Source organism: Sinomicrobium sp. (assembly GCA_029266035.1).
In the GTDB taxonomy this organism is placed as follows: domain Bacteria; phylum Bacteroidota; class Bacteroidia; order Flavobacteriales; family Flavobacteriaceae; genus Sinomicrobium.
Genome location: JAJUFH010000019.1, coordinates 1 through 57,671 on the forward strand (window position 1 = coordinate 1; position 57,671 = coordinate 57,671).

At 42.7% G+C, this 57,671-nt stretch carries 56 protein-coding genes and 1 pseudogene (1 of these 57 running past the window's edge); 25 read left to right on the top strand and 32 right to left on the bottom strand.

Annotation, left to right across the window (positions count from 1 at the left end; all coding sequences use genetic code 11):
* The 3 genes and pseudogenes from ACYZZR_RS09495 to ACYZZR_RS09505 all read left to right on the top strand — a co-directional run.
* A pseudogene (locus ACYZZR_RS09495) lies at positions 1-131 on the top strand (IS1595 family transposase); the annotation flags it as partial.
* Positions 132-398: 267 nt separating this feature from the next.
* Positions 399-1,013 (top strand): deoxynucleoside kinase, encoded by a 615-nt coding sequence (locus tag ACYZZR_RS09500; protein WP_461533767.1) that lies wholly within the window; start codon positions 399-401, stop codon positions 1,011-1,013.
* Positions 1,014-1,100: 87 nt separating this feature from the next.
* Entirely contained in the window at positions 1,101-1,751 is a 651-nt protein-coding gene (locus tag ACYZZR_RS09505; protein WP_461533768.1) for a sterol desaturase family protein, read from the top strand.
* A gap of 82 nt (positions 1,752-1,833) precedes the next feature.
* Here ACYZZR_RS09505 and ACYZZR_RS09510 read toward each other — a convergent pair whose 3' ends face one another.
* The 4 genes from ACYZZR_RS09510 to ACYZZR_RS09525 form a co-directional block, all read right to left on the bottom strand.
* Entirely contained in the window at positions 1,834-4,155 is a 2,322-nt protein-coding gene (locus ACYZZR_RS09510; RefSeq protein WP_461533769.1) for a sodium-translocating pyrophosphatase, read from the bottom strand.
* Positions 4,156-4,401: 246 nt separating this feature from the next.
* Positions 4,402-4,932, bottom strand: coding sequence for an inorganic diphosphatase (locus ACYZZR_RS09515; RefSeq protein WP_461533770.1), 531 nt, complete (start codon positions 4,930-4,932; stop codon positions 4,402-4,404).
* A gap of 84 nt (positions 4,933-5,016) precedes the next feature.
* On the bottom strand, positions 5,017-7,509 hold the full coding sequence (locus ACYZZR_RS09520) for a DUF5686 family protein (protein ID WP_461533771.1): 2,493 nt from the start codon (positions 7,507-7,509) through the stop codon (positions 5,017-5,019).
* A 159-nt stretch (positions 7,510-7,668) separates the two neighbouring features.
* Positions 7,669-8,646 carry a pyruvate dehydrogenase complex E1 component subunit beta gene (locus ACYZZR_RS09525; protein ID WP_461533772.1) on the bottom strand — a complete coding sequence of 326 codons (978 nt, stop codon included), beginning with the start codon at positions 8,644-8,646 and terminating at the stop codon, positions 7,669-7,671.
* Positions 8,647-8,957: 311 nt separating this feature from the next.
* Between ACYZZR_RS09525 and ACYZZR_RS09530 the strand changes: the two genes are divergently transcribed.
* The 7 genes from ACYZZR_RS09530 to feoB all read left to right on the top strand — a co-directional run bounded on the left by ACYZZR_RS09530 (position 8,958) and on the right by feoB (position 16,699).
* Positions 8,958-9,704: an electron transfer flavoprotein subunit beta/FixA family protein gene (locus ACYZZR_RS09530; protein WP_461533773.1), complete on the top strand. Its 747-nt coding sequence runs from the start codon at positions 8,958-8,960 to the stop codon at positions 9,702-9,704.
* A gap of 50 nt (positions 9,705-9,754) precedes the next feature.
* Positions 9,755-10,723 carry an electron transfer flavoprotein subunit alpha/FixB family protein gene (locus ACYZZR_RS09535; protein ID WP_461533774.1) on the top strand — a complete coding sequence of 323 codons (969 nt, stop codon included), beginning with the start codon at positions 9,755-9,757 and terminating at the stop codon, positions 10,721-10,723.
* 649 nt (positions 10,724-11,372) lie between these two features.
* Positions 11,373-11,996, top strand: coding sequence for a bifunctional nuclease family protein (locus ACYZZR_RS09540; RefSeq protein WP_461533775.1), 624 nt, complete (start codon positions 11,373-11,375; stop codon positions 11,994-11,996).
* 9 nt (positions 11,997-12,005) lie between these two features.
* Complete coding sequence (locus ACYZZR_RS09545; RefSeq protein ID WP_461533776.1) at positions 12,006-13,361, top strand: NupC/NupG family nucleoside CNT transporter; 1,356 nt, start codon at positions 12,006-12,008, stop codon at positions 13,359-13,361.
* Positions 13,362-13,481: 120 nt separating this feature from the next.
* Positions 13,482-14,150 carry an SCO family protein gene (locus ACYZZR_RS09550; protein WP_461533777.1) on the top strand — a complete coding sequence of 223 codons (669 nt, stop codon included), beginning with the start codon at positions 13,482-13,484 and terminating at the stop codon, positions 14,148-14,150.
* Positions 14,151-14,348: 198 nt separating this feature from the next.
* Positions 14,349-14,594, top strand: a complete 246-nt coding sequence (locus tag ACYZZR_RS09555) for a FeoA family protein (protein ID WP_461533778.1) — start codon at positions 14,349-14,351, stop codon at positions 14,592-14,594.
* The gene (gene feoB / locus ACYZZR_RS09560; protein WP_461533779.1) at positions 14,591-16,699 is read left to right on the top strand and encodes a ferrous iron transport protein B; all 2,109 of its coding nucleotides are present in this window, start codon (positions 14,591-14,593) and stop codon (positions 16,697-16,699) included. The genes ACYZZR_RS09555 and feoB overlap by 4 nt, the downstream gene beginning before the upstream one ends.
* A 152-nt stretch (positions 16,700-16,851) precedes the next feature.
* Here feoB and ACYZZR_RS09565 read toward each other — a convergent pair whose 3' ends face one another.
* The 4 genes from ACYZZR_RS09565 to ACYZZR_RS09580 form a co-directional block, all read right to left on the bottom strand.
* Positions 16,852-17,676, bottom strand: a complete 825-nt coding sequence (locus ACYZZR_RS09565; RefSeq protein WP_461533780.1) for a ZIP family metal transporter — start codon at positions 17,674-17,676, stop codon at positions 16,852-16,854.
* A 3-nt stretch (positions 17,677-17,679) separates the two neighbouring features.
* Positions 17,680-18,333 carry a metal-dependent transcriptional regulator gene (locus ACYZZR_RS09570; protein WP_461533781.1) on the bottom strand — a complete coding sequence of 218 codons (654 nt, stop codon included), beginning with the start codon at positions 18,331-18,333 and terminating at the stop codon, positions 17,680-17,682.
* 208 nt (positions 18,334-18,541) lie between these two features.
* On the bottom strand, positions 18,542-19,516 hold the full coding sequence (locus ACYZZR_RS09575; protein WP_461533782.1) for a polyprenyl synthetase family protein: 975 nt from the start codon (positions 19,514-19,516) through the stop codon (positions 18,542-18,544).
* A gap of 219 nt (positions 19,517-19,735) precedes the next feature.
* The gene (locus tag ACYZZR_RS09580; RefSeq protein WP_461533783.1) at positions 19,736-20,092 is read right to left on the bottom strand and encodes a toxin-antitoxin system YwqK family antitoxin; all 357 of its coding nucleotides are present in this window, start codon (positions 20,090-20,092) and stop codon (positions 19,736-19,738) included.
* A 257-nt stretch (positions 20,093-20,349) separates the two neighbouring features.
* Here ACYZZR_RS09580 and aspS point away from each other — a divergent pair, with 257 nt between their 5' ends.
* The 3 genes from aspS to ACYZZR_RS09595 all read left to right on the top strand — a co-directional run bounded on the left by aspS (position 20,350) and on the right by ACYZZR_RS09595 (position 24,491).
* Positions 20,350-22,098: an aspartate--tRNA ligase gene (gene aspS / locus ACYZZR_RS09585; protein ID WP_461533784.1), complete on the top strand. Its 1,749-nt coding sequence runs from the start codon at positions 20,350-20,352 to the stop codon at positions 22,096-22,098.
* A 203-nt stretch (positions 22,099-22,301) separates the two neighbouring features.
* Positions 22,302-24,098: a chloride channel protein gene (locus ACYZZR_RS09590; protein ID WP_461533785.1), complete on the top strand. Its 1,797-nt coding sequence runs from the start codon at positions 22,302-22,304 to the stop codon at positions 24,096-24,098.
* 198 nt (positions 24,099-24,296) lie between these two features.
* Positions 24,297-24,491 (top strand): cold-shock protein, encoded by a 195-nt coding sequence (locus ACYZZR_RS09595; protein ID WP_112370921.1) that lies wholly within the window; start codon positions 24,297-24,299, stop codon positions 24,489-24,491.
* Positions 24,492-24,563: 72 nt separating this feature from the next.
* Here the strand turns inward: ACYZZR_RS09595 and ACYZZR_RS09600 are convergent, their stop codons facing one another.
* Positions 24,564-25,013 (bottom strand): nucleoside deaminase, encoded by a 450-nt coding sequence (locus ACYZZR_RS09600; RefSeq protein WP_461533786.1) that lies wholly within the window; start codon positions 25,011-25,013, stop codon positions 24,564-24,566.
* 41 nt (positions 25,014-25,054) lie between these two features.
* Between ACYZZR_RS09600 and dxs the strand changes: the two genes are divergently transcribed.
* Both dxs and ACYZZR_RS09610 read left to right on the top strand, forming a co-directional pair.
* Positions 25,055-26,836: a 1-deoxy-D-xylulose-5-phosphate synthase gene (dxs, locus tag ACYZZR_RS09605; RefSeq protein WP_461533787.1), complete on the top strand. Its 1,782-nt coding sequence runs from the start codon at positions 25,055-25,057 to the stop codon at positions 26,834-26,836.
* Positions 26,837-26,971: 135 nt separating this feature from the next.
* A complete protein-coding gene (locus tag ACYZZR_RS09610; RefSeq protein WP_461533788.1) occupies positions 26,972-28,018 on the top strand; it encodes a DUF3078 domain-containing protein in 1,047 nt (348 codons plus the stop codon).
* Between the two features lie 42 nt (positions 28,019-28,060).
* On the opposite strand, the gene dgt is transcribed toward ACYZZR_RS09610, so the two are convergent.
* Complete coding sequence (dgt, locus tag ACYZZR_RS09615) at positions 28,061-29,404, bottom strand: dGTP triphosphohydrolase (RefSeq protein WP_461533821.1); 1,344 nt, start codon at positions 29,402-29,404, stop codon at positions 28,061-28,063.
* A gap of 96 nt (positions 29,405-29,500) precedes the next feature.
* The gene (locus ACYZZR_RS09620; protein WP_461533789.1) at positions 29,501-30,073 is read right to left on the bottom strand and encodes a DUF3109 family protein; all 573 of its coding nucleotides are present in this window, start codon (positions 30,071-30,073) and stop codon (positions 29,501-29,503) included.
* A gap of 137 nt (positions 30,074-30,210) precedes the next feature.
* Between ACYZZR_RS09620 and ACYZZR_RS09625 the strand changes: the two genes are divergently transcribed.
* Together ACYZZR_RS09625 and ACYZZR_RS09630 are read left to right on the top strand one after the other, a co-directional pair.
* Complete coding sequence (locus ACYZZR_RS09625; protein WP_461533790.1) at positions 30,211-30,783, top strand: MarC family protein; 573 nt, start codon at positions 30,211-30,213, stop codon at positions 30,781-30,783.
* Positions 30,784-30,971: 188 nt separating this feature from the next.
* Positions 30,972-31,175 carry a hypothetical protein gene (locus tag ACYZZR_RS09630; RefSeq protein WP_461533791.1) on the top strand — a complete coding sequence of 68 codons (204 nt, stop codon included), beginning with the start codon at positions 30,972-30,974 and terminating at the stop codon, positions 31,173-31,175.
* A gap of 24 nt (positions 31,176-31,199) precedes the next feature.
* Here the strand turns inward: ACYZZR_RS09630 and ACYZZR_RS09635 are convergent, their stop codons facing one another.
* Together ACYZZR_RS09635 and ACYZZR_RS09640 are read right to left on the bottom strand one after the other, a co-directional pair.
* On the bottom strand, positions 31,200-32,837 hold the full coding sequence (locus ACYZZR_RS09635) for a S41 family peptidase (protein WP_461533792.1): 1,638 nt from the start codon (positions 32,835-32,837) through the stop codon (positions 31,200-31,202).
* Positions 32,834-33,268, bottom strand: coding sequence for a deoxycytidylate deaminase (locus ACYZZR_RS09640; protein ID WP_461533822.1), 435 nt, complete (start codon positions 33,266-33,268; stop codon positions 32,834-32,836). Before ACYZZR_RS09640 ends, ACYZZR_RS09635 begins: the two co-directional genes overlap by 4 nt.
* Positions 33,269-33,443: 175 nt before the next feature.
* On the opposite strand from ACYZZR_RS09640, the gene ACYZZR_RS09645 reads away from it, so the two are divergent.
* Positions 33,444-33,854, top strand: coding sequence for a BrxA/BrxB family bacilliredoxin (locus tag ACYZZR_RS09645; RefSeq protein WP_461533793.1), 411 nt, complete (start codon positions 33,444-33,446; stop codon positions 33,852-33,854).
* 48 nt (positions 33,855-33,902) lie between these two features.
* On the opposite strand, the gene ACYZZR_RS09650 is transcribed toward ACYZZR_RS09645, so the two are convergent.
* From ACYZZR_RS09650 to ACYZZR_RS09690, 9 genes are all read right to left on the bottom strand, one after another.
* The gene (locus tag ACYZZR_RS09650) at positions 33,903-34,127 is read right to left on the bottom strand and encodes a hypothetical protein (protein WP_461533794.1); all 225 of its coding nucleotides are present in this window, start codon (positions 34,125-34,127) and stop codon (positions 33,903-33,905) included.
* Between the two features lie 51 nt (positions 34,128-34,178).
* Entirely contained in the window at positions 34,179-34,694 is a 516-nt protein-coding gene (locus tag ACYZZR_RS09655; protein WP_461533795.1) for a DUF420 domain-containing protein, read from the bottom strand.
* A 17-nt stretch (positions 34,695-34,711) separates the two neighbouring features.
* Positions 34,712-35,410: an SCO family protein gene (locus tag ACYZZR_RS09660; protein WP_461533796.1), complete on the bottom strand. Its 699-nt coding sequence runs from the start codon at positions 35,408-35,410 to the stop codon at positions 34,712-34,714.
* A gap of 27 nt (positions 35,411-35,437) precedes the next feature.
* Complete coding sequence (locus tag ACYZZR_RS09665; protein ID WP_461533797.1) at positions 35,438-36,115, bottom strand: hypothetical protein; 678 nt, start codon at positions 36,113-36,115, stop codon at positions 35,438-35,440.
* 162 nt (positions 36,116-36,277) lie between these two features.
* Positions 36,278-36,625, bottom strand: coding sequence for a cytochrome C oxidase subunit IV family protein (locus ACYZZR_RS09670; protein WP_461533798.1), 348 nt, complete (start codon positions 36,623-36,625; stop codon positions 36,278-36,280).
* 50 nt (positions 36,626-36,675) lie between these two features.
* A complete protein-coding gene (locus ACYZZR_RS09675) occupies positions 36,676-37,650 on the bottom strand; it encodes a cytochrome c oxidase subunit 3 (protein ID WP_461533799.1) in 975 nt (324 codons plus the stop codon).
* Positions 37,651-37,702: 52 nt separating this feature from the next.
* The gene (locus ACYZZR_RS09680) at positions 37,703-38,284 is read right to left on the bottom strand and encodes a cytochrome c oxidase subunit 3 (protein WP_461533800.1); all 582 of its coding nucleotides are present in this window, start codon (positions 38,282-38,284) and stop codon (positions 37,703-37,705) included.
* Between the two features lie 50 nt (positions 38,285-38,334).
* A complete protein-coding gene (gene cyoE, locus ACYZZR_RS09685; RefSeq protein WP_461533801.1) occupies positions 38,335-39,237 on the bottom strand; it encodes a heme o synthase in 903 nt (300 codons plus the stop codon).
* An 81-nt stretch (positions 39,238-39,318) separates the two neighbouring features.
* Positions 39,319-41,232, bottom strand: a complete 1,914-nt coding sequence (locus ACYZZR_RS09690; protein ID WP_461533802.1) for an ABC-F family ATP-binding cassette domain-containing protein — start codon at positions 41,230-41,232, stop codon at positions 39,319-39,321.
* A gap of 357 nt (positions 41,233-41,589) precedes the next feature.
* Here ACYZZR_RS09690 and ACYZZR_RS09695 point away from each other — a divergent pair, with 357 nt between their 5' ends.
* The gene (locus tag ACYZZR_RS09695; protein ID WP_461533803.1) at positions 41,590-42,012 is read left to right on the top strand and encodes a DUF983 domain-containing protein; all 423 of its coding nucleotides are present in this window, start codon (positions 41,590-41,592) and stop codon (positions 42,010-42,012) included.
* Between the two features lie 30 nt (positions 42,013-42,042).
* On the opposite strand, the gene ACYZZR_RS09700 is transcribed toward ACYZZR_RS09695, so the two are convergent.
* Together ACYZZR_RS09700 and porN are read right to left on the bottom strand one after the other, a co-directional pair.
* Positions 42,043-43,104 (bottom strand): NAD(P)/FAD-dependent oxidoreductase, encoded by a 1,062-nt coding sequence (locus ACYZZR_RS09700; protein WP_461533804.1) that lies wholly within the window; start codon positions 43,102-43,104, stop codon positions 42,043-42,045.
* A gap of 119 nt (positions 43,105-43,223) precedes the next feature.
* Positions 43,224-44,126 (bottom strand): type IX secretion system ring subunit PorN/GldN, encoded by a 903-nt coding sequence (porN, locus tag ACYZZR_RS09705; protein WP_461533805.1) that lies wholly within the window; start codon positions 44,124-44,126, stop codon positions 43,224-43,226.
* 462 nt (positions 44,127-44,588) lie between these two features.
* Between porN and ACYZZR_RS09710 the strand changes: the two genes are divergently transcribed.
* Positions 44,589-45,314 carry a LexA family transcriptional regulator gene (locus ACYZZR_RS09710; protein ID WP_461533806.1) on the top strand — a complete coding sequence of 242 codons (726 nt, stop codon included), beginning with the start codon at positions 44,589-44,591 and terminating at the stop codon, positions 45,312-45,314.
* Between the two features lie 94 nt (positions 45,315-45,408).
* Here the strand turns inward: ACYZZR_RS09710 and ACYZZR_RS09715 are convergent, their stop codons facing one another.
* Complete coding sequence (locus tag ACYZZR_RS09715; protein ID WP_461533807.1) at positions 45,409-45,591, bottom strand: hypothetical protein; 183 nt, start codon at positions 45,589-45,591, stop codon at positions 45,409-45,411.
* Positions 45,592-45,768: 177 nt separating this feature from the next.
* On the opposite strand from ACYZZR_RS09715, the gene ACYZZR_RS09720 reads away from it, so the two are divergent.
* Positions 45,769-46,632: a glycosyltransferase family 2 protein gene (locus ACYZZR_RS09720; protein WP_461533808.1), complete on the top strand. Its 864-nt coding sequence runs from the start codon at positions 45,769-45,771 to the stop codon at positions 46,630-46,632.
* On the opposite strand, the gene rsmG is transcribed toward ACYZZR_RS09720, so the two are convergent.
* On the bottom strand, positions 46,621-47,247 hold the full coding sequence (gene rsmG, locus ACYZZR_RS09725) for a 16S rRNA (guanine(527)-N(7))-methyltransferase RsmG (protein ID WP_461533809.1): 627 nt from the start codon (positions 47,245-47,247) through the stop codon (positions 46,621-46,623). The two genes, ACYZZR_RS09720 and rsmG, sit on opposite strands and share 12 nt — an antisense overlap.
* Positions 47,248-47,459: 212 nt before the next feature.
* On the opposite strand from rsmG, the gene ACYZZR_RS09730 reads away from it, so the two are divergent.
* The 4 genes from ACYZZR_RS09730 (at position 47,460) to xerD (ending at position 51,258) form a co-directional block, all read left to right on the top strand.
* Positions 47,460-48,647, top strand: coding sequence for a pyridoxal phosphate-dependent aminotransferase (locus ACYZZR_RS09730; protein WP_461533810.1), 1,188 nt, complete (start codon positions 47,460-47,462; stop codon positions 48,645-48,647).
* A gap of 175 nt (positions 48,648-48,822) precedes the next feature.
* Positions 48,823-49,557, top strand: a complete 735-nt coding sequence (gene ubiE / locus ACYZZR_RS09735) for a bifunctional demethylmenaquinone methyltransferase/2-methoxy-6-polyprenyl-1,4-benzoquinol methylase UbiE (protein WP_461533811.1) — start codon at positions 48,823-48,825, stop codon at positions 49,555-49,557.
* Positions 49,558-49,578: 21 nt separating this feature from the next.
* Entirely contained in the window at positions 49,579-50,298 is a 720-nt protein-coding gene (porT, locus tag ACYZZR_RS09740; RefSeq protein WP_461533812.1) for a type IX secretion/gliding motility protein PorT/SprT, read from the top strand.
* A gap of 57 nt (positions 50,299-50,355) precedes the next feature.
* On the top strand, positions 50,356-51,258 hold the full coding sequence (gene xerD / locus ACYZZR_RS09745) for a site-specific tyrosine recombinase XerD (RefSeq protein WP_461533813.1): 903 nt from the start codon (positions 50,356-50,358) through the stop codon (positions 51,256-51,258).
* Between the two features lie 18 nt (positions 51,259-51,276).
* Here the strand turns inward: xerD and ACYZZR_RS09750 are convergent, their stop codons facing one another.
* The 6 genes in view from ACYZZR_RS09750 to ACYZZR_RS09775 are tightly spaced (at most 52 nt apart) and all read right to left on the bottom strand, a layout consistent with a single transcriptional unit that may run on beyond the window.
* A complete protein-coding gene (locus ACYZZR_RS09750; RefSeq protein WP_461533814.1) occupies positions 51,277-52,455 on the bottom strand; it encodes a DmpA family aminopeptidase in 1,179 nt (392 codons plus the stop codon).
* Between the two features lie 32 nt (positions 52,456-52,487).
* The gene (locus ACYZZR_RS09755; protein ID WP_461533815.1) at positions 52,488-53,855 is read right to left on the bottom strand and encodes a serine hydrolase domain-containing protein; all 1,368 of its coding nucleotides are present in this window, start codon (positions 53,853-53,855) and stop codon (positions 52,488-52,490) included.
* A gap of 27 nt (positions 53,856-53,882) precedes the next feature.
* Complete coding sequence (locus ACYZZR_RS09760) at positions 53,883-54,902, bottom strand: isoaspartyl peptidase/L-asparaginase family protein (RefSeq protein WP_461533816.1); 1,020 nt, start codon at positions 54,900-54,902, stop codon at positions 53,883-53,885.
* Between the two features lie 42 nt (positions 54,903-54,944).
* Entirely contained in the window at positions 54,945-56,558 is a 1,614-nt protein-coding gene (locus ACYZZR_RS09765; RefSeq protein WP_461533817.1) for a cyanophycinase, read from the bottom strand.
* A 40-nt stretch (positions 56,559-56,598) separates the two neighbouring features.
* Positions 56,599-57,369 (bottom strand): aspartate/glutamate racemase family protein, encoded by a 771-nt coding sequence (locus ACYZZR_RS09770; protein WP_461533818.1) that lies wholly within the window; start codon positions 57,367-57,369, stop codon positions 56,599-56,601.
* Between the two features lie 52 nt (positions 57,370-57,421).
* Positions 57,422-57,671 carry the final stretch of a serine hydrolase domain-containing protein gene (locus ACYZZR_RS09775; RefSeq protein ID WP_461533819.1) on the bottom strand. The gene runs 881 nt beyond the window's last position, so the window shows 250 of its 1,131 coding nt (coding positions 882-1,131); the start codon falls outside the window, past its right edge; it ends in the stop codon at positions 57,422-57,424.

Sequence of the window (57,671 nt, forward strand, 5' to 3'; positions counted from 1 at the left end):
ACCTCAACGAGTTTGCTTTTAGGTTAAATCGTTCACAATCCAAACAGACCATTTTTCATAAAGCTATTGAAAGGATGGTAAAACATCAACCCATATATCAATATCAAATTACACAGAACTTAAATACATAACTCAAAATATTAATATAATGCATTCAAATATATATTATTCTATCTAAATTTAATCACACTTCCTCCATCATCTCTGCAATAGAGCATAAATACTGTGCTAATTGGAGTTCTATAGTCATAATTTTCAGCCTTATTCCTCTAAAAAATAAATAAAAGTTGAAATACTTTCCTATTTCACTTTCACTACTTAAGCAAAAATATTTTATTCAAACCGCTATATCCTGTATATTTACCTTTGAAAATATTCATTACTCAATCTGTTCTATTATGCATATCGCCATAGCCGGAAACATCGGTGCCGGGAAAACGACCTTGACAAGGCTGCTTGCCAAGCACTTTAAATGGGAACCTCAGTTTGAAGATGTTGTAGACAATCCTTATCTGGACGATTTTTACAACCAGATGGAACGCTGGAGTTTTAACCTTCAAATCTACTTCCTCAACAGCAGGTTCAGCCAGATATTGCAGATAAGGGAAAGCGGCAAGACAATTATACAGGACAGAACCATCTATGAAGATGCCTATATTTTTGCTCCCAACCTACACGCTATGGGGCTTATGACAAACAGGGACTTTAAAAATTACCGTGCCTTGTTTGAGTTGATGGAGAGTTTGGTGCAACCCCCCGATTTGCTCATCTACCTGAGGAGTTCGATTCCGAACCTCGTAAATCAAATACACAAAAGGGGAAGGGAATACGAAAGTTCTATTTCTATCGATTATCTGAGTAGACTAAACGAGCGATACGAAGCATGGGCACATAAATACAACAAGGGAAAATTTTTGATAATTGATGTAGATAAACTTAATTTTGTAGATAATCCCGAAGATTTGGGATATGTTATTGAAAAAATAGACGGGGAACTGAACGGATTGTTCTGACAGGGCCCGGGAAAGGTAGTTGTTTCTCACAAAGCCCTAATGGCATACCGGCATGTGTTCTCCACATACTCTAAATACTTATGTCAAATGGAAGCTACGAAACACAAACGCCCAAAACACAAAGGTTCTCCCAAACTGTTCAATAATCCTCTTTTAGAGAAACTGACCCATACCCACATTTCTTTGCCTCTGATTATTTTTACGGTAATTGCTGCAGCACTTATCTATTACGGCATAGTAGAAAAGGGGTTTCAGGTGCCGGAAATGATACTGCTCTTCTTAGCGGGACTCATTTTCTTTACATTTATAGAATACTTGATGCACCGCTATCTGTATCATATGCCGGCAACTACAGAAAAGCGAAAAAAAGTAGCCTATACCATGCACGGTGTACACCACGACTACCCTAAAGACAAATCCAGATTGGCCATGCCGCCCTTGCTCAGTCTTATCATCGCTACAGTATTCTTTATTATTTACCGCGCCGTGATGGGAGATTATGTCTTCGGCTTTCTGGCTGGTTTTCTCATGGGGTATACCGCCTATCTCGGGGTGCATTATTCAGTACACGCCTTTAAGGTCCCCAACAACTTTTTAAAGGTACTGTGGTATCACCACTCTATTCATCACTACAGGGAACCGGATCGGGCTTTTGGGGTTTCTTCTCCACTTTGGGATCACATCTTCGGTACCATGCCCAGAAAACCCGGAAAAAACCCGGAGGTAAATCAGCTATAGGTATTCCGAACCTATTAAAACACAAACTGCCATCTCCTGAGAACAGGGATGGCAGTTGTTATATCCTTGGATATTTCCTTTTCTAATATTCTTCGTTATTCTGTTGTTTTTTAGATTCCTCTCCTTCTGTCACATAAGCAATAAGCTTTCCGTCGTCCTTTACTTCTTTAACTTCTGAGTTTATCACTTTTTCTATCTCCACAGAGGCACCTCTCTCCTGCTCTGTATTAAGAGAGAGCTTGTCGGAAGTTGTATGCCCTCCGAGAATCGGCGCAATGACCAAGCCTACAAGACAGGTGAGTTTGATAAGGATATTCATCGATGGTCCGGAGGTATCTTTAAAAGGATCTCCAACGGTATCGCCGGTAACGGCTGCTTTATGGGCGTCTGAGCCTTTATAGGTCATTTTCCCGTCTATTTCCACTCCGGCTTCAAAAGACTTTTTAGCATTGTCCCATGCACCTCCAGCATTGTTCTGAAAAATAGCCCATACCACTCCCGAAACTGCAACGCCGGCCATATAGCTTCCCAATGCTTCAGCTCCCATTATAAAGCCTATGGCTATGGGCGATAGTATGGCGATAGCTCCTGGCAATATCATTTCTCGAAGTGCTGCCCTGGTAGAAATATCCACACAACGTCCGTAATCCGGCTTTCCGGTACCTTCCATAATCCCAGGAATCTCTCTGAACTGTCTTCTCACCTCCTGAACCATTTCCATTGCTGCCTTACCCACACTCTGCATGGCCAAGGCCGAAAAAATAACAGGCACCATACCTCCTATAAAAAGAGCGGCCAGCACATCGGCTTTAAAAATATTGATTCCGTCTATACCCGTAAAAGTCACATAAGCTGCAAAAAGCGCCAGAGCTGTCAATGCAGCAGAAGCTATGGCAAAGCCCTTACCTACCGCAGCAGTTGTATTTCCCACAGAATCGAGTATATCTGTACGTTTGCGAACATCGTCGGGAAGTTCGCTCATTTCGGCAACCCCACCGGCATTGTCGGCAATAGGACCGAAAGCGTCTATGGCAAGCTGCATAGCCGTAGTAGCCATCATAGCCGAAGCTGCAATAGCCACTCCGTAAAAACCGGCTAAGGTATAAGAAGCCCATATCGCAATCGCAAACAACAACACCGACGAAAAAGTAGACTTCATCCCCGTGGCGAGTCCAGCAATAATATTAGTAGCCGCTCCTGTGGAAGAGTTGTGTACTATATTGAGCACCGGTTTTTTACCCAATCCGGTATAGTATTCTGTAAAATAAGAGATTAACCCTCCTACTGCCAGTCCGATCAGTGTTGCGAAAAATACGCGGTTGGCAGACACTTCCTTAAATCCTTCTCCAAAAAACTTCATATTTAACTTATCCGGGAGCATCCAATCTATAAGAAAATAACAGGCGACTACCGTGAGCAGAATAGCCAGCCAATTTCCTGTGTTCAAAGCTCTCTGCACTTGTGGTTCTCGAGCATCGTTACTGCTTATTCTCACAAAAAATGTACCTATAATAGAGGCGATGATACCTACTCCTGCAATCATTACTGGCAACAGTATGGGTCCCATACCTCCAAAGGCATCGGTAAAGCTGCCGTTTACTTCGGTCACTTCTCGAATTACGTAATTACCCAATACCATAGAGGCCAATACCGTAGCCACATACGACCCGAAGAGGTCGGCTCCCATTCCGGCGACATCTCCTACATTATCCCCTACATTGTCGGCTATGGTTGCCGGATTTCGGGGATCATCTTCCGGAATTCCAGCCTCCACTTTTCCTACAAGGTCGGCGCCTACATCGGCTGCCTTAGTATAAATCCCTCCACCGACTCGGGCAAAAAGGGCTATAGATTCTGCTCCCAGAGAGAATCCGGCAAGGGCTTCGAGCACCACGGTCATTTCTGTATAAAAATCCTGTGCTCCGACGAGGAACATTTTGGCAAATACAAAAAAGAAAAGAGAGAGCCCCAATACGGCCAGACCTGCCACTCCCAATCCCATAACCGTTCCACCGGAAAACGATACTTTAAGTGCTTTTGGCAAACTGCTTCTAGCGGCTTGGGTAGTGCGCACATTACTCTCCGTAGCGATACGCATCCCTATATTGCCCGCAAGGGCAGAAAAGAAAGCTCCAAACACAAAGGCGATGATAATCACCCAATGAGTGGTTGGTACAAAAAAAGCTATAACTCCTAAAGCGATCGCCGCCAATACGACAAACACCGAAAGTAGTCGGTATTCGGCATTGAGAAAGGCGAGAGCTCCATCTTTAATACTACTCGAAATAGATTGCATTTTTTCTTCGCCGGCATCTTGCTTCTTCACCCACATCATTTTGCCAACCATAAAAATAAGACCGACAATTGCCATAATTATCGGTAAAAAAATCGTATTTGTTTCCATAATAAATTGTTGGTTTTTAAAAATAGACAGATAAATGTAATAAAAAGAATACTGATTTACCCATTACAATGTGTATATATTGGAACCAACACTAGTGATAGTACTAAAAACGTAGGTCACTACATTGCAAAAAAGCTCCTCTTTATCTGGTAAACCAACCATATATAAATGGACGGAAATTCTGTGTTAAACAAAAAAGCCATCTGGTGACAGACGGCTTTTTTACAGCTTAAAAATATGTTATACTTATGCGATACTAAAGAGTCCTTCTTCTTTGTTTTGAACTGCCTTAAAGCGTTCTATACATGCATCTATAATATCGTATGCCTCGTTGACATCTCCCCAACCACCTACATCAACTTTCTTTTGTTCCAAATCTTTGTACACTTGGAAGAAGTGTTCGATTTCCTTGATCTGGTGGGGGTTCATATCTTTAAGGTCGGTTAGTTTGTTCCAGATAGGATCGGATACCGGTACGCAAATAATCTTTTCGTCCGGTCCCTTTTCGTCGGCCATATGGAAAACACCTATGGGTTTTACTTCCATAACACATCCGGGGAAAGTAGGCTCGGTAACCAGCACCAATACGTCGAGTGGATCTTTGTCGAGTGCCAGAGTTTCGGGGATAAACCCGTAATCTGCCGGGTAGTGCATAGACGAGAATATCATCCGGTCGTAACGGATTTTTTTCAGTTGAAAATCGTACTCGTATTTATTTCTACTCCCTTTAGGGATCTCTATCAAAACGTCGAAAGACTTTAATTTTGCTGCGCTCATTGAGTTGTATTAAATGTATTAAGAGGGCGCAAAAATACGCAACACCAACTTAAAACACAATAGAAATCTGTTTTTAACATCACTCTAAAAATAGAATCCGAAAGTGCCGGTAACCGCAAACCTTCTCGCATCGGGTTCGTTGAGATAATTACCTCTGAAATTAAAATCGATTCGGAACACTCTAAAGATATTTCCTATCCCGAACGAATATTCCCAATACACCTTTTCGGAGGGAGCCTTCAACAACATCCCTGAGGGGCTGCTAAGTGCGATATTCTCATCCGACAATTCTCCCCATACTCCACGCACACCTACAATTTCTCTGAGGTTCAGCTTCCTAATAAGGGGTATTCTGGAAAAGATACGTCCGTTAAAATTGTGCTCCAGGTGCATGGATACGTAGGTGTCGGTGACAAATTCGTAGAAATCGAGATTGGGAAAGGTATTGAATATAGAAAAATACGTCTGATTTCCAGGCACCACACTCAAGAGTCCGAGGGGCACCTCTCCAAAAGTTTTCCCCGCCTCTATCGTAGTATAAAGTCGACCCACACCACCGACATTCCAGGGTTTTCTGAAGTAAAACTGTATTTTCTCGTAGTCGAAATCGCTATTTAAAAAGCCACTTACCCCTTTGGCGTAGTTGACAAAAAACCTTGCGTATTCGTCGTTTACATCCCGTCGTTCTACCCCGTAACCCGTCGTTTTCCTCCCCGGCGTGTACTCCAGGGAAGTGGTGAGTTCCAGTTGCTTGACCTGCGACGACACTCCGGAGGTGGCATCGGGGTCTACATAATCTAAGCTAAAAGCCTCGGGCAATGCCGATTTAAGTGTTCTAAATAACGCTCCCACCTTAAAGCGAAAATTCTTGGCAGGCTCCATTTCTACGTCGGCTGTGGTCAGATTTATATCGGTGAGTTTGTCGTTAGATCCCACTGTAAACACAGAAGACGACGCATAGCTCCTACCCAAAACATCATTGCTGGGAGTAAGGCTCACCCCTATTTGTTCTACATCTCTGCGATTTCCCGCAGATACAATCAGACGGTGCTCTCTGTTGAGCAACCATTTGGCCGAAATACCGTATTTAAATTTCTTGTCCTTAAAGCCATAGGCTCCAAAGCCCTCCAACCGCCACATATCATTAGGTCCGAAATAGGTTCGCCCTCCTCCTCTTATACGCACACCTTCGGCGTCGTTATATCCGAAAGAAGAAAAAATAGATCCGTAATCTAAGTTCCATTTATCAATCTCAACATAACCGGAGGCCAGTATTTCACCTACACTGTACAACTGTTTGAATTTAGGCACCGTTTTTAGGGTATCGAGCATACTGTATATCCCAGATTCGTTTTTGTTCAGTGCTTCGAGTCTATTTTCCCTCCAGAACACGTCGTCGCGTTCGTAAACCTGTTCGTCAAATCGATCTACTTCTTCACTGTAGAAGGATTTAGGTTTTTCTTCATCAAACACGTAGCGGTCGTACACCGTGGTTCGCTTGCCGTATATACCTCGCGATTCTTCCTTTTTACGAAGGCTGAAGTCGCTCATCATATAATCTCTAGTAAGCAAAAAGACCGAGTCGTTGAGCACCTCAAACTCCTGTTCTATATAAATTTCTTTTACCCAGTTGATATTGGCGCTCTTGGTAACCTGGAGATTGATTTTTTTTACGGCATAGGTAGTATCACTCACCCAGAAATCGCCCTTAAAGGTCAGTTCGTTTTTCCGCCTTGGATAGTAGATAATGTTGTAACACCATTTGTTGTCGATATATGCACTGTCGGCCAGGGCGTAATTATAGGTGTCGATTCCTACTCTAGAAATAGGGCTTACAAAGCTCTTGTCGAAAAACTTGATATAACTCTTGTAAATATCGTAATCGGCATAGAGATCTTGCACAAATGAGATTAAATTCTGATTGGTACTAAAGCCAGAATTCTTATTCCCTAGGAGTTTTTGCTTTTCTTTCCCTAACTTATTGTCGCCATACACCTTGTAAAATGCCTCATTGATAAATATAGGGAGATAGGTTTTGCCTGTTATGCGGGAGGTATCCATCTGATCGAAAATAAATTCCATCCCCTTAAACAGTTTACTTTCCATAAGACTGCTATCTATGGTGTTTAGGTCGAACTCTACCTTTTCATACTTGTCATAACGGTATTGGTCGAAGCCTTTCACCCCATTCTTCCGCTTTCGCTCCAACACTTTTCTCAAAAGATCTACAGCGGGGTTGTTCTTTTTAGATTGTTTACCTACAAAGACCACGACTTCTTTTAGCTGCTCGCCTTCGGTCAATTCTACTTTCATATTGTAGGTTACCTTTTTGTCGAGGGGAATCTCACGAGTAGTAAATCCAACAAAAGATATCACCAAAGTAGTGTGGGAATTAGGAGATTCCAGATAAAACCTCCCGTCGTCGTTGGTAATGGTCCCCTCCGACGAATCCTTAAAAAACACATTGGCAAAAGATACCGGAGCCCCCGATTCGTCGACAACAACACCACCTACCTTGGTCTGAGCATTCAAACCAGCCGACAAGAGTATCAGTATCGCTACAATAAATATCCTCATATAAAACTAAATCCTAAAACACACATAAAGCGAGCCTGTCACCCTGTAAACCTACAATTTTATTCCGGATTTTACAGAAGTTAAATGACTCCTTCTACAAATAAAAAAACTTCACCAACAGCATGCCGGTGAAGTTTATATAACGTAAAATCGATGATTTTATTTGTACAAAACCTTTTTTACCGCTTTTATCACATCTTCATAATTAGGTAACCACTCGGCCAAAAGTACTGGAGAATAAGGAGCCGGGGTGTCCGCAGTATTGATTTTTTCAATAGGAGCATCCAGATAATCGAAAGCCTGAGACTGCACCTGATAAGTAATCTCTGTAGACACATTTCCAAAAGGCCATGCCTCTTCGAGGATTACCAATCGATTTGTTTTCTTTACCGATTTCAAGATGGTATCGCAATCCAGAGGGCGAACCGTTCTCAGGTCTATAATTTCACAGCTTATCCCTTCTTTTTCGAGGGCGTCTGCGGCTTTAAAAGCCTCTTTTATGATTTTTCCAAAAGATACTATAGTCACATCCTTTCCCTCTTGTTTCACCTCGGCAACGCCCAAGGGCAGAGTGTATTCTCCTTCCGGTACTTCTCCCTTGTCTCCGTACATCTGTTCAGATTCCATAAAAATCACTGGGTCATTATCGCGAATGGCCGATTTGAGTAATCCTTTAGCATCATATGGATTGGAAGGCACAACCACCTTGAGACCAGGGCAGTTTGCATACCAACTTTCAAAAGCCTGAGAGTGCGTAGCTGCCAACTGTCCGGCTGAAGCAGTAGGCCCGCGGAAAACGATGGGAATATTAAACTGCCCACCACTCATCTGACGCATCTTGGCCGCGTTGTTTATGATTTGGTCAATACCTACCAATGAGAAATTGAAAGTCATAAATTCTATTATAGGCCTGTTCCCGTTCATTGCAGACCCAACACCAACTCCGGCAAAACCGAGTTCGGAAATAGGCGTATCCAACACTCTGTCAGGACCAAATTCGTCGAGCATCCCTTTAGAAGCCTTGTAGGCTCCGTTGTATTCAGCTACTTCCTCTCCCATGAGGTAAATCGACTCATCCCTGCGCATCTCTTCGCTCATGGCCTCGGCTATGGCCTCTCTAAATTGTATTGTTCTCATGTACTATAATATTGGTAATAAGCGAAGCAAAAATAGTAATAATTAAAATTCTATACCCTCGCAATCTCATAAATTTTACAAGCGATAAAAACAGCTCTTATATTTTGATTTCACAATGGTAAAAACCGTGAAAAAAACGATTGCGAAACTTAAAACATATTATGCGTGCATAGTATATTACAGAAATTATCTCTATCTTCGTAACCGTAAATAATTCAAAAAACAACAGGAATCTGAAGACTCGGGGCAGGTGTTGTAGCAATGGTATAAAACCCGTCTTTGTCTTCGATCGAACTTCAAAAAGTAGAAACATGAAGATATTAGTATGTATCAGTCACGTTCCGGATACCACTTCTAAGATTAACTTTACAGACAACGACACCAAATTTGACACTAATGGTGTTCAGTTTGTCATCAATCCTAATGACGAATTCGGACTTACTAGAGCCATGTGGTTTAAGGAAAAGCAGGGTGCTTCGGTAACCGTTGTGAACGTGGGTGGACCGGAAACAGAGCCAACGCTGCGAAAAGCCTTAGCGATTGGTGCCGACGAGGCTATCAGGGTAAATGCTCAGCCTACAGACGGTTTCTTTGTAGCGAGCCAACTCGCCAAAGTAGTACAAGAAGGAGGCTATGACCTCGTAATTGCCGGAAGAGAGTCTATAGACTATAACGGAGGAATGGTACCGGGCATGCTGGCCGCGCTCACCGGTGCAAACTTTGTAAATACCTGTATCGGACTGGAGGTAGAAGGCAATGATGCTACGGTGATTCGAGAAATAGACGGCGGTAAGGAAACTGTAAAATGTGCCCTTCCACTAATTATTGGCGGACAAAAAGGACTGGTCGAAGAAAGTGACCTGCGCATCCCCAATATGAGAGGCATTATGATGGCCAGACAGAAAAAGCTCAACGTGTTAGAAGCTGGGGAAACAAATAGCAGAACATCGGCTGCCAAATTTGAAAAACCAGCACCCAAAGGAGATGTGAAATTGGTTTCGCCCGACAATCTCGACGAATTAATTGACTTGTTACACAACGAAGCCAAGGTTATATAAATCCTTATCATCTAAATACAGCAAACATTTAATTTAATACCGCAAAAGATATGTCTATCTTAATATATACCGAATCGGAAGAAGGAAAATTAAAGAAATCTGCCTTCGAACTGGCCTCTTATGCCAAAGACCTGGCTAAGCAGACAGGCAACACGGTTACCGCCATTGCCATCAATACCGAAGACACCTCATCGCTGGGCAATTACGGAGTAGATAAAGTGCTTAAAGTAAAAGACGAAAAGCTCAACTCCTTCAACGCCCGTACCTATGCTGATGTAATACAACAAGCTGCCAAACAAGAAGGTGCAAAAATAGTCATCATAGGATCTACTACCAACGACAAATACCTCGCTCCTCTACTGGCCGTTCAGCTCGAAGCCGGTTACGCCTCAAACGCAGTAGCCCTACCGGAAAGCACGGAACCTTTTCGCATAAAAAGAACTGCCTTTTCTAACAAGGCCTTTAATACAACAGAAATTAATACAGACATCAAGCTGATAGGACTTGCTAAAAATTCATTCGGATTGAAAGAAAATCAGAGCAATGCAGTGGAAGAAGATTTTTTACCTTCTCTTAACGACACTGATTTTTCAATTAAACCAGAGTCTGTAGACAAAACAACCGGAAAAATAACCATAGCAGATGCCGAGATTGTAGTGTCGGGAGGACGAGGACTCAAAGGTCCTGAAAATTGGGGAATGATAGAAGAGCTCGCCAGCGTATTGGGAGCTGCTACCGCCTGTTCTAAGCCCGTATCAGATATGGGATGGCGCCCTCATGACGAGCACGTGGGACAAACCGGAAAACCCGTCGCCTCCAACCTATATATAGCAGTTGGAATCTCCGGTGCTATTCAGCACTTGGCGGGAATCAACGCTTCTAAAGTCAAAGTAGTGATTAACAACGACCCGGAAGCTCCCTTCTTCAAAGCTGCAGACTACGGAGTTGTAGGAGATGCTTTTGAAGTAGTGCCCGCTCTAATCGAAAAGCTAAAAGCCTTTAAAGCGCAAAACTCATAAGCGCTGTCCGAGAAAACTAAGAAGTAAATACAAAACACAATACCGGAGTCTGAAGTTTAGGGATGAATTTCCCTAAACTTCAGGCTTTTTACTTTTAATCCAATACTACTCTCCTTTAGAGAGTGAGGAATGGTAGTTTAATTTTAAAAGTACAATCTAAAACTTTCTTTTATTTAAAGAAAAATATTATAAATTACTATTTGATTAGTATTTACATCCCTCTCTACTGCCTTAATAAGCATAACCCCTATAAAACAAGTAGAATATAAATATTTGAGTTCAGTTCAAGAGCCCAAATTTTCAGAGGGTTCTTCAACCCCAGCGCCGGAACATTAAAATCTCACTTGGCAAGTCAATCGGCTAATCATTCTACATTAAAAAATATACTTCGGAGCTCATAATATTTTATCCTTTTTTGTACATGTGCTCTGAAAGACTATCTCTTCGGGCAGTGATCCCACTCAAAGTACATTTCTTGCTAAACTCTCAATACACAACAAGGTTAAAATATACCGGATATCCGTATATTGCATTTAAAAACGTAAATTCGCAGGCTCGCAACGAGGAATTCGCACGAAAATTTTTCATCTTTGCCTGAGGAACTGTTTAAAATTGTGACGAACAGCTTTATATTCGGTTGTACAGAAGCATGAGTTTAGTAAGATTAGACATAAAAGGAATATCGTATAGCCAAACCCAGAACGGCGCCTACGCTCTTATACTCAACGAAGTAGAAGGCGATCGAAAACTACCGATAGTTATCGGAGCATTTGAGGCACAGTCTATAGCTATCGCTCTGGAAAAGGAAATAAAACCTCCTAGACCGCTAACGCACGACCTTTTCAAAAATTTTGCCGATCGCTTTGACATTGTTGTCAAACAAGTTATCATCCACAAGCTTGTAGACGGAGTATTTTATTCGAGTATTATTTGCGAACGCGACAGGATTGAGGAAATTATAGACGCGCGTACCAGTGATGCCATAGCCTTGGCACTGCGTTTTAACGCCCCTATTTTTACCTATAAGAATATTCTCGACAAAGCCGGCATACACCTCAACTTTTCTCAGAAAGACAAGGAACAATCTGAACAGGAAGTCATTTCTGAAGAGATTGTCAAAAATATGGAAAACAGTCCCCAAACTACCTCGGAAGACTATAGCGCACTCTCGCTTCAGGAGTTACACAAGATGTTGGAAAAAGCTGTGAACAGCGAAGAATACGAAAAGGCTGTTAAACTTCGAGACGAGATCTCAAAAAGGGAGCATAAATAATAACGTCACATGATGCACAACACCTTCATCGTCTTACAGACCAGCATACAGCCCAGTGTGGGCTTTACCGCAAACGGTCTGGGAAGAGGGCTATTGGGACTGCTGGCATTGATAGGTATTGCCTACCTCTTTAGCAGCAACAGAAAGGCCATAAACTGGCAAACAGTAGGATTAGGTTTACTCGCACAACTTCTTCTTGCGATTGGTATACTAAAAGTTCCTTTTTTTCGAGAAATATTCAACGTACTAGGAAAGGGGTTTAATAAAATATTAAAGTTTACAGAAGCGGGCACACAATTTCTTTTCAGTTCATTCGTTTCCAATCAGATCGAAAGTCCGCTGATGAATTTTGCCATTACCATACTGCCTACCATTATCTTTTTTTCGGCGCTGACCTCCGTACTGTTTTATCTCGGCATCATCCAAAAGGTTGTTAAGGGACTGGCGTGGTTACTTTCAAAATTACTCAAAATATCAGGTGCCGAAAGTCTTTCGGTAGCTGGTAATATATTTCTGGGACAAACCGAGGCTCCACTTATGATAAAGGCCTATCTCAGCAAAATGAACCGCTCCGAGATTCTCTTGGTAATGGTGGGTGGTATGGCTACTGTAGCCGGAGGTGTACTCGCTGCCTATATCGGATTTCTCGGTGGTTCAGACGAAGCACTTCGTCTGGAATTTGCTCGACACCTGCTCGCAGCATCTGTAATGGCCGCTCCGGGAGCTATTGTCATTTCCAAGATATTACTCCCACAAACCGAGGGGGTGAATACCACTGTAGAGGTATCTGAACAGAATATAGGTTCTAATCTGCTCGACGCTATGGCTATTGGGACTACCGAAGGCCTTAAACTGGCTGTCAATGTAGCGGCCATGTTATTGGTGTTTGTAGCTTTTATCGCTATGATCAATTACGGTTTTCTCAAAATCGGCGAGATAGGGAATATCAACGAATGGGTAGCCGTACATACCCCCTACAATAAATTATCTCTCGAACTGATATTGGGCTACGCCTTTGCCCCCTTGATGTGGGTGATAGGGGTGGCACATGAAGATATAGCCCTTATGGGACAACTACTCGGAGTAAAGCTAGCAGCCAGCGAATTTGTTGGATATATTCAACTCGCAGAACTGAAAGATGCTACTCAGTCTATACACCTCACTTACAACAAATCCGTTATCATGGCCACCTATATGCTCTGTGGTTTTGCCAATTTTGCCTCTATCGGTATTCAAATAGGAGGTATAGGCTCGCTGGCCCCCGGACAACGTAAAAACCTTTCCGAACTAGGAGTAAAAGCTGTGTTGGGAGGTACCCTAGCATCGCTTATTTCTGCAACATTTGCAGGCATGATTATTGGCTGATGACTCTCGGGAGTACAAAGGGAATGTTAAAAACTCCTTTTCTGGCGGTTTCAAAAACCGTTACACAGTACAATTTGCTACCTTTGCACCAGCTTAACATTAAACTAAAGCAGTTGTATTATGTGGAGTTTTTTCAGTAAGTTCAAGTACCTAGGCATTACGCTCCTTATCCTTTCCGCCATTATTGTCACCCTGTTTTACAACGCTCTTAAACCCAAAGAAATTCTCCCTGTATACCAACCTTCTATGGTGAAATCTGAACTGGTAGACAGCACTATACAGTACGTAAAAAAATATCACACCATTGCCGACTTCAAACTCGTAAACCAAAACGGCGACACTATTACCCAAAACAACTACAACAACAAAATTTACGTAGCCGATTTTTTCTTTACCACCTGCCCTACGATATGCCCTATTATGACCGATAATATGACTGACATTCAGGAAGCAGTTGCCGATTACGACGACGTGATGCTGCTCTCGCATTCAGTTACCCCGGAAATAGACTCGGTGCCACAACTGAAAAAATACGCCTTAGAGAAAGGCGTTAACGACAAAAAGTGGAACCTTGTGACAGGGGATAAAAAGCAGATTTACCGACTTGCTCGAAAGTCGTATCTCGCCGTACTAAACGATGGAGACGGCGGACCATACGACATGATACATACCGAAAATTTTATCCTGGTCGACAAAAAGAAACGGATAAGAGGATTTTACGACGGCACAGACGATGAAGATATGATCAAACTGCTACACGATATCGAAATACTCCGAGGAGAAAGCTAATCCGATTGACCACTGCCACACCCCTCACTTGATAAGTAAAAAGTATGTTAAAGTTTTTTATTCTCTTTTCTTTAAAAAACACATAAGAAACTAATATACAAACCATTACCACCCATTTACAATATCTCGGCAACACACTTATTTTTGCAGACTGACTTTTTATATTACTTTTGACTTTAAATTCATTCTAAATAAAAATTGAAGACTACTATAGCACATCTGAAACGGGGTGAAAAAGGGATTATAACGCATATTCCTTTAGATCGTATTCCCATAAAACTTTTTGAGATGGGTTGCCTTCCCGGCAATGAGGTAGAGCTTCTACAGCTAGCTCCCTTTAAAGATCCGTTATACCTAAACGTCAACGGTTCTTTCCTTTCTATAAGACGGGAAACCGCACTGCTGATAGAAATTGAAAAAACAGAGGAAAACAAAACGGTATGACAATAGCGGGCCAGCAAATTAAGGTAGCACTTATAGGTAACCCAAACACGGGTAAAACTTCTGTTTTCAACCAATTGACAGGATTGAATCAGAAAGTGGGCAACTACCCAGGGATTACAGTAGAAAAGAAAGAAGGTGTATGTAAGTTGTCTAGAGGAATAAAGGCTCATATTCTGGACCTTCCTGGAACCTATAGCCTCAACGCTACATCGATGGATGAGAATATCGTTACCGAACTCCTGCTAAACAAAAATGACAAGGATTTTCCGGATGTCGCTGTGGTAATCACCGACGTGGAAAACCTGAAGAGAAATCTACTTCTCTTTACCCAAGTCAAAGATTTACAGATACCCACTGTACTGGTGGTCAATATGGCCGATCGTATGCAGCGCAAGGGTATCACACTCGATATTGAAAAACTCGAACAAAAACTGGACACCAAGATAGCCTTGGTCAGTTCGCGCAAAGGGACGGGAATCGACAGGATAAAGGAACTGGTACTCGACTATCAAAACCTGTCCAAAACTCCGTGTACAGATACCACCGCCCTCGATCCTGAATATTTTGAAAAGCTTCAAAATACTTTTCCAAAGCACGAGGTATATAAGCTCTGGATGCTCATCACTCAGGATACCAACTTTGTCAATCTGGATCGACAAGAAATTCCGGATACCACTTCTTTTAACACCAAATCGGAGCCTGAAATAAAGCGGCTTCAGCACAAAGACACTGTTTATCGATACAAGTTTATCAACGACACCCTCAAAGAGACTTCCCAAACAGATCTCAAGGCCGCCAAAGGTTTGCGGGCATCACTGGATAGAATACTCACGCACAAGGTATGGGGATACCTCATCTTTTTGGCCATTTTGCTACTCATCTTCCAGGCCATCTTTAACTGGAGTGCGTATCCGATGGACTTTATCGACGAGTCTTTTGCCTCTTTTAGCGAATGGGTAAAAGGAGCACTTCCACCGGGACTGTTTACAGATCTTATCGCTGAGGGACTTATTCCAGGGATAGGCGGAGTGGTCATTTTTATTCCTCAAATAGCCTTTCTATTCCTTTTTATTGCCTTGCTTGAAGAGTCCGGCTATATGAGTAGGGTAGTATTTCTAATGGATAGGAGTATGCGTCGATTTGGACTGAGTGGTAAAAGTGTAGTACCCTTGATTTCGGGAACCGCCTGTGCCATTCCGGCTGTAATGGCTACAAGAAACATAGAACATTGGAAAGAACGACTGATTACCATACTGGTATCTCCGTTTATGACCTGTTCCGCACGTTTACCTGTATACCTCATCATTATCGCTCTGGTGATCCCCAACGAAAAGGTGTGGGGCTTTAACCTGCAAGGTATCGTACTCATGGCTCTGTATCTACTCGGAGCAGTAGCGGCTTTGTTATCGGCATACATAATGCACAAAACTATGAAGACGAAGATCAAGCCCTTCTTCGTAGTTGAAATGCCCAATTATAAATTACCCCTGTTCAAAAACGTGATCATCACCGTAATTGAAAAGACTAAGAGTTTTGTATGGGGAGCTGGAAAAATCATTCTCGCCATATCTATAATCCTGTGGTTTATGGCCTCTCACGGACCTTCAGATCGCTTTGACAAGGCTGAACAGATCGTTACCGAAAAACACTCTGGAAGCACCATAAGTCCGGAGGAACTGGAAACTGAAGTGGCATCGTACCAATTGGAGAACTCGTATATCGGAATTGTAGGTAAAGCCATAGAACCTGTAATACATCCATTGGGGTACGACTGGAAAATTGGTATCGCACTAGTCACCTCATTTGCTGCAAGAGAAGTATTTGTAGGAACCTTAGCCACCATCTACAGCGTGGGAAGTGAAGAAGAGAATACGATAAAGAACCGCATGGCGGCAGAGATAAATCCCATAACGGGTGATAAGGTATTCAACCTCCCTACAGGGGTGTCACTACTACTATTTTATGCCTTTGCCATGCAATGTATGAGCACCCTAGCCATTGTAAAACGCGAAACCAACGGCTGGAAATGGCCTATGGCGCAGTTAGTTTTTATGACAGCTCTCGCATATGTAACTGCTCTGATAGCATATCAATTATTAAAATAAACAACTGAAAAAATGCCAGATTTTCAAACTGTATTAGTGTATATAGCTCTTGGGATAGCCATAGGTTTTTTGGTCAAAAAATTTCTATTGCCCTCCCAAAAAAGTAATAAGAATTGTGGAGGTGACCCCGATTGTGGCTGTCATTAACTGCACTATCCCAAAGCTACATCGAGGGCCATCATGACCATAAACCCTCCGATAAATCCGAGGGTGGCGATATCGGTGTATTTATCTTGTTGCGTTTCCGGAATCACCTCCTCTACCACCACATAGATCATTGCTCCCGCTGCAAAAGCTAGTGCATAAGGCAGTACAGGAGTAAAAAAACTCACCGCCATAGCTCCAAGCACTCCCGCCATAGGCTCTACGATAGCAGATAGTTGTCCATACCAAAAACTCTTTTTCCTGCTCATCCCCTGCCTTCGTAAGGGCATAGACACCGCAATTCCTTCTGGAAAATTTTGTATTCCTATCCCAATTGCCAGAACAACAGCTCCGGCTATGGAAGCCTCGGGAATTCCAGCAGCTACTCCTCCGAAAAGCACTCCTACTGCGAGTCCTTCAGGAATATTGTGCAAGGTTATGGCCAGTACCAACAAGGTGGTGCGATGCCAACTAGTCTGCACCCCTTCGGCCCTGCTCTCCTTAAAATTAATATGCAGATGTGGCAGCAAGCGATCGAGACCAAACAGGAAAGCTGCTCCCAACCCAAATCCGACAACGGCGGGCACTACCTTTGCAAAACCTTCACCCTGACTCATCGCAATAGCCGGGGCCAACAGGCTCCAAAAACTGGCAGCCACCATTACCCCTCCGGTAAAACCCAACATTCCGTCCAGTACACTGCGTCTCATGCTTTTAAACAGGAAGACCAAGGCAGCCCCGGCCGCGGTGAGCAGCCAGGTAAAAGTAGTCGCCAACAGCGCTCCCGCAACAGGGTCTATCGACTCAAAAAAAACAATCAGTTTATCAAACATAAATCATATCTTTTTTACGTAAAGATTATTTGCGGTTAGCGACGACACATTGAGTTGTCCGCGAACCGTATCGATCAACACAGAGTTGTCAAATGGTTCTTTTGAAAGCACTCTCAATTCGTCTCCCAACGATATCCCAAGCCTGTCTAAGTATCGTAAAAACTCAGGAGAAGAATTCTCTACACCAACACACTTCCCCCTTTCGCCAGCTCTAAGCGTACCGAGAAATACTTTGGAAGAAGGCTGTATATTACCGTGTTTGTCAGGAATTGGATCTCCGTGAGGGTCAATCGAAGGACACCCCAGAAAAAGATCGAGCTCCTCTATTAATTTATCAGATTTTATATGCTCCAGTTGCTCGGCAACATCGTGTACCTCATCCCAGGAAAAATTGAGCTTCTCTACGAGAAACACCTCCCACAATCGATGCCTACGTATCACATTTACCGCATAATATCTTCCTTCTTTCGTGAGCTTTGCCCCTCGATAAGGCTTGTATTTCACCAGTTTCTTCTCCGACAATTTCTTGATCATATCAGTAGCAGAAGAGGCTTTGGTCGCCATAGCTTCGGCCACAGCGTTAGTAGAAACCTCCCCCTGCACATCCTTGCCTAGATGATATATAGCCTTTAGATAGTTTTCTTCAGATAAAGTCATTGAGTTTTGTTTATGCAAAAATACATTTTTATTTGGTTAAATATATTTTTAGTCTAAACTAAATTTTAAAATAAGAAAAAAAGAACACCAAACAGCCTACGGCAACCTTATTTTGGGATAGGCCAAAAACACTCAATCACTTCAAAGGGATGTTATAAGAAAGTGGTGAGGTAGAAGTTAGACGCGCAATCTACCTATTAGAAATACTCTAAACCGTTCGCGTCATCAGCGTGCTGCCAAAGTCCAACAGCATCTGTTTATTACTGTCTTCTACCTTGAGAGGTGAGATACAATCAAAGGCCTTCTGTGTATAAGACCGAATCTCATCGCGCACTATTTCGGGTATTCCACTCGACCTAAACAGGTCTTTTACAGTTCTGATTTTCTCGTCTGAATCGGCGGGATTTAGTTCGTAGAGATCTCTCAAAAGTTGAGCGTCTTCGCTGTCTAGCCTTTCAAGAGCTTTGATATAGAGAAATGTCTTTTTATTCTCGGCGATATCGCCTCCTATTTTTTTTCCGAAAGTTTTCTCATCGCCAAAAGCGTCGAGGTAGTCGTCTTGTAACTGAAAGGCAATTCCGAGGTTTAATCCGTAATCGTACAAGGTTTCTGCCTCATCTGCACTAGCTCCGGCAATCAGAGCCCCCATTTTTAGGGCTGTCCCTACCAAAACGGCCGTCTTATATGTAATCATAAGGAGATACTCTTCCAAACTTACCTCTGCTCTCATTTCAAAATCGACATCGTACTGCTGTCCTTCACACACCTCTGCAGCCATTTGGTTGAATGCCTTCAAGAGGGCGATCTGTAACTCAGCTGTATAGTTTTCAAACAACTTATAACTCATAATGAGCATAACATCTCCTGAAAGTATTCCTGTATTGACATCCCACTTCTCGTGAACGCAAGCTTGCCCCCTCCGCATAGAAGCACCGTCCATAATATCGTCGTGGACCAGAGTGAAATTGTGAAAAATTTCGACAGCCAGGGCCGCATTCAAAGCGTCTCGGTAATCCCCACCAAAAAAATCGGCTGCCATAAGCGTAAGTACAGGGCGAAGTCGCTTACCTCCGAGATGCATGATATACGATACAGGGGCGTACAGTCCTTCCGGCTCTTTCTTAAAAGAATACGACTCTAAATACGCTAAAAATTTACTCTGATATTCGGGTACGGACAACATGAAAAAGAAATTTTAGGCTAAAATACACCACCCCCCACAAAGTACAAAACAATTTGTGTCGCTACAGGCAAATACCTCAGTACTATTCATTGCGCCACACCTGTTCTTTGATTGCAAAAAAGTTAAAGACAATACCACACTACCTTACCCCCTCCAGTACCCACAAAAAAAACCGCAGCCTTGTAGAGCGCGGTTTCTTTCTTTTCCTTATTGTATACACTATTTTTTCAACACCAAGGGTCTTGCGTCGTTCCAAGCTACCACGTTGACAATCCTACTATCCTCAAAGGTAACTTCATTCAAGGTTTTATCGGACCAGAAAAACCATTTTCCGACCTTCTGTCCTTCGTCGTATTTTCCAGTAGCTACCTTCTTACCTTCAATGTTGTATGATTGCCATTCTCCGTGAACTTTACCATCCTTAAAAAATCCTGTCTGGGCTATCTCACCATTATCGTGATAATAGGTAGCTTTTATCAAGTTCCCTTCCTTTTCAAACTTAGGCTTAATTTCAGCTTTCTGAGCAAAAACTCCTGCCGAAACCAACATCACCGCAAAAATCATTATCTTTTTCATAATACTATATCTTTTATATGATTATCTCTTGTGTTACCATTACAAATGTAATCTATATTTTACATTAAAAAAACATTTACATAACATTAAATTAACATTAACTCCATAAAACACTGATTTTAAAATATATATAATAATATTTTTTTGAGAATTCAATTAAGCATTGGGAAAACATATATCTTCTTACCTTTGCATCCTGCGTAATTATCTACGCGTATACACCTTAACAATAACGACATCAATATAATTGTAATACAATGTACAGAAGCCACACCTGCGGAGAACTCCGCCATGCTCATATCAACCAGACAGTCACTTTGGCCGGATGGGTACAGAAAGTAAGGGATAAAGGATTTATGATCTGGATAGATCTCCGCGACAGGTATGGTATTACTCAGCTCATCTTAGACGAAGAAAGAACTCCCAAAGCTGTATTCGACTTGGCAAAAACACTGGGCAGAGAATTTGTGATACAGGTAGAAGGAACCGTTATTGAAAGAGAGTCTAAAAACAAAAATATCCCTACCGGAGATATCGAAATTATGGTCAGCGGACTCACCGTTCTCAACAGTGCCGATTTACCTCCCTTTACCATAGAAGATCAGACCGACGGCGGGGAAGACCTGCGAATGAAATACCGCTATCTCGACATCCGAAGAAACCCGGTAAAAGACAAGCTTATGTTCAGGCATCGGGTAGCTATGGAAGTGCGCAATTACCTATCTCAACAAGGTTTTATAGAAGTGGAAACCCCTTACCTTATAAAATCTACTCCCGAAGGTGCACGCGACTTTGTCGTTCCTTCCAGGATGAACGAAGGTCAGTTTTACGCGCTTCCACAATCGCCTCAAACTTTTAAGCAACTGCTCATGGTGGGCGGAATGGATCGGTATTTCCAAATCGTAAAGTGTTTTAGGGACGAAGACCTCAGAGCTGACAGGCAACCGGAGTTTACTCAGATAGACTGCGAAATGACCTTTGTAGAACAGGAAGATATACTCAATATCTTTGAAGCACTTACCAAGCATTTGCTCAAAACTATAAAGGGTGTAGAGGTAGATAACTTTCCCAGAATATCGTATGCCGAAGCCATGCAAAAATACGGCAACGACAAACCCGACATTAGGTTTGGCATGGAGTTTGGCGAACTAAATACCTTGGCAAAAGGCAAAGGCTTTAACGTTTTTGATGCACAGGAGCTCATAGTCGGCATCGCTGTTCCCGGAGCAGCTGAATACACTCGAAAGCAAATCGACGCCCTTATCGACTGGGTAAAGCGCCCACAGATCGGAGCCAACGGACTGGTGTGGGTTAAATACAATACCGACGGCAGTTTTAAATCGTCTGTAGACAAGTTCTACAACTCAGACGACCTCTTTGCTTGGGCAGAAGCTACCGGATCCAAGCCGGGCGACCTGATACTCGTAATGGCGGGAGATGCTCACAAAACAAGAACGCAACTCAGCACAGTACGCATGGAGATGGCCGAACGTCTCGGACTTCGAAAACCGGAAGAATTTGCCCCTCTTTGGGTAGTAGACTTCCCTCTGCTGGAATGGGATGAAGAAACTCAGCGCTACCACGCGATGCACCATCCTTTTACCTCGCCAAAACCTGAAGATATTCCGCTTTTAGAGACCGACCCGGGCAATGCCAGAGCCAATGCTTACGACCTTGTACTAAACGGAAACGAAATAGGAGGAGGCTCCATAAGAATTCACAATTCCGAGCTGCAGAGCAAAATGTTCAAACTGCTCGGTTTTACCCATGAACAGGCAGAAGCCCAATTTGGGTTCCTTATGAACGCCTTTAAATACGGTGCACCTCCTCATGCGGGAATCGCCTTTGGCTTCGACAGACTAGTTGCCATACTTGGAGGACAGGAAAGCATAAGAGACTTTATAGCCTTCCCGAAAAACAATTCCGGACGCGATGTGATGATTAATGCTCCCGCTCCCATAGACGACGAACAGCTAGAAGAACTAAAGTTGAAACTTAACCTCTGACTTCAACAAAAAAATGACTCATGCAGTGCTATTCAGAAAATGCCGAAGGACAATGTAGAGGGTGTATATCACTGACAACGACATTTATCGTCGGAGACAAAAAGAAGAAAAAGAAAAAGTGCTGTAAAAAGTATAAAAAGAAAGGAAAAACACATTGTAAAGACTGTCCTAAATTGTAGTATATTTATACAAAAGGCTTAAGAATGCCAAAACAGAAAAAAAACCTACTCACCAAATTCTTAATCTGGCGTGCTAAACATATTTCGCAACGCCAGTTTATCTTTATGCTGAGTATTCTGGTAGGGTTTACTTCGGGTTTGGGCGCGGTGGTATTAAAAAACTTCACACACCTCATACAATACCTCCTCGAAGGGACACTGGTACAATATTACCATCACGCTTTTTACTTTATTTTCCCCATAATTGGTCTTACCCTCACCTATCTCATCATTAAATACGTGATAAGACACCCGGTAAGTCACGGCATCCCCTCTACGCTTTATGCCATATCCAAGCGAAAAGGAGTGATGAAACAGTTCCAAATGGTAGGGTCTATTTTAACGGCGCCTATCACTGTAGGTTTCGGTGGATCGGTAGGACTCGAAGGTCCCACAGTGGCCACCGGATCTGCGATAAGCTCTAATATTTCGCGATTGTTTCACCTCAACCAAGCCAACCGCACACTTTTGATAAGCTGTGCAGCGACAGGAGCTTTGGCATCCATATTCAAAGCACCAGTTGCCGCCATAGTCTTTGCCATTGAGGTATTTAGTTTAGACCTCACTCTGGCATCGCTACTCCCGCTGTTACTAGCGTCAATATCGGCTATCATCACTTCTTACTTCTTTTTTGGATCAGACAGTCTCTTACCCTTTCACATCACTGAGAATTTTGAAATTCGAGATGTGCCTTTTTTTATAGTCCTTGGAGCAATCTCCGGACTGGTGTCTATTTATTTTACAAAAGTTTATCACAGTACGCAAAGCCTCTTCGACCGTGTCAACTCTCCTATTAAAAAGCTTATTATAGGAGGCGCCTGTATAGGAATACTACTATTTTTTATACCTCCGCTATACGGAGAGGGTTTTGACGTAATCAACAATTTGATAAAAGGTGACCTGAGCAAAGCTCTAGACAATAACTTTTTCCAATTGAATGTAGATAATGTATGGGCTGTAATCCTTCTCCTCGCCGGACTGGTATTTTTTAAGATTATTGCCTGCTCTCTTACTTTTGGTGCCGGCGGCGTAGGTGGAATCTTTGCTCCTACTCTTTTTATGGGAAGCATTATGGGGAATTGTATAGCAAAGATTATCAACGCCTTGGGATTGGGAAATCAAGCCGTATCTGAGAGTAATTTTACGCTCGTAGGAATGGCCGGACTTATGGCAGGAGTACTCCACGCCCCACTCACCGCTATCTTTCTCATCGCAGAACTCACCGGAGGATACGAGCTGTTTATCCCTCTTATGATTACCTCTGCCATGTCTTTTGCCATCACCAAATACTTTGTTTCCCACTCCGTATACACCATGGAGCTAGCGCGAAAGGGAGAACTCATCACCCACAATAAAGATCAGGCCATACTTACCCTTATGGATATCGACAAAGTAGTAGAAACCAATTTTATCACCCTCTATCCCGACATGAACCTGGGAGAGATTGTTCACAATGCCGTGGTAAAATCGAACAGAAATATTTTCCCTGTACTCGACAAAGAAGACCATTCGTTGGCTGGTATACTGCTACTCGACGATATCAGACCTATTATGTTCGACCAATCACTCTACGAAGAGATATCGGTTTCGGATGTAATGAACCCACCTCCAGCCATCATCGACCTCGGAAAAGACAAGATGACAGAGGTGATGCAGAAATTTCAAGACAGCGGTGCTTGGAATCTACCGGTGATAAAAAACAACACTTATCAGGGATTTATCTCTAAATCAAAATTGCTCACGGCATATCGAAGAAAACTCATATCGTTTACTACCAGATAGGAAAAACCAAACAGAGTACATCGCACAACCATAACATACCTTCCAACAACGAAATCAGGCAAGGCTGCAACTGCTCATATCTAGATGTTCTGAAAATACTGAAAATCAATATTTTTTTCAATAAAAAACATTAATTTAACCTTTTGCATCCATATAAATCCTACATTTGTTACTCAAATTTTATTTATAATTTTAATAATGACAGGAACAGTTAAATTTTTCAATGAATCAAAAGGTTACGGATTCATTACCAACGACGAGACAGGCAGAGACATCTTTGTACACGTAACCGGTTTAAAAGGTGTTGAGCTGAAAGACGGAGACAAAGTAGAATATGTAGAAGAAGAAGGAAGAAAAGGGATGGTTGCCGCACAAGTGCAGGTAATCGGATAATCTATATTTTATTTTGATTGACTAAAGGTGTTTGCCAAAGCAGACACCTTTTTTATGCACGGCAAAATTTTATTACCGTTTATTTCTCTTTTCTCTAAAAAACTGTTGAAGCAAACCGGCCGATTCAGCGGCCATCACACCTTCTTTCAGTACTGTTTTAGGATGAAGCGACGCTCCCATCGCGCGAAAGCCACGCTCTGTATCTGCCGCCGCAAAAACCACTCGCGATATCTGACTCCAATACAAGGCGCCAGCGCACATCTGACAAGGTTCCAAGGTCACGTATAGGGTACATCCCTTCAGGTATTTTCCCCCTATAAAATCTGATGCCGCAGTAATAGCCTGCATTTCGGCATGGGCAGTAACATCGGTAAGTGTTTCGGTGAGATTATGCCCTCTCGCAATAATTCTGTCGTCTATTACCACAACAGCTCCTACGGGTACCTCGCCTTTTTCACTGGCCACTTCTGCCTCCTGAAGTGCCTTTTTCATAAAATATTCATCGTCAAAAGTAGTCGTCATACCCGCAAAAATACAAACGCTTCTCGTACTTTTGTATCACCATGTCAAAAAAACTGTTATCACATATAAATACTCCTGAAGATCTCAGAAAGCTATCGCCTGAACAACTGCCGGTGCTGGCCAAAGAGCTACGTGATTTTATTATCGATATCGTTTCGGTAAAGGAAGGGCACCTCGGAGCCAGTCTAGGAGTGGTAGAACTCACCATTGCACTACACTACGTTTTTAACACCCCCATCGACCAGCTCGTATGGGATGTAGGTCATCAGGCATACGGACACAAAATACTGACAGGGAGAAAAAATTTGTTCCACACCAATCGCCAACTCGGGGGTATCAGCGGTTTCCCTAAACGCGATGAAAGCGTATACGACAATTTTGGCACCGGACATTCGTCTACTTCCATCTCTGCCGTACTGGGAATGGCAATGGCCTCGACGATTAAAGGAGAAATCGAAAAACAACACATTGCGGTGATAGGCGATGCCTCCATAGCCAGTGGTATGGCCTTTGAAGGCCTTAATCATGCGGGGGTTACCGATAGTAATATCCTCATTATTCTCAATGACAATGCCATAGGCATAGATCCCAGTGTAGGGGCTGTCAAAGAATATCTGACCAGGGTAAAAACAGAGCGAAAACTGGCACAACACAACATCATTAAAGCACTAAATTTTGATTACAGCGGTCCGATTGACGGTCATGACATCAGTGCTATAATCGGCGAATTGACCCGTTTGAAAGACGTCAAGGGCCCCCGTTTTCTCCATGTCGTAACCACCAAGGGCAAAGGTCTGCGAAAAGCTGAAGAAAACCAGGTACTCTACCACGCCCCCGGAAAATTTGACAAAATTACCGGAGAGATTGTAAAAAAGGAGAACCCTGGCTACCTTCCTCCAAAATACCAAGATGTATTTGGGCATACTCTGGTAGAACTAGCTGAGAGCAACGAGAAAATTGTCGGGATTACGCCAGCTATGCCTACCGGAAGCTCTCTGCGATTTATGATGGATGCTTTTCCCAATCGAGCGTTTGATGTGGGCATTGCCGAACAACACGCCGTTACACTGGCTGCGGGGATGGCTACACAAGGACTTATTCCATTTTGCAATATATATTCAACTTTCTTGCAAAGAGCCTACGACCAACTTATCCACGATGTAGCCCTACAAAAACTTCCGGTTATTTTTTGTCTCGATCGGGCGGGACTGGTAGGAGAAGACGGGGCAACCCATCACGGGGTATTCGACCTCGCTTTCTTGAGGTGTATTCCCAACCTCATTGTTTACGCTCCAGCAGATGAAAGCGACTTGAGAAACATAATGTATACGGCACAATTGGGACTTTCGTCTCCAATTGCCATAAGATACCCGAGGGGACGAGGAGTAACCCCAGACTGGAAAAAACCTTTCCGGAAACTGGAAATAGGAAGAGGAAAACTACTAAAAGACGGCTGCAGAATCGCAATACTGAGTATAGGCAGTACAGCGCATAATGTAAGCCTTGCGATAAAAGGTCTTACAGATAAAGAACAATTGGAGGTCGCTCATTGCGATATGCAGTTCGTAAAACCTTTGGACGAAGCCCTGCTACACCATATTTTTAAAAGGTTTGACACATTAGTCACCGTAGAAGACGGATGTGTTTCTGGCGGATTTGGCAGTGCTGTATTAGAGTTTGCAACTGCATACGGGTACAAGGCTCAAATAAAGTGTCTGGGCATTCCAGATATCTTTATCGCTCATGGAAAAGTGAGTGAATTACAGGAAATTTTAGATCTCAGTCCGAAAAAAATACGAGAATTGATTTCTTTGCTACTCTGACCGTTATCCATACTTATTTATCGTGCAGAAAACAACATAATACAATCGCTATCGTTTAGGATATAACCAAAAATATTAAAAAATGTAAAAATAACTTGCACCACAATCACCGTCACCGTATTAAAAACTACAATAATGAAGAAGACCATTTTCCTAATCACAATTGTTTTGTACAGCTGTTCCACTAGGGCACAGGAGATACTCACCCCAATAGAGAGCAGTTCGTACAGCATTCACAATTTGCCAGTATATTTCCCTATCGACACCAGCGAAACTCGTATCAAGGTACTCGAAAGCATAGTACCTCCCCTTCCAGATCCTGTTTCTTATTGGTTGAAGGAAAACGAACTGGGAATCATCATGAGCCAAATTGCATTTTCCAATTGGAATGCCGGAGGTAATAATGCTATATCCGGAATATCGTCAGCTCACTTTGTGAGATGGTACAAAAGAGGCAACGTCAGCTGGAACAACGAACTCATTCTGAAATTCGGACTCAATGCCCAGGAAAATCAGAAACTGCGCAAATCGGACGATGCAATACAATTTAACAGTACCTTCGGCTATCGAACACATCCCAAATCGGATTGGTACTATTCGGCCAAACTCACCTTTAGTACCCAATTTACCAATGGATATCAATATCCCGACCGCGATAATCCGATTTCGAAATTTATGGCTCCAGGATATTTCTTTCTCGGTGTAGGTGCCGAATATTCTCCTACAGAAGAGAAACTGACCGCTTATTTCTCTCCCATTACTCAAAAATCCACTTATGTATTGGACCAAGATCTGGCCAACAACGGAGCTTTTGGAGTAGAAAAGGCCATATACGACTCAGCTGGCAATATGATTAGAGCTGGTAAGCAGGTACGTACCGAAGTGGGTATACTCGTAAACAGCAACTGGGAAAAGGAAGTGTATAAAAATATGACATTTACCAACAGAGTATCGCTGTACACCGACTATCTGAATGATTTTGGCAATATAGATATAGACTGGGAATTCAATTTCAACCTAGTGGTCAACGAATATGTAAAAGCTAATGTAGGAGCTCATATCAAATACGACAACGACGTAAAGACTCAAGAGCTGCAGTTAAGTGACAACAAAACCCTGGCCTATGGCCCCAGGCTGCAGTTAAAGCAGATACTCGGAGTAGGGATAAACTACGCGTTCTGATGGTTTAACACAAACTTTATCAACAGATACAACAGGAGGGCATCAACCGATTTGCCCTCCGTTAATCTTGTTGTAAATCCCAACTACACGACCGTCGGTAAGACTGGCTACAAAACAACTTATCCCTAGCAAACATCGGTAGGGCGAGGTAAATCCATGTTTGTATTTCTCAGGAATGAGTTGAAGAACCAGGCTGTCGTAATGTGTTTCTTTCCCTTCGAATTTCCTGATTGCGGCAGCACAAAAAACTTCCAGTAAACGCTCTACAATAGCATAGCCTGCAATCTCTTTTTCGACTACCTCTTCCGATTTGTATATCTTCTTTACACTAAGCGATATAATATCGTCTATCTGGGGCTTATACTGACTTTTGTCGAGGAGAGAAGTGTCGAACTCCCCTTTTAAAATAGCTTCTTCATTGGCAATAAACACCTTTGCAGATTCACCGATAAGGGTATTAATTGCCAAAGCTCGAAGGTAACTGATGCGATCTTCGGTAGTTTTCAGCTGACCGTATTTTGCCGTATTGATATGGTCTTTTACCAGTTTTATCAAATATTCCAATGCGTATACCTCATCGATTAGTCCTCGGTTTATGCCGTCTTCAAAATCGATAATGGTGTAACAAATATCGTCGGCGGCTTCAACGAGAAAAGCCAACGGATGTCGCACATAGGAAATATCAGTTTCACTCCTAGACAACAGGCCCAACTCCTCCGCCACTTCGGCAAAAGAGGCTCTTTCCGACTGAAAAAACCCGAATTTCTTGTCGGCTATATGCTTGCTGGGTCTGTGCGGTAGAGACTCTTTCGGATACTTGGTAAAAGCCCCCAAAGTGGCGTAACTCAAACGAAGTCCCCCACTAATTCCTTCACGGTTTTCTGTCAATATCTTAAACCCATTGGCATTCCCTTCAAAATCGGTAAGGTCTCGATATTCCTTAGCGGCCAACAAGTTTTGATACGCTGCACCCTCTCCAAATTTAAAAAAAGAGCCAATCGCCTTTTCTCCACTGTGCCCAAAGGGTGGGTTTCCTATATCGTGCGCCAGTGCTGCTGCAGCGACTATAGCGCCGAAATCACTGAGTTGATATCCGTGAATTTGTTGTAAGTAAGGATGTTTTTCCAAGAGTTTCTTCCCCACTATCCGCCCCAGACTACGCCCTACAACAGAGACTTCCATGCTGTGTGTAAGCCTGGTATGAACAAAGTCGGTCTTCGAAAGGGGGATAACCTGTGTCTTGTCTTGCAAACTGCGGAATGAGGAGGAAAAAATAATTCGATCGTAATCGACCTCAAACCCCACCCGAGTTTCCTTTTCTTCCTTTCTCAGCCTTTTATTGGTATCTCCATATCGTTTGAGCGACAGGAGGTTTTCCCACTGCATCATAGTATTTCTTGTATTATTTTTCAGTCGTTTAAGACTATCGAAAATGCCTTGTTTCTGGCAGAGACAAATGATGTTTAAAGATACAAAAAACGATCAGGATTCTTTGATGTTTCGAGCCACTTCTTCCAGCTCTTCATACCATTCTGCACCAAACTTTCGGATCAGTGCTTCCCGCACAAACTTGTACACCGGTACGTTCAGTTCCTTTCCAAGTGTACAGGCATCATCGCATATATACCACTTGTGATAATTCACTGCAGAAAATTGTGAATACTCCTTTACTCTAATAGGATAAAGATGACAGGAAACCGGTTTTTTCCAAGATATTTTCTTCTCGTTGTACGCCTGTTCTATACCGCATAGCGCCGTGCCTTTGGCGTCGAAGATAACATAGGCACATTCGCTGCCATTTACAAGAGGGGTTTCCCACTCTCCATCTTCTCCGAGTATATGAGTGCCTTGAGCTTCTATGGCCGCTACGCCCTCTTTTCTGAGGTAAGGCTTTACCTCGGGATATATCTGGTCGAGTACAGTGGTTTCCTCTTTATCAAGAGGAGCCCCGGCATCTCCGTCTACACAGCAAGCTCCTTTACAGGCTGAAAGATTACACACAAAATCTTCCTCCAGTATATCTTCCGATACTATGGTTTTCCCTAACTGAAACATAGAGCAAAGATACTATTATTTCAGGTTGTCTATATCGGATAGTCGCTATTCATTCCCATTCTAAAAAAATCTCATCCTAAAAGGTCGTAATCCGACGGATATGTTTACTTTTGTCATCATTTTAACTCGCTAAAAATATGCACTTTAACTTAAAGGAAATAGCGACTGCCACCATGATATTGTTTGCTATTATCGACATCATTGGCAGCATCCCTATCATCATAAGACTACGAGAAAAAGTGGGGCACATACAATCTGAAAAAACTTCGATAGTGTCCGGTATTATTATGATTGCCTTCCTTTTTGTAGGAGAACAAATCCTCAGTCTGATTGGTATTGACATTTATTCTTTTGCCGTAGCTGGTTCTTTTATCCTCTTTTTCTTGGCTATTGAAATGATTTTAGGGATATCTCTGTACAAAGACGAGGCTCCTGAGACCGCCTCGGTAGTACCCCTGGCATTCCCTCTTATAGCCGGAGCGGGAACCATGACTTCCATACTGTCGCTCAGAGCAGAATACCGTGTAGAAAATATTATTGTGGCAATTATCATCAATATTATTTTTGTGTACATCGTTCTCAAATCATCTAAGCGCATAGAACATTTCCTCGGGAAAGCCGGGTTCACCGTCATTCAAAAGATATTTGGAGTGATACTGTTGGCCATATCTATAAAACTGTTTGCCAATAACGCCTCTAATTTATTTTGACGAATAGAATTGGTGACGAGGTGAATTCGCAAAAGGGAGACTTGGAGATGTGGTGACACTGGAAAATAGGGAGTACTGTGATATAGAGAGTGTAAATGGATGAATGGAAATTCGAAGAACGTTTGTGAAGAACAATCGGGAGTTAGTGAATTCTTTGTAACTTTGCAGTGCTACAAAATAGATATCTCATGAAGTATTTTATCCTGACACTTATACTGATTGCCTTAGGGCTTATCGTATACAACGTCACCCTTATCGACTTCGGATCCCCGCTAGAAGGAGACAGCATCGTAGCCCTGATAGGGATAGTCGCAGCGCTCTGTGCTATTTTGCTATTGGTGATCTTTAACCTTGCAAAAAAAGTTCAAGACAAAGTAAACGACAAAAAGTAAGCTCAGCGGTAGCTGCACTTACTATTACTCGGGTATGTGTTCTGTCTCTGTTTCCGGATTGAGACTAAGTGCTATCACCTTTGTCACTGCCTCGTCGTCTGTATTCAGTATCCTGATATAAGCATTGCTGCCGTACAATTGTTCGGCTATGGTAGCTTTGATATACTTCTTGAGATTGTCTCTGTAATTGGAAAAATTAATCCGGGAAAAATCCACCCCTATCAAGGCTCGATTACGGCGACCGTAATCCACAAATTTGGCGATAAGACTGTCGTCTACCTGCACTTCCCGCTCAAATTCTTCTTCGGTATATTTACTGTACAGACTTCTGTCACTATCGAGATATTCAAACACAAAATACGAAAGGAAGCCTGTTTGCAATATATAATTTAAGGCTTCTTCCTCTAGATTCCCACCGAGAGGAATAAACACATCGGGAACTATTCCCCCTCCTCCGTATACTATTTTTCCCTTTGGAGTGGTAAACTTCAAAGAGTCTTCCACGTGAATACTGTCGGCCGTAATCAGTTCGCCATTGTAATACCGCTCGTAAAACTGATGGTAGTAATCGTCTATTCCATTTTCATACGAGCGCTGTATAGACCTTCCTGTAGGAGTATAATACCTAGAAACAGTAAGCCTTACCGAAGAGCCGTCTCCCAACTCCATTTCGCGCTGTACCAGCCCCTTGCCAAACGATCGGCGACCTACAATCACCCCTTTGTCGTTGTCTTGTAGCGCTCCTGCCACGATTTCACTGGCAGAGGCCGATTTTTCATCGATCAACACAAACACCTTTCCGTCTTCAAAATCTCCACGAGAAGTGGCGTAGACTTCTTGTTTTTCCCCTTTTTTGTTCTTTGTAAACAGTATGAGTTTTCCATCTTCGAGAAATTCGTCGGCGATGTCTTCGGCCATTTTCATATAGCCTCCGGGATTACCTCTCAGGTCGAGTACAAGTTCTGTAGCCCCCACAGATTTCAATGATGTCAGCGCTGTTTTGAATTCGTTGTAAGTAGACTCGGCAAAGCGATTTATCTTGATATACCCGAGACTATCGGTAAGCATATAAGCAGCTTCCACACTTTTTATAGGTACTACATCGCGTACTACATCCAAAGAGATCAAGCTATCCTCTTCCTTTCGGTACAGGGTTATGCTTACAGGATCTCCTTTCTTGCCTTTCAGTATATCTCGGAGCTCCTTCGAACTTCTGTGTTTTCCGAAGAGGGTGTCACCATTGGCATACAATATCCGATCACCCGATTTTATACCAGCTTTGAGTCCTGGTCCGTACTCAATAGGACGTATTACCGATAAGGTATCTTTATACATATAAAAACTCACTCCTATTCCAACAAAGTCACCCTGCATATTTTCGTTTACTTCCTCTCGATTTTCCTTGGGAATGTATACAGAATGAGGGTCGAGCTTTTCAAGGATAGAATTTACGGTGACATCTACAATACTGTCCGTATCTACCTGGTCAACGTATTCGTAGTCGATATAATCGACAAGCCTGTTGAGTTTTCGTTTTTTAGAATTATCGGAAAAGAAGCGGTGAGGTTTGCTGTCGAAATTGACCATTCCTCCAATAAGTATACCGATAGCCATAGCGACAGCTACAAGTAGGGGAAGCCATATTTTCGTATCGTTTCTCATGTTTCTTCTAGGACGGGAATATGTTTTAATTCAACGCCCGCTTTGGACAAAAATTGTAATCCGGAATCATCTTTATACTTTTCCTGATACACCACCCTCTTTATCCCTGCTTGATGCACCAATTTGCTGCATTCCTTACAGGGCGATAAGGTGATATAAAGGGTAGCTCCATTGCACGATTGTGTAGAAGACGCTACTTTGAGTATGGCGTTGGCCTCCGCGTGAAGCACATACCACTTGGTATAACCTTCATCGTCTTCACAAAGATTTTCAAACCCCGTTGGAGTACCGTTATAGCCATCGGAAATTATCATCCTATCTTTTACAATAATGGCTCCTACCTGCCTTCTTTTACAATAAGAAAGCCTACCCCATTCTCTAGCCATTCGCAGATAAGCACGGTCGTATTTTTCTTGTTTTTCTGCATTCATAAGTATATACACCAAGAGCGTTATAACAGTCCAAACTTACGATTTATTTGGCAGAAATTAGGGTTTGGAGAGGTGGAGTTTAGGGTTTGGAGTTTACAAATCACAAACAATCAACCCGTAAACAATCAACTCGAAATTATTCGTATTTTTGTAGTGATTTTTAAAAAATTGAATTATGTATCCGGAAGAACTAGTAAAACCCATGAAAGAAGACCTGACCAGTGTCGGGTTTCAAGAATTGTATACTGCCGACGAAGTTGATGCTGCTTTAGCTAAACCGGGAACTACACTTGTTGTGGTAAATTCGGTTTGCGGATGTGCCGCTGCCAACGCGAGGCCAGGAGCTAAAATGTCGTTGAACAATCAGAAAAAACCAGATCATATCGTTACCGTTTTTGCCGGTGTGGATCGCGAAGCTACAGACCGTGCCAGAAACCATATGGTTCCTTTCCCTCCTTCATCGCCTAGTATGGCTTTGTTTAAAGACGGAGAGCTGGTGCACATGCTAGAGCGGCACCATATTGAAGGTCGTCCTGCCGAGATGATTGCAGACAACCTCATCGAAGCATACAACGAATTTTGCTAAAAATCCAGAAAGATTTTAGCTTTAGGAGCAAAAGCCGTTTGGAGGAATTCAGACGGCTTTTTTGTTTCTAAATTTTCGGTATACCACATAGGCCAGTCCGGCCATAAGCAGATAAGGTATAGCCATGAGGTAAACGATGCCGTTGTTAATTCCCTTGGCAGCTTCTTGCCCACCACCACTTTCGAGTACTGCACGACACATGGCGCATTGTGCCTCTGCAGGTAAAAAAGCTAAAAGTAAAACAGTGAGTAAAACACAAGACCTGATATTCATATCATTTATTTTTTGAATCATCTGCCAAAAACAATAGCACTTCGTACAAAGTTACATATAATAAGGAGAAATCATCAAATACACCACTACTCCTGTAATGGCTACATACAGCCATATAGGAAATGTAATTCTAGCTATTTTCTTGTGCTTGTCAAAGCGCTTTGAAAGAGCCCTTACAAAGGTTACCAAAACCAGTGGAATGATTACAATAGACAGGAGAATATGGGTAATTAACACAAAGTAATACACATATCTTATCCAGCCTTCTCCTCCAAATGGTGTAGAGTCTGATGTCATGTGATATGCCACGTACATCACCAAAAAAGCTGTAGAAAGCCCTATACAGGTTTTCATCAATTTTTCATGTAGCTTGGCTTTTCCGTTCTTAACCGCCCATACGGCCAAAATCAGCAACACAGCGGTCAGACCATTTACCGTGGCATAAATTGGAGGTAGAAAACTCAGAGGTTCTACATTTGGAATTTTAATCCCAAAGAGTGCAGCTACTACTAACGGAATTGCTATAGAGAGGATTGCAATCAACTTGTTGTATTTCTTTTCTTCCATATCTACAAGTATCTCAATTATTTACCTGTCTCTTCAAGCAAGGTGGCTATATCCTTTTTGAGCATGGTGACTCCTTCATCTTCCAATCCGTCGTAGTACACCATGGGATTTCCAAATTTATCCTTTCTCGACCTTATATTACCCTTAGTGTCAACAAGAGCAAACATTCCCGAATGCTCGAAGCCTCCTTTGGCTTCAGGATTTATTCCGGCATAGAGGTTAAAACCTCCGTTTGCCAGTTCGTATATATCGTCTACATCGCCGGTAAGGAAGTGCCAATTGGGGTGATTTGCACCATACTTTTCAGCGTATTCCATCAACACTTCAGGGGTATCGTGTTCCGGGTTAATCGAAAAGGAAGCCACTCCAAAATCTTCTTCATTTCTAAATTCGTTTTGAATCTTCACCATATTTCTATTCATCACCGGGCATATAGTTGGGCAGGTAGTAAAGAAAAATTCTACCACATACACCTTACCTTTATAGGTTTCTTCTGTAATGGTGTCCTTGTGTTGGTCTACGAATTTAAAACCGGGGGCGGGCCCTATGGTAAGCAGTTCTTCACTCTCTACACCCGACACTCTATTACCCACATTGTGCCTATCCTGGTCTACGATGTTCCCGTTCTTTATTCGATCTACAATTTTGGGCACGAAGATAATCCCAAATATGAGAATAATCATGGAGACCCATACATATGTATACTTACCTTTCATGTCTATAAACTTTATTTCATCACCTTATTAATTAAGCTTTTTCAGATACGAATCCCTTCTACTTACACCTTTATTCTTTTTTAAGGCGAGGCGGTATTCGGCGAGCAAGACATTCATATCGTCTATCATTTTGTTGTTGAGTTCAGCTACCGAGGCGGCATCGTATCCATAGAGAGGCTTCTCTGTATCGTCATCTTTGTCTCGTCCTCTCAGATTACGGGCTCTATCGATTATAAAAATACGGGAAGTATTTAGATCTACATCCAGTACTCCTTGACTTCCAAGGCTGTAAAAGAGTTCTTCAACCGCTTTTTCTTCAGCAAAAACAAATTTCCACTTCCCCATATCGGTAAGTGGTGACAACTCTTCTCTCAGTGCTACGGCCTCTTTTTCTGTCTCCTCACTATCTGGAAGCACAGCAACAAACTGGAAGTCAGTAAACTGATAAAACCTCTTGTATATCTTCTGATTGGCATTAAAAACACTTCCTTTTACAGCTTCCGGATGCTTCCCTAAAAAAGCTAGTACTGTGACACTGCTGTCTAAAGACACCTCTGCTCCATCCAGCGATCTAAAAGTATCCACATTACCCACCTCCTCAGTGAGCACAGGGAGCTTTACAAAATTGTTTACTCCTGAAGCAAAAAAGAGATAGGCCACTATGGGTAGCACAAACAATACACTGAGTACTATATATTTTTTCATCTAGCTTATTAGTTTCTATTTATCAGCAAAATCACTTCGAAAATGCAAGATAGACTTTCGGTTATTTCACCTCTTAAAAGTACCACAACAAAAATAAAAAAGACGGTCTACAACCGCCTCTCTTATACTGTTAAATATATAAAAACCACACGGTTTCATATACTAAAAATCCCAGCTTATAAAACCTTCTCTCATCACCTCGTGTATGTAATGTCCTTCTGTTAGCAACAAGGCAATAAGATAGGGGATGAGAATAATCAGCGGCAATACAATAGACCAGCGAAAACTTCCTTTCTCTCCTTCGAGGTGCATAAAAGCCCAGGCGATATAATAAGCCTTTACCAGAGTAAGGATGATAAATATCCAGTTTAATATCTTCATTCCCACCACCATGGTCATAGACCATTCGGGTCTTATAATCCCGAGAATAACTTCAACTATAGTTACTACAGACAGTATAAAAAACACTGTCCATATTCTCTTGACGTTTGATGCGTGTGCGTGTGCCATTTTTGACTGATATTATCTGAACTCCAAAGAGAGTTCGTTAATGTTTTTGGTTAAACGAGATAGAAAAAGGTAAATACAAAAACCCAAACAAGGTCAACAAAGTGCCAGTACAACCCTACTTTCTCTACCATTTCATAGCTCTTCCTCTTTTCGTAAGTTCCTAGAATTACGTTGAAGAAAATAATGATGTTGAGCACTACCCCTGTAAAGACGTGGAATCCGTGAAATCCTGTAATAAAGAAGAAGAAGTCCGCAAATTGTTTGTTCCCGTACTCATTTCTAATGAGGTTGGCTCCTTCTACTACATGGACTGCACTTTTCAATTTTTCTGCTGATTGCTCTCTTGTCAACAGTGTTTTATGTCCGTGTTCGTTGAGTTTCTCGGTGCGGATAAGAACATTTTGGTTAGCGTTAAAACCTTCTACTATGTCGTTCACAGCATAAATATGCTCCGCTTGATCCACTTCAGCTGTTATTCCGTTGACATTCACGCTCTGCTTAGCTTCGGTGTTTGGCGTTGCAAAATCGCTCAGGGCAAGTCTTTTCCCTGTATCTGCATCCACAAACTGTAAAATCTGACCTCCTTTGGTCTCGACCGCTCCGTATGAACCCTGAATAAAATTTTTCCATTCCCAAGCCTGAGACCCGAGGAATATAAGTCCTCCGATTACGGTAAAGAACATATACCAAGCCACTTTACTCCTTTTCATCTGATGCCCGGCATCTACAGCCAACACCATAGTCACCGACGAAAAGATCAAGATAAACGTCATCAAAGCCACATAATACATAGGAGCATCTACTCCGTGCAGAAATGGAAAGTGATTAAACACCTCGTCTGCAATAGGCCAGGAATCGATAAATTTAAAACGGGTAAGCCCATAAGCCGCGAGGAATCCTGAAAATGTCAAGGCATCCGAGAGGATAAAATACCAGATCATCATTTTTCCATAACTGGCACCAAGTGGTCTATTGCCACCTCCCCATACCTTTCCTTCTGTAGCTGTTGTAACAGTAGCTTCCATAAACTAATACATATATGTTTTAAAAAAAACTGCCCAAATTTACGTTTTTTTCTTATCTAAAGAAATAGAAAAATAAAATGAGGTACACCCACAGCAAATCGAGGAAATGCCAGAACGTTACAGCCATTTCTAAACCAAGGGTTTGACCGGGGTAATACTTCTCTTTAAAATGATTATAAATTACCACCAACAGTACTAGAATTCCAGCTATCACGTGAGCCATGTGGGCTACAGTAATCGCATACAGAAACGAAGTGGTTACCGAACTCTGAGCTCCGGTAAAGTAATACCCATCTTCAATAACCTGTGAAAATCCGTAAAATTGGGATACGACAAACAGTGTAGCAAGCAGTAGGGTAATGAGCAGTAATACGCTACCTACTTGTCTACGTCCTGTTTGAATTTTATTTTTAGCAAGGTGAAAAGTAACACTGCTGGACAGGATAAAAGCTGTACTGACAAAGAAGGCTGTTGGCAATTCAAAATCCTGTAGCCAATCTGGTCTGCTTTTACTCACCACATAGGCACTGGTAAGCCCTCCAAAAGTCATAAGTATGCTTATCATACCGAACCAGAGCATCATTTTTTTTGCCCTGTCGTTCTTTTCCTGGAAAGTTCCCTGTGTCAAATCCATAATCAATTCTTAATCGCTATCTCCTACATTGCTTTAAGTACTCTGCACTTCTATACAAACTTATCCACCACATAAACAATCTGCAGTAAGGTGATATAGGTTACACTTGCCAGCATCAGCTTACGCGCTGAAGCATTATCTTTATTCTGATACAATTTCAGGGCGTAATAGAGCATTCCGAGACCGAGCACCCCTACAATTACAGCTCCAACCACAGACAGCTTGAGCTCACCGGTAAACCCTGTAACCGGAGCAACGGAAACAATTATCATCCAAATCACATACATAATAACCTGTACCGCTGTAGCCCTGTCTTTCTTTCCGGTGGGCAACATACAGTATCCCGCCTTTTTGTAATCGTCATACAGCAACCAGCCAATAGCCCAGAAGTGCGGAAATTGCCAAAAAAACTGCACCATAAACAAGGTTCCTGGCTCTATGCCAAAACTTCCACTTGCGGCTACCCAACCCAACATAAAGGGAATCGCTCCTGGAAAGGCCCCGACAAACACCGAAAGCGGTGTCTTGGTTTTCAAGGGTGTATAAACGCTGGTATATAAAAAAATGGATATCGCACCAAACATGGCTGTTTTGGGGTTTATAAGGTAAAGCATCACAATACCCAATACTGCACAAACCGTTGCGATAACAAAGGCGGTATTTACAGACATTCTCCCCGAGGGTATGGGTCTGTTTTTGGTACGCTGCATCTTGGCGTCCAAATCTCGTTCTACAATTTGATTATAAGCGTTGGAAGCTCCTACTGTAAAATACCCTCCTATCATTAACATCAGCAACACCTTGTAGTCTATGGTTGCTGCCCCCAAAAAATAACCGGCAACTGAAGAGAATACCACACTCAAAGACAGCCCTACCTTGGTCAACTGTCTGAAATCTTCCAGAACCTGTGATAAACCCCCTGTTTTTGTTGTTGTTCGTACTGCCGTTTTCATCTACGCGTATAAATCGGTTGCAAAGATATTGTTTAAATTGCAATTTCGGAATTTAAATAGGGTATTTTTAGCGCCTCTTCATCACTCTTCAAGGGCTTCTACCAAATCTTCCCATTCGGTTGTCAGTTCCGAGAGCTCTTTTTTCTTCGCTTTATAGGTGGTAAAAAACTGCTCGTCAGACGACACGCGGTCGTAATCTGTCGCAAGTGCACTGTCGGCTTTCGCAATCTCTTTTTCGAGTGTAGCGATCATACCTTCTACCTTGTTCAGTCTATTTTTTAGCGCTTTTTGCTTTTTCTGCTCGTCGTAGGTGAGTTTATTCTCCTTTTCTTCCTGAATTTTCACCTCTCTTTTCTGCGGTTCGGTTTTTTCTACCTCCCTAAAATTGGAAACATTGCGCTGTTCCAAAAAGAAATTGATATCTCCTAGGTATTCCTTGATTTTCCCGTCTTTAAACTCATAGACTTTATCGGTGAGCCCCTGTAGAAAATCCCTGTCGTGTGATACCAGCAGCAAGGTTCCTTCAAAATTTTGCAATGCCTGCTTCAACACATTCTTCGATTTGATATCGAGGTGGTTGGTGGGTTCGTCCATCACCAGCACATTGAAAGGATCGAGCAACATTTTACAAAGCGCAAGCCGGTTGCGTTCTCCTCCTGAAAGCACCTTTACCTTTTTATCTACTTCATCCCCCCTAAACAGAAAAGCTCCGAGCATATCTCTCACCTTACTGCGATTGTTATCGCTCGCAGCATCCTCCATAAGTTTAAGTACTGTTTGTTCTCCGTCAAGATATTCCGCTTGATTCTGCGCAAAATACCCCAATTGGACATTGTGTCCCAATCGGAGTTCTCCTCCATAGGATATTTCATCGATAATAATTTTGGCCAGGGTTGTTTTCCCCTGTCCGTTTTGCCCCACAAAAGCGATCTTACTACCTCTTTCTACCATGAGATCGATACCTCTGAGCACTTTTTTATCTCCGTAGTCTTTACTGACGTCTTTTGCTTCGACTACCACTCTACCCGGTTGTACAGAGACGGGAAAACGCACATTCATCACACTGTTGTCTTCTTCGTCTACCTCCAGCCGCTCCATACGGTCCAGCTTTTTTATCAGCGACTGCGCCATCGAGGCTTTTGTGGCTTTTGCCCTAAACTTTTCAATGAGGCGTTCTGCCTGCTGTATTTGTTTGTCCTGATTTTTTTTGGCGTTGAGCTGCTGCTCTCTAATCTCCCCTCGAAGCACGAGATACTGCGAATAGGGCTTGTTGTAATCGTATATCTTACCCAGCGAAATTTCTATGGTTCTGTTGGTTACATGATCTAGAAACATCTTGTCGTGTGATACTATCACCACTACTCCCGGATAGCGTTGTAGAAACTGTTCCAACCAGATAATAGACTCTATATCGAGGTGGTTGGTGGGTTCGTCGAGCAGCAGTACATCGTTGTTTTGAAGCAACAGTTTGGCCAATTCTATTCGCATCCTCCAACCGCCCGAAAAGGTATCGGTAAGTTTGTCAAAGTCTTTTCTTTTAAACCCGAGCCCCTGAAGCACTTTTTCGGTATCTCCCTGGTAATTATACCCTCCTAGAATTTCGTATCTGTTCGTCATATCGCTCAAGTCTACCATGAGTTGATGATAGCTCTCGCTTTCGTAATCGGTACGCTCGGCTAAGTTTCGATTCACTTCGTCCAACTTCAGTTCGAGCGACTTTATCTCTTCAAAAGCCTGATAAGCTTCTTCCAGCACTGTCCTCCCTTGCACAAAATCAATATCCTGTTTTAGAAAACCAATACGCACATCCTTATCTGATGCGAGTACTCCCGTATCTGGTTTCATTTCCCCAGAAAGCAGTTTCAACATAGTCGACTTTCCCGCTCCGTTCTTTCCTATAAGCCCTACCCTATCTCCTGAATTGAGACGAAAAGATACTTCTTCAAACAAAAACTCCCCGGAAAAGGATACTGATAAATTATGTATATTAAGCATTGTTATAACGTTTCTTAAATCACAGACTGTGAAGAACTCCTATCCTATTGACACAGCTCGAAAATCCGATGCAAATAAACACATTTTTTCGGCCTTAAGAAAATGAGATGGAGAGATTGGGAGAGGTGGAGATAGGGAGACGCGGAGATGGGGAGATGGGGAGATGTCATTCAGAACGGAGCCCTAGCGGAGTAATGAATCTCCCGACAAGTACACACAGACCATTCCCAAAAGGGGATTGTTTGTAATGGTAGTTGCCCAAGGGATAGTGTCTTCAAATATATTTAAGTGGTTTTTACAAAAAATAAATGACAATATTTAATAACTTTGCGACTTGTTTTTTCAAATATTTTTACCATGTTTAAAAAGGGAAGCCGTCTATACAGTATTTTTACCGGCACCTGTCCGAGATGCCAGGAAGAGAGTATGTACACTTACAAAAATCTGTATCACCCTGCCAAGACATTAAAGGTCGACGAACAATGTTCTCACTGTGGTCTTCGCTACAGGATAGAACCTTCTTTCTTTTACGGAGCCATGTATGTCAGCTACGGTGTGGGTACGGCTTTTGCAGTAGCGGCCTTTATCATTTCCTTCTTTTTCTTTGGCTCCGGCTTAAAAACGGCATTTATAGCCATTATGGCTACTCTTGTCGTCTTTATGCCAGTAATTATGAGAGTCTCGAGAAATATCTGGATCAACTTTTTTGTCCACTACGACCCCAATGCCGTTGAAAATCACAAAAAAAACACTGAAACAGAAGAAAAACAGCATATTTAAAACATCCTTTCACAACGTCAATCTCCTGTTCTACCCGGAATATCGCGCGTATCTCTTCCTAAAACGGTCGATGTCTATTGCAGCATCTAAGGCTATCCTGTCTTCGATAAACGCATAAAGCTGCTGCGCTGTAAAGGGCGCGGTCAAAGTTCCTCTGGTGCCCAATCCGTTTAGTATATAGGCATTGTGCTGCAGGGGGTGCCTTCCCACCAAAGGCCTTCGGTCGGCCACTGTAGGTCGTATTCCGGCTCGTTGATGTACAATTTCGTAGTCGCAGTGTATTATTTTGTCCAGTTTTTCCACAAGCTCTTTCCTCCCCGCCTCGGTCACCGCATTGGTTTTGTCGGTCCAGTCGTAGGTAGCCCCCACCACGTAGTGACCCGAACCTATTGGAATGAGAAATACCGACGATTTCAGAATATTTTTCAAATCGAGAGCCGGCGCCTTGATAGTGAGAAGTTCTCCCTTGGCTCCTTTTAGCGGCAAATAATTAAACAGTGGATTATCCACCATCCCATATCCTTCTGCAAACACTATATGTTTGGCTCGAATTCCCTTGTAAGTAACCTCTTGATCTGTAAACGACAATGCCTGATATTCGAAATCCTCTTTTCTCAACTGCTCCTCGTTGAGTGTAGCTCGATAAGCCTCAATCATTTTCTTTACGGCTATCCTGCCACTGTGTTTTACAACCCCAAAGCCATAAGGGGCATCGATACCTGATATGGGGTGGTGATCTAATTCGTCTGAGAGAAAGGGAGACAGTTCAGGTTTGTCTGCGGCTTCAAACCACATATTCTGCTCTTCCACGGAGGTAAATCTGCGGTACACCGGTATAGGATACACCAGCTGTTCCGACAGGTATTTTTCCAATCCGAGATAAAAAGGCATAGCCTCTCGCAATTGCTCCTCCGATTTCCAGGCAGCTGTAAATCGCTTTAGCACAACGGGATTGTACACACCACCAGCTACTTGAGAAGATTGCTGCAAGCTTCCGTCAAAAACTACAAACGACTTGTCGTGTGTTCTCAACTGTTCGCAAAAGGCCAGTCCGGCAAGCCCCAGACCTACCACAATATAGTCTGTAGTCATAGTACAAAAATAAAAAACACCTGTAGCTTTGCAGGCGTTCTTGTAATATCATATATCTATTTCGGCTGTTGTGCTAGCTCACTCACACGAGATGCACAACAGAGGTGCTCCGAAAAAAATTATTCGCTTTTCCAGACATCCTGTTCAAAATTGCGAATTTCTTCTTTAATTCGCTGTGCTTCCATAAGTTGAAACATGGCGTTATCAGGAATATAATCCCTAATCTCTCGATCGCCATACACATTGTCTTCCTTATAAATCACGGCATTAAACCTCCTCGCATTTAAAAGATGGTCGAAAGATATAGGTCTTCCCGAATTGTTCGCATTAAACGCTTTGGCTGCGTGAAGCACTTTTCTAGCACTGGGATACCAAACCCAAAACAATTCTACTAAATTAGAACCATCGTCTATACCCTGATCCATAAAATTCACATCTGGCGCTACCGGAGCAATACCCAAAAGACGGTACTTCAACTCACCTTGTCTCTTGTCAAAATACCACATTCCTCTTATTCTGTATTCTACTATATCGGCCGAACTTATCTCCCTGCGATCGATATACATTTCAGAAACCTGCTCTCCTGCGTTTACCTGTTCATACCCTAAGTCTGTGGTATCTACAGTTGCCAGTGTAGCTTCCAACTCTCCAAAATTCCTACGTTCAGTAAAATAGGAATCTGTGTAAATATCTTTGAGGTTTCCGTTTTTGATATTGGTTACCAGTACGTCGTAAAGCGACTGTCTACCCAAAGCTCCTGATGTTCCGTCTATAGGATAGTACAGTGGGAAATTTACCCTTTCGTTGAGATCTATTACTTCCCATACCATTTTAGACCACATAATATCTCTGTCTTCCACATAGCCGTACTCTAAGGGAACATCATCTCCTTCACTGATCTGAGCCTGAGATTTAACTCCTATATCTTCCGGCTTCGAAGCGTTGAGTATATTGGCCTGACCTGACATTTCCCAAGCGGTCAAGCTTATAAGAAAAACGGATAAAATCCCTTTCCAATTCATAATTTTTATTTTTTTCAACACACGGTCGCATCGATACCGCCTAACTTTTCTCAATACTAAAACGCAAATATTAAGCACCTATTTCGCCCTCTGTGTCTCTGTACTAAAACTTACTGTTTGACAGGTATATGCTCCTCACGAACAACAACGCAACAAACTGGAGATTATTGTATTTATCTCAACTTAATGACGGACAAAAATACAATTCAAAACATATAATGCACAAAAATAAACTCAAAAAGAGATTTTACACTATTACGCATGAGATTTTTTCCTAACAGATACAGAAAGTAACACAAGATATAAACGCATTAAGCTCAAACATATACCCTCAATAATTCGAATTTAAAATATTTAACAAAACATATCAATATTGTTGTTTTTATAAAAAACATTACATTTGAATTGTTATTTATTCGTATTTTAATAAGCTTAGTTTCGTCACCCCGACTTGCAACAACTATGAAAAAAGCATCCGCTATAAAAAATCCTGAAGGGGATGGTGTAGCATTTGAGGCTGTTGAAGTAATCGAGCGTTTAAAGCAACATCTCAATATCCGAACCAATGCCGCCTTGTCTGACATTCTCAATGTCAGACCAAACACTATCTCTACTTGGAAAAAGCGAAACACCCTCGATTTCCCCCGGGTTTTTGCGCCCTGCAAAACCTACAATATCGACATCGGTGCGCTTTTCTTCAATCAGGCGAGCAGAAGGACCTCGACACTTGAAAAAAATGGCGATTCAGGTTTTTGTGTTGTGAGCAGAAACTTCACATTTAGGTACGTCATAGAGTGTCACCTCAAAAGTTTTATCGACAGCCTTCCGAAGTTTAATTTTCCATTTATCAAAGGGGATAACATACGAGCCTTCCAAATGGTAGGATCGTCTATGGCCCCTGAACTTCAAGATGGAGATTTTGTAGTCGGAGAATATCGCGATATCGATATCTCAAAACTTTCAGAAGAGAGTATCTATGTGTTGGTCAGCAAGATAAGAGGAATTTATATCAGTAGGATATTCAAGAACCCATTAGCTCCAAATCACATCGTTTTAAATATGAATGACAAACTGGCAAAAGGACAAGACAAAGTAAAAATGCATTCGGAAGAGCTGCTCGAGATATGGGAGGTCATTTCTGTTTTTTCCCTTGATCTCATCGGACATAGGGGAACAAAAAACCCGTAGTATAGTGGTGAGCATCCTGCTATAGAGACACCTACCCCAGCTCTAAAAATTGCATGAGCCTATAACTGACTTAGGATTTCGCCGGATTCCCCTCTCATTCCTCTTCCTCATTCAACATATCCAAATCACGCCAATACTCCTCCATAATATACTTGACCTCCCCTTCGTTTAGCGGATTACTTATCGCAGCCACAAGTTGCTCGTATTCCTTTCGACTAATGGTATTATTTTTGAATTTCTCCAGCAAATCAGCTATCAAAGTGCAATCACTACTCATTTCTTTTGATTTTTATCCCCCAATATATCTATTCCAGAATGAAACATCTATTATTAGTACACCAGAGCACCTGAAAAGTCCCACTTCCTATTACTATTTTTTTTAAAAAAACAATTACCAAAAGGGTCACTTTACTTTTTTTATCTTTGCCGACATAGAAAAACTCACAAAAAAAACTTGAAGTACTATATTGTCATACCCGCTCACAACGAAGAGAAATTTATCGGCGAAGCTCTTGCTTCAGTATCGGCTCAAACGCTACTACCTACTGCCCTCATCGTTGTAGACGACGCCTCTACAGACCAGACGGCAAAGATTGCCTCTGCCTTTGCTGAAGAGCATCCCTGGGCAAGAACACTTCGACTTTCACCTAAGGGAGAAGGGCATCTTCCGGGAGGCAAGGTAATTCAAGCTTTTTACAAGGGACTGGAAACTCTGGACAACAATTTTGATTTTATTGTAAAAATGGATGCTGATGTTGTTCTTCCTCCAAATTATTTTGAGACTCTTGCTACAGTGTTTGCAAACGACTCATCGGTAGGGATAGCCGGTGGTTTGGTTTACATCAAACACAAAGGACAATGGATATACGAAGCTATAGCCGATAAAAACCACGTAAGGGGTCCCGTTAAAGCCTATTCCAAAAATTGCTTTGAAAGTATAGGAGGACTCAAGCCTGCCATAGGATGGGATACGGCAGACACCCTACTGGCTCGGTATTACGGCTTTGAAGTTCACACTTCAAAAGAACTTGTCATCAAACACCTTCGACCAACGGGAAAAGCCTACACCAAAAAGGCTCGATTGTTACAGGGGCAGGCTATGTACACCCTGAGATACGGCCTCCCGATTACTCTTATCGCCTCACTCAAAACAGCTTGGAAGCTCAAACGGTGGAAAGCTTTACTCTACAATACACAGGGATACCTCAAAGCCCGAAAAAACAAGCTGCCTTTCCTCGTAGATCAAGCACAGGGAAAATTCATAAGAAAGTACCGATGGCGGGGTATACTGTCCAAAATAGGATGGTCACAAAGATAGATGAACCACTTTTTTAGTGTCAAAAAAGTCCTCTTCAAAATAATCCGACAATGCGTATTCAACAGCTTTCGGAAAAGGCTTCAATTCTTCAGAAAGGTCACCTCCCTTTAAATACAATATCCCGTTTTTTAATTCGTGACGGTTATCTTTTGTCGTCGAATTCCGCACCCATCGCACAAAATCGGGCATATTAGTTACAGCGCGGCTAACTACAAAATCGAAGCGTTCTTTCACTTTTTCTGCACGTATGTGTTCCGCTCTTACATTTTGAAGTTCGAGCGCTTCTGCCACCGCCTCTACTACTTTGATCTTCTTCCCTATTGCATCGGTCAGATAAAAACGGGTATCGGGAAAAAGAATAGCCAGCGGAATACCGGGAAAACCGCCCCCCGTACCTACATCGAGTATCGAGCTACCAGGACAAAAAGCTTGCACCTTGGCTATCCCGAGAGAGTGAAGCACGTGACGTACATACAATTCGTCTATATCCTTTCTAGAAATGACATTGATCTTCGCATTCCAGTCGGCATACAAGGCTTCCAACTGTTTGAACTGTCGTTGTTGTCGCTCGGACAAATCGGGAAAATATTTTAAAATTATATCGGGAGAAGACATGGTTTTACTTTTGTACAAAAGTAAGCAAAACAAGACACAGCGCCGAAAACAATACACAAACAGAAAAAATTGTTAAAGAAGTTGTAGTTAGGGTTTAATTTATAGAATTATAGCTTCAAATCTGCAGGAAAAGCCATAATTTCGCACTTCAGATATTTTGATCGATACCAGTTTACTTGGTATTAACTTTAATAACCGATAAAACACAACTTATGGAACAAAAGCTATCGGAAAGAGTACTTAATATGGCCACTTCTGCCACACTCGCTATGGCAGCTAAGGCTAGGGAATTGAGAGCTGAAGGAAGGGATATCATCGGACTGAGTTTGGGTGAACCAGATTTCAACACTCCAGATTTCATTAAAGAAGCTGCCATACAGGCCATCAATGACAATTACAACAGCTATTCGCCAGTAGATGGTTATGCCGACCTCAAAGAGGCCATTATCAACAAATTCAAACGCGACAACAACCTCAGCTACAAACCGGATCAAATTGTCGTTTCTACAGGAGCCAAGCAATCTTTGGCCAATGTGGCATTGGCGATGATAAATCCCGGAGATGAAATAATCATTCCCGCTCCGTATTGGGTGAGCTATTCCGATATCGTAAAGCTCGCAGAAGGTGTACCAGTAGTAGTTTCCACCTCCATAGAAAACGATTTTAAAATAACACCGGAGCAACTCGAGGCAGCTATCACCCCCAAGACCAAAATGCTTTGGTACAGTTCTCCTTGTAACCCAAGCGGCTCGGTGTACAGCAAGGAAGAACTGGAAGCTCTGGCAGAGGTATTGAGAAAACACCCTCAAATATATATCGTCTCCGATGAGATTTACGAGCATATCAATTTTGCCGGAGGTCACGTAAGTATAGCAGCAATCGATGGTATGTACGATCGTACCGTAACCGTAAACGGTGTGTCTAAAGCCTTTGCCATGACCGGATGGCGTATCGGGTTTATCGGTGCCCCTGCCTGGGTGGCACGTGCCTGCAACAAAATACAAGGACAAATTACCAGTGGAACCAACTGTATTGCACAAAGGGCTACCATCACCGCTCTTGAGGCTCCGGTGAGTAAGATACAATACATGATCGACGAGTTCCAAAAGAGAAGGGATCTCGTGCTGGATTTGTTGAGAGATATCGACGGTTTCCAGATCAACGTTCCCGAAGGAGCTTTTTACGTTTTCCCTAATATCTCCTCGTTTTTCGGAAAGACACTGAGGGGGCATAAAATAGAAAGTGCATCCGACTTTTCACTTTACCTACTCGAGCAGGCCAATGTGGCTACAGTAACAGGAGAAGCCTTTGGCAATCCTAACTGTATCCGTATTTCTTATGCCGCTTCAGAAAAGGAACTCAGAGAAGCTATGAAAAGAATAAAAGAAGTACTGTCTTAATTTCTGAGAAATTAAGGCAGCTAAGCTGTAAAAAAGGCAGAATAGTTCGTATAGTGGTACGTGACATTCTGCCTTTTTTGGCTCATAGCCGTATCCACCCCTTCTACTTGTGATTTCCAGAAACATCTGCAATTCTGTCCTGCAAAATATCCCTATCTTTGTCAAAATTTTTCTAATGACTGAAAATGTAACTCCGTATAAAGATTCTGAACTGGGCAAAAAAGAACAGGTAACGCGTATGTTCGACACCATTTCTGGAAATTACGACGGACTCAACCGAGTGATCTCTTTCGGCATAGATATCAAATGGCGTAAAAAGGTCGTTAAATTGGTTAAAGAATGTAGGCCGAGCACTGTACTCGACATTGCGACAGGCACCGGAGATTTGGCTATCAACCTCGCCGAAACAGGAGCGGAAAAGATCACAGGGCTCGACATTTCACCCGGCATGCTTGAGGTGGGAAAACGCAAGATAGAAGAAAAACAACTGCAAAACACTATAAATATGGTGTTGGGTGACAGTGAAAACCTGCCGTTTGCCGACGACAGCTTCGACGCCATTACCGTAGCCTTTGGAGTGCGAAACTTTGAGAATCTCGAAAAGGGATTGAGTGAAATATTAAGAGTACTCAAACCAGAAGGACGTTTTGTAATTTTAGAAACCTCGGTACCCACCAAAACACCCTACAAACAAGGCTATAAACTGTATACCAAATACATACTCCCCCTTATCGGAAAACTGTTTTCTAAAGACCGTTCGGCCTATGCTTACCTCTCCGAATCGGCCTCTGTGTTTCCTCACGGGGAAAAACTGAACAATATTTTGAGTAAAACAGGGTTTATAAAAGTGCAACACCTCCCTCAAACTATGGGAGTTGCCACCATATATACAGCCTCAAAACAGCATTAACCCACCGTAAAACCCAAGTGTATGAACAGGACATTGCTCGGCTTTATCTTCCTTATGGCAAGTCATAGTGCGTTTTCTCAATTTAGAGAAAATCCGCTGATCAACCTGGAAAACTTCGACAAACAACCTGTGCATTGGGGCTATTTTCTCGGAATCAATCAATACAGCTTCAACTTCGACTACAAACAACTAAACGACGACTACAAGGATATACAGGTCAGTAAAAACATCGGGTTTAACGTAGGACTTATAGGAGACCTCCGCATCAACGATTATATGAACCTACGCCTAGAACCGGGACTGTATTACAATCAAAGGGATCTGTATTATTTAGGTATAACAGACGACAACGGTTATTTTAACGAAGTAGACGGCATCAGGGAAGTAAAATCCACTTATATTCACGTTCCGCTATTGCTCAAGGTGAGTACCAAACGCCTGGGCAACATCAAACCCTATATCGTAGGCGGATTTTCGGGAGCCATCAATCTAGGAAGCAATGCCGACAGTGATCAGGGTATAGAAAGCGGGGAATTCCGAATGAAAAAATACAGCTATTTCTACGAGATCGGTTTTGGAATAGACTTTTATCTGTACTACTTTAAGTTTTCTCCCTCTATCAGAGGTGTATTTTCACTGAATGACGAACACATACCGGACAAAGCCCCAGACAGCCCTTATACCAGTAACCTCAACAATATGCACAGCCGGGGTATTTTTCTCAATTTCACTTTCGAGTAGTTGGTTCCTCTTGCTGCAAACCGAGTTCATTAAGGCGAAAAACCTTATCTTTAGCCTGTGAATTGGGAACGGGCACTTAAGGATTTCAGGCACTATTTGCAGATAGAGAGAGGCTTGTCTGCCAACTCTCTGGAAAACTATTCCCTGGATGTAAAAAAACTGATAGGGTATTTACAGGAGCGCTCTATAAACGAATCCCCTATACGTATTTCTCCGGAAAGCCTACAGCGATTTGTCTACGATATCGCCCCAACCGTCAACGCCAGTTCTCAAGCCAGAATACTCTCAGGATTGCGCAGTTTTTTCAACTACCTCGTCTTTGAAGGCTATAGAGAAAACAACCCTATGGAGTTGATAGAATCGCCCAAAATCGGACGCAAGCTTCCCGACACCTTATCGCAACAAGACATAGACCGGATTATCGCAGCCATCGACCTCAGCACTCCCGAAGGAGAGCGCAACCGCGCCATGTTGGAAACCTTGTACAGCTGCGGACTTAGGGTTTCAGAGCTCACCGCCTTGCGCATTTCCGACCTTTTTTTTGCAGAAGGATTTATCAGGGTTACCGGAAAAGGCGACAAACAGCGCTTCGTGCCCATCGCTCCGGTTACACAAAATATTATTCAGCGATACAAAAGTGAGATAAGGGTACATATCCAGGCTCAAAAAGGACATGAAGACATACTCTTTCTCAATCGAAGAGGAAAACAGCTCACTAGAGCCATGGTCTTTACCATCGTAAAGCGGCTTGCCGAAAAAATAAATCTCGGAAAGAGCATCAGTCCACATACCTTTCGTCATTCCTTTGCCACTCACCTACTTCAAAACGGTGCAGATCTGAGAGCTATTCAGCAAATGTTGGGACACGAAAGCATTACCACCACCGAAATATATATGCATACCGACCGCTCTCAACTGGCTGATATTGTGAAAAAATTTCACCCTCGAGGAGCATCCTAAAGCACGACCTCAAAAACATTATTTCTTAGATGCCGAAGGCAAACTATCCTGATGTAGTGCACCGTACTTTTTCAGTATGGGAAGCACTTCGGGGATAGGCAGCGCTTTCATAATATGTCCTTTGAATCCCTTCATATCTTCTGCCATAAACAGAGAATTGTATATCGCTTCTTCTGTCGCTTCCAAGACCGCCATAAAAAGCGGAGACATATCGTCGTTGTGCAGCACAGGTGGAGTCATCGGTTTTTTTGGAGCTTTATAAGGAACAAAGGTGTCTGGATGGGTAGAAAACGCGATAGAATAGTCTCCACTCCCGTTTGATGAAAACGATCCTACAGCACCAAAGGCAAGGTAGGAGCGTCGAGCCAGTCGCTTGAGATTGCGATCAGACAAAGGAGCATCTGTTGCGATAATTATCATACAAGAACCATCGGCTACATAAGGGTCCTTTTCCATCATATAGAAGTTTTTCAGTTCTCGTCCCACAGGAGCGCCATTAATACTCAACACTCCCCCAAAATTCGACTGAACCAATACACCTACGGTATAGCCCCCCTTTGATGGAGGCAACACCCTAGAGGCGGTACCTATACCTCCCTTAAAGCCCAAAGCTCTCGTGCCTGTACCCGCTCCTATATTGCCTTCACTTACCGGGCCACTTTTGGCAGCATTTAGGGCTTGCAGCGCATCTTCGCGGGTGACATTCCTACTCCGGATATCGTTGAGATAACCATCGTTAGTCTCACCTACCACACTGTTTATGGAACGTACAGTTTCATTGCCCGGGAGTGCTAACATATAATCTAACAAACCGTCAGCTACGGCAGGTACGCTCAAAGTATTGGTCAGCAAAATAGGTGTTTCCAGTGTTCCGAGCTCTTCAATTTGCGACAGGCCGATAGATTTCCCAAAGCCATTGCCCACATATACCGCTGCAGGCACTTTTTGCTGAAAAACATTTCCCTGATGCGGAATTATAGCGGTAACCCCCGTGCGCACATCATCTCCTTCTATCAAGGTTCTATGTCCTACCTTTACTCCGGGCACATCGGTAATAGCATTCCATTTTCCGGTGGGCAATATACCCGTCTGCAGTCCAAAATCCCTTGCACGTCCGCGTTTAACCCCCTCTTGTGCCGACACCACTGTAGTACATATCACAACACTCAGTAAAGCGAGCCACTTTATTTTAATCATCCTATTTGTTTTTAGCAAATGGTTTATAAACATTAATCTTCCAGATAGCTCAGCAATGCCCTATAGACCGGCACTCCCTTAGTACTATTTGTCATAATTACCAGTCCGTTGCCCGTTTCCGGATTGTATTCAGAAATACACCTAAAACCATTGCCATTCGAACCGGTATGCCCCACTCGCAAACCTCCTGAATCCAATCGATCTATACGCAATGCAAGTCCGAAATGCCTAGTTCCTGTCGCTGTTCTGTCTCGGCGAGGAAGAATGGCTGTACTGTTGGTGTCGTATTGAGGAGTGGTCATTGTTTTCCACAGTGTTTCTTCCAGCGAATAAGGAGCCGAACGGTCCGTTTTCATCAGTTCTAACAGAAAATGAGCGTATTCTACAGGGGTAGCATAGAGGGTAAATGCGGCATTGAATTCCTTGTAAACGCGTCTTTTTTTACGTCTTAAATCACCTGTATTTCCGTGTCCATCAGCATAGGTCTCGTTGTATTCGTCTTGCCAGATATAGTGGCTATGCGTCATCCCCAGAGGTTTAAGTAGCGACTCGTACATAAGGCTGTCCATTTCAGAAGAGCTACTTATTCCGAGTATTTTTTCTACGGTTCGCTGTAAAAACAATATCCCTTCTCCCGAGTACTTGTGCTTGGTACCGGGCTCAAAAAGAACAGGGATAGGTCCTCCTTTCTTCCGCCCTCCCGGACGCCAATTGGGAAATCCAGAAGTATGGGTCAACACCATACGCGCTGTGATTTTTCGATGTCTCGGATCTTCGGTATAGTCTTTTCCAAGGTATTCCACCAAAGGAGTGTCGAGATCTAGCTTGCCTTCTTCTACCAGTTTAAGCGCAAAATAAGCAAATAGTGGCTTAGACATAGAACAGGCTTCAAATACAGTAGACACATCCACTTTACTTGTCGGATCTGTAATATTCTTCAATCCGTATTGCAAATCAGAAGTCACCTTGTGATCTTTGATAAGCGCTATAGAAACTCCGGGAACATTATTGGCTATCATATACCTCGGTGCTACCAAATCGGCAAGTGTTTCCAGAGGGATATCTTTAAAGTTATTCAAATACTCCGGAAGCTCTTCACCTATCTCAGCACTTTCTCCATATCGCTCTACGACCAGTATATTTTCTCCGTTTTTCTTTTTTGCCGAAAAGTTTATGTTTAGTCCCGACACCTTCCACTGCCCTTTTCCTGCCTCTTCAATCAAGGAAATAGTATTTCCCATACTAAAGCGCTCCGATTCGATAAGGATATCCACCTCATCGGTCACCTTGTAATAACCTTCCAATTCTTTTAAATCAGTTATCGCCTCTTCTCGCTGTGCATATACACTGAAACAAAGGCAAAGGACTATCGCAAACGACAGCGGCTTAAATAGCTTCATCTATCTATAATTTTTTATTTGCATCTACTACTTGTACATTTCGATAAGGATTTTCCCGTCTTCGGTTACAGCACCTCTGTACATCCCTCTCGTGTTAAAAGGCATAGCGATATTTCCCTTATTGTCTATGGCAATCATACCTCCCGTTCCGCCCATATCACCAATTTTTCGGATAACTTCAGCGCTTGCTTCAGTTACTGATGCATTGTTATACTCCATTTGCGCCTCAACATCATAAGCCGCTACATTTCGGATATAAAATTCTCCCCAACCGGTACAAGATACCGCCACCTGTTTTCCGGCATAGTTTCCGGCACCGATAATGGGCGAATCTCCGATTCGACCAAATTGTTTGTTCACCATTCCTCCAGTAGAAGTTCCGGCAGCTAGGTTACCGTTTTTGTCCAAAGCAACAGCGCCTACTGTTCCGTGTTTTTCATCGTGATCGAGGACAATTTTGGTAGAATCTCTTTTGAGTATACGCTTTAGTTGTTTACTACGACGATCTGTCATAAAATAAGACGGATCTACGATATCCAGTTTTCCACTTTCAGCAAATTGTTCTGCTCCCTTTCCTACCAGCATGACGTGCTCAGACTTTTCCATCACCAGCCTTGCTGCCTTAATAGGGTTTTTTATCGTAGTTACTCCGGCTACAGCTCCCGCATTGCGGTCGGGTCCCCACATAATAGAGGCATCCAATTCATTTTTCCCTTCATGTGTAAGTACAGCTCCCTTACCTGCATTAAAGAGTGAATCGTTTTCCAGCTCAATAATAGCTGCCTCTACCATATCCAACCCAGTCTTCCCCGACTTCCACTGCTCGTATCCTGCGGATAGGGCAGCTTCCAAACCTTCTCTATAGGCCTTTTCCCGTTCCGGAGTCATTTTCTCTTTGGTGATGGTACCGGCTCCTCCGTGAATGACGAGCACATAGCGCTCGGTATTTTGATCTTGGACATCGTCTGTTTTACCACTGTCTTCTTTGTTGCTATTTCCGCAAGCAAAAAGGGACAAGCTCAATAAAATTACAAATAAGTGTTTCATAGATTTAAAGTTATGGTTTGTAAAGCAAAGAAACTGAATTCTTTAGTTTTCTGAAAACTTGTAAACATCTCCGGCTTTGAGTACTGTCTTTTCCAGTTCTTTATCCGGGTTGCCAGGATCCGCGCGATAAACCGTTACTGTATTGGCCCCTACCACTCGAAACTCGTTTCCGGTAACTATAGTCGCTGTGTTTTCGTCTATGCCTACACCCAACAGCTCAGGATTATTGCGAACGGCTATTTCAAGGCGCTGCGAACGTTTTCTCTCACTAAAATGCTGATCTACGATCACCTCCGTCCAAAGCCCCAAACCTTGATACATTACCGGAAGTAACAGTCCGCTCATCTTTTTGCTGCTGCTTATCATTACCTTCGACATTATTCCCGCACCGGCACTGGTACCACCTATCGGGACACCCTCTTTATGTCTCTTTTGAATATCGTCGACCAATCCGGCCTTCTCAAGTCGCGTTTTAAGCAGGGTTTGTCCACCACCTGGCATCCAGATCATATCGCACTCTTTGATGTATTTAAGCGCTTGTTTTGGGTTGTCGAGATTCAACACCCATATATCTTTATACCCCAATCTCTTATATATATCTAAGTAATAGTTTGTTCTTCTTTCAATACTTTTCGAACCAGAAGCATAAGGGATAATCAGCAATTTCGGGTCTTTAACCGTAGTGAGTTTCAAAAATTCATCTTTCAGTATTTCCTCTTCAAGTGCCTCGGTCAGGGTTCCTCCCCCTTGAACTATAAGCCCTCCTTCGCCATTTCCGAACAGATAGTTGGCCACCGTTCCGGCTATTTGCTTATTGCTGTGGCGCACTGCCGGGGCCATTTCAAACTTCCAGTTGAAAGGAACTCCTTCTTTGGCTGCCAGGGCTTTTCCCTCAGCATAAAATTTCTTCGCCCTCGCTACTCTGTCTCGACCTTGTTTTAAAGCTTCGGTGGACTTTCGCAAGTCTTCTCTGCTGTATACCGTATCTGCCGTTCCGACCATCACAGTAAAGTCTCTGCCCAAAAACTTCCTGATATTCTCTTTTGGAAGCTCGGTATTTTTGAGTCCATAAGGATAATTCACCTCGTAATCGGGCATGGTATAGTAGCCCGCAGATGAAGAAACAATACGAGAGGCTCGGTTGTTTGGAACATACATCATAAAGCGGTGCACAAACTGAGACCCAGCAGAAAAACCGTACAAGATATAGTTTTTATTGACATTTCCCGTTTGCGATTTGACATAGTCGAACAGCGGTTCTATTACGGAAAAAGTACGATCTTTGACAGCTACTGTATTGCCGTCGCGAGTAAACACGCCTCCCTGGTGGTAGTCGCGTGAATTGGGAAATTGCTCTTTAGAAAATTCTGGCACTATAAGTATAAACCCGTAGCGCTTGGCATACTCCAACATATTGTCTCTGTAGCCAACGGCATTGCGACCGTTGCCGTGCATGGTAAAAAACACCGGAGCATTCTTTTTGTTCTCGGGGATATGATACCAAACCGTAATCGGCTTGTCGGCAAGAGGTGCATAATCGGTATATACAAAACTGCCGGTTCCGGGTTCTAGAGAATCCGATGCTTCGGCAGCTGTGCCGTGGAGGGCTGCAATCAAAAACAGACCGCTAAAAATTATTGAAATGTACTTCTTCATTATTTTAAATTTGTGTTTTGGTTGTAACTACAATTGGTCTTTACAGCTTTTCGGCAATACCAAAAGGTTTGAGCTTATCAGCGTTGGCGTGCTTGACGAGTGCTCTTGCCAAGACATTGGTGGGGTTGATCATCACAAGTCCTTTCTCTATCTCTGAAGTAATGACGAGGGGAATCTCGGTGCAGCCTAATACAACTGCTTCAGCTCCCTTCTCTTTCAGGTAATCTATAGCGAGATCTAAATTTGCCTTGGCCTGAGGATGAAAAGGGCGGTTGGTCGATTTGATACCGTATTCCGGATGATAAATCGCCGGATGCACAATTTCTTCCTGCATTTGAGAAGTGACCTCTACAGGTTCGAACCCGCCAGCCTTTATCACATTTGCATAGAGTTTATACTTGTAGGTTCCGGTGGTTGAAAGCACTCCTATCTTAGAAAAATGCGAGAAATGAGTTCTGATAAGGTCGATGGTTTCCTCTATCATATGGAGCAATTTTATCCGGCTACCCTTCTTCTCCAGCTCTTCTTTGACAACCGAGAATATCGCTGGAGCATGAGCCGTATTACACGGAATACCCGCAACGGTTGCACCCTGACTTTCCAGATTCACAATTATTCTGGCTATGCTATATCCCGGATTTTCCGATATCTTCCCAAGAAGAAACTCTGTGCGATCCTGGATTTGCGAAGACATCGAATACAGCATGGTATCGATATAGTCTTGGTCTTTTCCCGCCAGGGTATTGTCGTATACATTTTGCAAAAGATCGACTCCTGCATACGGGCCCACGCCTCCCACTATTCCTATCATAAATTAGTGTTTACAAGTCTTACAACAAGCTTGTGGCAATGTTCAAGAACTGTTATAAATTATTGTTTATCACCTTGTATGGTTCTATCTTGGCATCCAACACCAATTTAAACAACCTCCCCATATTGGTTGCCGAAATAGTATTTCCTTTTATACTGCTGTCTACGCGGTGTACAAAAACCATATTCCACTCCGGAATCACCATGAGTCGCTGCCCTCTGGCTCCTTGTGCAGAATAGGTTCCTTCGGGCACGGTGACCTTTGGCATATGAGGAACCCTCGGATTGTCTCCTCTAGCCACC

Excerpts from the sequence above, each read along its gene's own strand:
- ACYZZR_RS09500 (WP_461533767.1), top strand. The coding sequence starts at position 399 with ATGCATATCGCCATAGCCGGAAACATCGGTGCCGGGAAAACGACCTTG.
- ACYZZR_RS09505 (WP_461533768.1), top strand. The coding sequence starts at position 1,101 with ATGGAAGCTACGAAACACAAACGCCCAAAACACAAAGGTTCTCCCAAA.
- ACYZZR_RS09510 (WP_461533769.1), bottom strand. The coding sequence starts at position 4,155 with ATGGAAACAAATACGATTTTTTTACCGATAATTATGGCAATTGTCGGT.
- ACYZZR_RS09515 (WP_461533770.1), bottom strand. The coding sequence starts at position 4,932 with ATGAGCGCAGCAAAATTAAAGTCTTTCGACGTTTTGATAGAGATCCCT.
- ACYZZR_RS09520 (WP_461533771.1), bottom strand. The coding sequence starts at position 7,509 with ATGAGGATATTTATTGTAGCGATACTGATACTCTTGTCGGCTGGTTTG.
- ACYZZR_RS09525 (WP_461533772.1), bottom strand. The coding sequence starts at position 8,646 with ATGAGAACAATACAATTTAGAGAGGCCATAGCCGAGGCCATGAGCGAA.
- ACYZZR_RS09530 (WP_461533773.1), top strand. The coding sequence starts at position 8,958 with ATGAAGATATTAGTATGTATCAGTCACGTTCCGGATACCACTTCTAAG.
- ACYZZR_RS09535 (WP_461533774.1), top strand. The coding sequence starts at position 9,755 with ATGTCTATCTTAATATATACCGAATCGGAAGAAGGAAAATTAAAGAAA.
- ACYZZR_RS09540 (WP_461533775.1), top strand. The coding sequence starts at position 11,373 with ATGAGTTTAGTAAGATTAGACATAAAAGGAATATCGTATAGCCAAACC.
- ACYZZR_RS09545 (WP_461533776.1), top strand. The coding sequence starts at position 12,006 with ATGATGCACAACACCTTCATCGTCTTACAGACCAGCATACAGCCCAGT.
- ACYZZR_RS09550 (WP_461533777.1), top strand. The coding sequence starts at position 13,482 with ATGTGGAGTTTTTTCAGTAAGTTCAAGTACCTAGGCATTACGCTCCTT.
- feoB (WP_461533779.1), top strand. The coding sequence starts at position 14,591 with ATGACAATAGCGGGCCAGCAAATTAAGGTAGCACTTATAGGTAACCCA.
- ACYZZR_RS09565 (WP_461533780.1), bottom strand. The coding sequence starts at position 17,676 with ATGTTTGATAAACTGATTGTTTTTTTTGAGTCGATAGACCCTGTTGCG.
- ACYZZR_RS09570 (WP_461533781.1), bottom strand. The coding sequence starts at position 18,333 with ATGACTTTATCTGAAGAAAACTATCTAAAGGCTATATATCATCTAGGC.
- ACYZZR_RS09575 (WP_461533782.1), bottom strand. The coding sequence starts at position 19,516 with ATGTTGTCCGTACCCGAATATCAGAGTAAATTTTTAGCGTATTTAGAG.
- ACYZZR_RS09580 (WP_461533783.1), bottom strand. The coding sequence starts at position 20,092 with ATGAAAAAGATAATGATTTTTGCGGTGATGTTGGTTTCGGCAGGAGTT.
- aspS (WP_461533784.1), top strand. The coding sequence starts at position 20,350 with ATGTACAGAAGCCACACCTGCGGAGAACTCCGCCATGCTCATATCAAC.
- ACYZZR_RS09590 (WP_461533785.1), top strand. The coding sequence starts at position 22,302 with ATGCCAAAACAGAAAAAAAACCTACTCACCAAATTCTTAATCTGGCGT.
- ACYZZR_RS09595 (WP_112370921.1), top strand. The coding sequence starts at position 24,297 with ATGACAGGAACAGTTAAATTTTTCAATGAATCAAAAGGTTACGGATTC.
- ACYZZR_RS09600 (WP_461533786.1), bottom strand. The coding sequence starts at position 25,013 with ATGACGACTACTTTTGACGATGAATATTTTATGAAAAAGGCACTTCAG.
- dxs (WP_461533787.1), top strand. The coding sequence starts at position 25,055 with ATGTCAAAAAAACTGTTATCACATATAAATACTCCTGAAGATCTCAGA.
- ACYZZR_RS09610 (WP_461533788.1), top strand. The coding sequence starts at position 26,972 with ATGAAGAAGACCATTTTCCTAATCACAATTGTTTTGTACAGCTGTTCC.
- dgt (WP_461533821.1), bottom strand. The coding sequence starts at position 29,404 with ATGCAGTGGGAAAACCTCCTGTCGCTCAAACGATATGGAGATACCAAT.
- ACYZZR_RS09620 (WP_461533789.1), bottom strand. The coding sequence starts at position 30,073 with ATGTTTCAGTTAGGGAAAACCATAGTATCGGAAGATATACTGGAGGAA.
- ACYZZR_RS09625 (WP_461533790.1), top strand. The coding sequence starts at position 30,211 with ATGCACTTTAACTTAAAGGAAATAGCGACTGCCACCATGATATTGTTT.
- ACYZZR_RS09630 (WP_461533791.1), top strand. The coding sequence starts at position 30,972 with ATGAAGTATTTTATCCTGACACTTATACTGATTGCCTTAGGGCTTATC.
- ACYZZR_RS09635 (WP_461533792.1), bottom strand. The coding sequence starts at position 32,837 with ATGAGAAACGATACGAAAATATGGCTTCCCCTACTTGTAGCTGTCGCT.
- ACYZZR_RS09640 (WP_461533822.1), bottom strand. The coding sequence starts at position 33,268 with ATGAATGCAGAAAAACAAGAAAAATACGACCGTGCTTATCTGCGAATG.
- ACYZZR_RS09645 (WP_461533793.1), top strand. The coding sequence starts at position 33,444 with ATGTATCCGGAAGAACTAGTAAAACCCATGAAAGAAGACCTGACCAGT.
- ACYZZR_RS09650 (WP_461533794.1), bottom strand. The coding sequence starts at position 34,127 with ATGAATATCAGGTCTTGTGTTTTACTCACTGTTTTACTTTTAGCTTTT.
- ACYZZR_RS09655 (WP_461533795.1), bottom strand. The coding sequence starts at position 34,694 with ATGGAAGAAAAGAAATACAACAAGTTGATTGCAATCCTCTCTATAGCA.
- ACYZZR_RS09660 (WP_461533796.1), bottom strand. The coding sequence starts at position 35,410 with ATGAAAGGTAAGTATACATATGTATGGGTCTCCATGATTATTCTCATA.
- ACYZZR_RS09665 (WP_461533797.1), bottom strand. The coding sequence starts at position 36,115 with ATGAAAAAATATATAGTACTCAGTGTATTGTTTGTGCTACCCATAGTG.
- ACYZZR_RS09670 (WP_461533798.1), bottom strand. The coding sequence starts at position 36,625 with ATGGCACACGCACACGCATCAAACGTCAAGAGAATATGGACAGTGTTT.
- ACYZZR_RS09675 (WP_461533799.1), bottom strand. The coding sequence starts at position 37,650 with ATGGAAGCTACTGTTACAACAGCTACAGAAGGAAAGGTATGGGGAGGT.
- ACYZZR_RS09680 (WP_461533800.1), bottom strand. The coding sequence starts at position 38,284 with ATGGATTTGACACAGGGAACTTTCCAGGAAAAGAACGACAGGGCAAAA.
- cyoE (WP_461533801.1), bottom strand. The coding sequence starts at position 39,237 with ATGAAAACGGCAGTACGAACAACAACAAAAACAGGGGGTTTATCACAG.
- ACYZZR_RS09690 (WP_461533802.1), bottom strand. The coding sequence starts at position 41,232 with ATGCTTAATATACATAATTTATCAGTATCCTTTTCCGGGGAGTTTTTG.
- ACYZZR_RS09695 (WP_461533803.1), top strand. The coding sequence starts at position 41,590 with ATGTTTAAAAAGGGAAGCCGTCTATACAGTATTTTTACCGGCACCTGT.
- ACYZZR_RS09700 (WP_461533804.1), bottom strand. The coding sequence starts at position 43,104 with ATGACTACAGACTATATTGTGGTAGGTCTGGGGCTTGCCGGACTGGCC.
- porN (WP_461533805.1), bottom strand. The coding sequence starts at position 44,126 with ATGAATTGGAAAGGGATTTTATCCGTTTTTCTTATAAGCTTGACCGCT.
- ACYZZR_RS09710 (WP_461533806.1), top strand. The coding sequence starts at position 44,589 with ATGAAAAAAGCATCCGCTATAAAAAATCCTGAAGGGGATGGTGTAGCA.
- ACYZZR_RS09715 (WP_461533807.1), bottom strand. The coding sequence starts at position 45,591 with ATGAGTAGTGATTGCACTTTGATAGCTGATTTGCTGGAGAAATTCAAA.
- rsmG (WP_461533809.1), bottom strand. The coding sequence starts at position 47,247 with ATGTCTTCTCCCGATATAATTTTAAAATATTTTCCCGATTTGTCCGAG.
- ACYZZR_RS09730 (WP_461533810.1), top strand. The coding sequence starts at position 47,460 with ATGGAACAAAAGCTATCGGAAAGAGTACTTAATATGGCCACTTCTGCC.
- ubiE (WP_461533811.1), top strand. The coding sequence starts at position 48,823 with ATGACTGAAAATGTAACTCCGTATAAAGATTCTGAACTGGGCAAAAAA.
- porT (WP_461533812.1), top strand. The coding sequence starts at position 49,579 with ATGAACAGGACATTGCTCGGCTTTATCTTCCTTATGGCAAGTCATAGT.
- ACYZZR_RS09750 (WP_461533814.1), bottom strand. The coding sequence starts at position 52,455 with ATGATTAAAATAAAGTGGCTCGCTTTACTGAGTGTTGTGATATGTACT.
- ACYZZR_RS09755 (WP_461533815.1), bottom strand. The coding sequence starts at position 53,855 with ATGAAGCTATTTAAGCCGCTGTCGTTTGCGATAGTCCTTTGCCTTTGT.
- ACYZZR_RS09760 (WP_461533816.1), bottom strand. The coding sequence starts at position 54,902 with ATGAAACACTTATTTGTAATTTTATTGAGCTTGTCCCTTTTTGCTTGC.
- ACYZZR_RS09765 (WP_461533817.1), bottom strand. The coding sequence starts at position 56,558 with ATGAAGAAGTACATTTCAATAATTTTTAGCGGTCTGTTTTTGATTGCA.
- ACYZZR_RS09770 (WP_461533818.1), bottom strand. The coding sequence starts at position 57,369 with ATGATAGGAATAGTGGGAGGCGTGGGCCCGTATGCAGGAGTCGATCTT.